Here is a 57,671-nt window from a genome sequence, read left to right on the forward strand (position 1 = left end):
GGTGTGAGCCATTAAGCTAACCTGTACTAATTACCCGTGAGGCTTAACCATACAACGCCAAACGCGTTTTATGACAGCGTAACAGACAGAAGTTAGTATACTAAAGTAGATTTACGATTATCAGATTTCCAGATTTTAGTTAATTGCAGATGCGATTAACGACCAGAATATGCTTGGTGACAATAGCGTTTTGGACCCACCTGATTCCATGCCGAACTCAGTAGTGAAACGAAACAGCGCCGATGATAGTGTGGCATTTGCCATGTGAAAGTAGGACATCGCCAGGCTCCTAATTAAAGAAACCCGATTCGAAAGAGTCGGGTTTTTTGTTGCCTGTAGAAAAATAAAACACCCAACCAAGGCCCCCTACGACCTATATCCTTGTAGGCATCGGTGACATTTGCCATGTGAAAGTAGGACATCCTACTGCGTAGCGCACCATGGCTCCTAATTAGAGAAACCCGTTGCAGCAATGCAGCGGGTTTTTTGCGTTCAGGGCTAAATCGTCCAGTACCATACTGAGATTGCATACAGAGATAAAAGACGCATAAGCGCAAGGTGAAGAGACGTAGGAGGCACTTTAGTGCCGAAAGTGTCTGATATGCCCTTCATACAACACCCCTGACATTCACGGCTAAAGCCGTTCCCACGCTTCTTAATCACAATGACAGAAGTGCAAGGGGCTCTAAATCGCTCATTTCACTTCTGGCTCAAATAATTAGGACGTAGAGGCACTTTAGTGCCGAAAAATGATTATGCCTTTCACACATAACCACTGATATTCACGGCTATAGCTGTTCCAATGAGATAGTGATTCATTGCTAGTTATTAAAACAAGCCATATTCTTCGGTCTCTTCGGCTTCATGGCGCATTAAATGCTCAGGGCGGAATATGGCGCTAGGATCGAGTAACAAACTATGCTTGTTTTTCATTTTGATTAAACCACGCATCATATTTTTAGTTTGAGGATCAACATCAAAACCTACGGAGGTAAGCTTATCAAGCGGTTTAATATCCTCTTTCTTTACATTGATATTGTCTTCTACCTTGTCAACGAGGAGGCCTATATGAGGTGTTACGCCATCTTTAGTGGTAAAGATTATGATAGGCTTGTAATCCAGAATAATCTGCTCTCTTGCAGACTCAAACAAGCGTATTAACTGATTAAACACTTGGCGCTTCTTTTCTTCAAATAAACGAATAACGTTCTCTTTTGTCATTGTTTTTTGAAGGTCTAAGAATTCACGCGCCATGGCGTGCAATTCTCTGTGGGGGGTGTCGAACTTATCGAGGATATTTTGCAGGTCTTCGTTGTCAGTTTTAAAGCTGTTGTACCATCGGCCAAAATCGCATTTATCCGGATCAATTGTGTTTGTGAAGGCTGCGCCTGTGAGCAGGCTATGCTCTAGTGCGCTCAACCATTGTTGGTGATCTTTTTCTTTTTCAACCAATAAGTCAGTGAGCTCAGCATTTGTCTTATTGGTTGATTGGTTATTAAGTACAATGCCTAAATCAAAGATGGGCGTGGGTGTTTCCATGTAATCTTTTACACCAATGAAGCTTTTATTTTCATTAGGCAAAGATGTCAGGTTATTTTCGTAACGTTCTGTTAGAAGAATATCGAGAATCTTAAGTGAAATGGTCTTTTGCCCAACACGAAAATTAATCAGATCCATATTTCCCTCAAAGCCTTGTTAAGTCTTTAAAGCATAGAACATTATTTCGATTTAGCAGTAGTTAATTTCAATTACTTTTAAAATAGGATCGGTAGATCTTTTTATCCGTGTTGTTTGCCTGATTGTTAAATAAATCGGCAAACTCAGACGTATCACTAAAGAGCTTATTTAGTTCAGTCAGTAAGCATTGATTATTCAACGGTGTTGTGCACTTTTGTGCGGCGCTCACTAACGCAACTGCATTCAAATAGCCTTCAAAAATAATTCTGTTAGGGCTTGTGTTATAGGGCTTGATATCTGCTCTAAATTGCTTGCATAAGGAGTTGTCACACTGATTGGGGTCTGGCACAACCTCCGTTACCATAATAGTACTTGGGTGGTGAATGAGAGAGTATAAATCAAAACTCGACACAAATGATACTGAGGTATAGTCGGGTTTAAAACCTTGCTCGTATCCAGTATTAATAAATTCGGCTAATGGTTGATAAGTGCCTACCATGCATACTGCGGTGACTCCACTAACTTTAAGTTGTTCTAGTGCCTTTGATATCTCTTCGCTATTTCGTTTGAAACGTGCAACTTCAACCGGTACCAAATCGTGTTTTTGCAGTGCCATTATTAAGTTACTTTCAACTAAAAAACCAAACTCATCGGCTTGGATCATCAACCCTATTTTTTTATGCTTGCGCTCCTGAACTAAATAATTAATTTGCTCTATCGCTTCATCTTGATAGCTTGCGCGTAAGTTAAAGACGTTTGGCATTGACTGGTTATGGAGAAAGTCAGCACCAGTAAAAGGCATCAGGAAGGGTACTCGATGTCTATCTAAAAGGGGCTTAATCGCACTTGCAGTCGGTGTACCCATCGAGCCGAAAATAGCGTCTATTTTGTCGTTAAATAAAAATTGTCGCGTGTTTACAACGGTGTTTTTAGGCTCATAACCGTCATCAGCAAGAATAAGATCAATATTTTGACCATGTATTCCATCACGTGCATTTACTTTGTTGAAATAGATTGTACTACCCAGTGCTAATTGCTCGCCGATGTGTTTTGCAGGGCCTGTTAGTGCGGTAGACATCCCTAATTTTATAGGTGGCTGTGTATGTTGAGTGTTGCCTATAATGGGCACGAAAAGCAAGCAAACCGCTAGTCGCTTAACGGTTGCTCTTATTAAGTAAAGTAAACTGGGCATACCAACCGTGTACTGCTTTTTTGAACCGAATGTCGAACTCTTTTTTACCCGTGAAGTGTGCTTCATCAATTACGCTTTTCACATCAATTTGCTGTAATACTAGTCTAATAAGGATCATTTTTGTATCTTGGTCGAGTAAATTTAGACTAATAGGCATGTGCCAAATAAGCTGCCACAGTAAGGGTTGTAATTTAAAGAGTGTAACGTCGTTGTTGAGTAACCTGTCTGCTCTATTAAGCATTTCTGAAGAGCAACCTATTGTTGAATAGCCTGAAAGTAGTTCATCAACTAGTTGCCATGGTAAAGAGTTAAAATGCCCAAATAGTTGCACGGATAGGTCTTGCTTAAATTCTTCTTTTAATTGCTCTGTGACTGCTTTGCTTTGTGTTTTTAATGGCTTAATAACAAGTGCAGCATGTTCTGCAGTGGCTTTATCACGGTTAAAACCTAGCTTTACAAGACGAAAACCATTTGTTTTCCAAAACCTAACTAATGACGCATTTGCCCCAAAACTTGCACCAAAGAAATCGCACGTACTTAGTTGTTGTTGGCAAAAATCTAATAAGGCAGATCCTATACCTTGTTGGTGGCTCTCTGGTGCTACAGCGATTCTCACAACGCGTGCAGAGTGACCTGTTAGCCACTGCGTATCATGCGTTAACTGAGTTAATGTTTGTGCCATTAAATGCCCTTGCGGGCGGCGTTCGCCTGTTATTACTTGCTCTGCAATATCTTGCGATAGTCCCCCTTCAATTGCGACTAAACAGACGGCTTGTAGGTTTTCTGCTTGTCGGCAAATAAATAAGTGTAATTCAGGTGCATCAAGCAATTGACGTAAATCACTCACACTGGTTTGGTAGTGCGCTAACGCGAGGAGTGCCATAACTTGGCTTAATAAGTGTTCATCACGAATAAGGCGCTCCTTGCTAACCTGCTCGAACTGCAAAGGTAACGAACTAGCGACTTGATTGTATTGCGCATCAAGCAGTAATAAATCGCGTATGGCGTACTCAAGCGGATCATGCTTTGCAAAGCGGATCGGTGCGTCTAAGTTTATTGTCTTTAATGACTTAAACTGGCTGCGCAAATAATGTAAAAAGCGCAGTGTATAACCGCGGCCATTGCCTTCATAACCGACCATGGTGCTAGCAAACACAATACGTGGGTACGAGTGTAAAATTTGCATTAGCATAGGAACAGGGATAGCTGCAGCTTCATCTATAAATAGCAGATCGCATTGAGGTTTTTCATTAAGGAGGTTATCAGGAGCACTATAACTTAGGTTTGCAAGTTGCTTGCAATTGGCTTGCAAAGGGACATTAAGTTGTTCAGCTAAGTGTTTAAATGTGGTTTGCACCGCTTTAACTTGAGTCGCACACAGCAGTATTTTTTTATCCTTTAATGCAGCAGCTGCAAGGCCTAATGCGGCTGATTTTCCTCGCCCTCTATCAGCACTAATTACGAGAGGACGATGTGCGCGACCCTGTGCTGTTTTAATTATTTGCTCAATACACGCCTGTTGTTGAGAGAAGTCAATTAATGCGTGATGTGGGTGTATTGTTTGATATGTCGTTGGCGTGATGTGCTGCTTAAAAATGTGTGTTTGCGACTCTAATAATGTCGTTGGCGTGATGTGCTGCTTAAAAATGTGTGTTTGCGACTCTAATAATGTAGTTAGGCGTTCATTAAAGAAACTATGCGTTATTGTTTGTCCAAACGATGTGACGTTTTCAAGCGCAGGATCGACCCATGCTGGGTCATTCGGGAGTAATAAAATAAACACACCACCGGCTTTAACTGTACCGGCAAGCGCGGCTAACTTATCTGCATACAGTCCACTAAAACCATCAAAAATCGCGTGTTGAAACTCTTGTCCAAGAATTTGATGAACATGCTTTGGGAAGACGCTATTTTTTAATTGATGGCAACTGCTAAACACATACGTGTTTGGCAGTGACAGTTGATTGGCAAATGCATAACACCAGGTTGCATCGCCTTGCACCACAATAAGCTGACGATGCTTGGCAATCGTCAGCTCAGTGATGAGCATGCTTAGGTAGTCGTTATAAGGCTTGAAGTCTTGCATACTGAGTAACAAGCCACTTACTGCCTAAATCATCAAAGTTCACTTGAATACGTGACTGTGCACCACTGCCTTCATAATTTAGTACCGTTCCTACACCAAATTTTGCATGTAAAACGCGTTGCCCTAAATTAAAGCCACTGTCTTCAAATGCGGCATGTGTGACTGATGAGCTAAAACGGCCTGCGGCTGGGGGCCTTGAAACTTGTGTTTTGATACGAATTTCCTCAACACAGTCTTCTGGCATTTCGCGCAAGAATCGAGAGGGGCTGTGGTATTTTTCTTGGCCATATAAACGGCGAGTTTCAGCGTGACTAATGTACAGCTTTTCCATCGCTCGGGTCATGCCTACATAACACAAACGGCGCTCTTCTTCTAAGCGACCAGACTCCTCATTACTTTGCTGTGAAGGAAACATGCCTTCTTCAACACCCACCATAAAAACAAGCGGGAACTCAAGGCCTTTTGCTGAATGAAGTGTCATCATTTGTACGGCATCTTCGTGCTCATCGGCTTGACCTTCGCCTGATTCGAGAGAAGTGTACGCAAGAAAGCCTTGCAGTGGTGAGCTGAATTCTTCGTCTTCAGGTAGCTCATATTGGCCACAGGCACTAATGAGCTCTTCTAAGTTTTCTACGCGAGCGCGGCCTTTTTCACCTTTTTCAGCTTGGTACATGGCCATCAACCCTGAAGTTTGAATCGCGTATTTAGCTTGCTCTTCTAAGGTAAGATCACTGATTTTGTCTTCAATGTGCTCAACCAGCTCTAAAAATTTTGTTACTGCACTGGCTGCACGCCCAGATAGATGCTGCTGTTCAATAATGGCTTTTGCAGCATACCACAGAGGAAGAGACTCGTTCCGCGCACAGTCACGAATGTGGCTGAGGGTTTTATCTCCAATGCCACGAGCAGGGGTGTTAATAACGCGCTCAAAGGCGGCATCATCTTGGCGATTACCCACTAAGCGCAGGTACGAAAGGGCGTCTTTAATCTCTTGACGCTCGAAGAAGCGCATGCCGCCATAAATGCGGTATTTAAGCCCTTCTTGTAACATGGCTTCCTCGAGTACACGAGATTGCGCATTGTTACGGTATAGAATCGCGGCATCTTGCAAGGCATTACCAGCATTTAGCCAGCTACGCAGTTTACTGCTTACGAAACGGGCTTCATCTAATTCGTTAAAAGCGGCATACACCGAAATTGGTTCACCCTCGTTACCATCGGTCCAGAGGCTTTTACCCATGCGTTCAGCATTATTTTTAATTAGCGCATTGGAGGCTTTTAATATTGTGGCTGTTGAGCGGTAGTTCTGTTCAAGACGAATGGTTTCGGCTTCGAAGTCGGTTAAAAAGCGTTTAATATTCTCAATACGTGCACCGCGCCAACCATAGATACTTTGGTCATCATCACCTACTATCATAATGCTGTTGGTGTTTCCTGCTAGCAGCTTTAACCAAGCATATTGAATCGTATTGGTATCTTGGAACTCGTCTACCAACATATGAGCAAAACGCTGCTGATAATGACGCAGTAGCGTAGGGTGATTGTTAAGTACTTCGTAGCAGCGTAATAAAATTTCTGCAAAGTCGACCAAACCAGCACGATCGCACGCTTCTTGATATGCGGCATAAACTTTCAGCATCATTTGCTCATTGATATCGTAAGTCTGAATATCTTTAGGGCGCAGACCTTCGTCTTTTTTAGCACTGATGTACCAGCTAAACTGTTTCGCTGGCCACTTTTTATCATCGATATTCATTGCTTTAAGTAAGCGTTTGATCATTCGCTGCTGATCGTCTGAATCTAAGATTTGAAAGCTTTCAGGTAATTTTGCTTCACGATGATGTGCACGCAAAATACGGTGAGACAACCCGTGGAAAGTGCCAATCCACATGCCACCAACAGGCGCTTTTAAGGTTTCTTCTACGCGAGAGCGCATCTCTTTTGCAGCTTTATTGGTAAAGGTGACCGCAAAAATACTGTAGGCAGAGGCTTGCTCAACTTGCATTAGCCATGCGATACGATGAACAAGTACTCGAGTTTTACCAGAACCTGCACCAGCAAGTACTAGCATATTTTGCAATGGGGCTGCGACTGCATCCCGTTGTTTGTCATTTAAGCCATCGAGTAATTCAGAAACGTCCATCGTTACGCCTTTTCAATCTATAATGAGAGGAGTATAACAGGTGTTTATGCAAGGCTAAATAAAATACTGTTTTTATAAACAGCTATTTTGGCAAGTTATTAAAATTGCATAATAAAAATTGTGAATTTGACCTATTTGTGGCAAAAAGAACTAAAATAAAAACAGTGTGAAAGTTTAACGTGTTGATTTATAAAATATAATAAGTTGGCATGAAGTGTGTTTATAATAAAGTATAATCATCAAAAACTACAGAGGTTAGTATGGCAGAGCAAGGTTCTGGCGGTAATGTAATCGCAGCAATATGTAATATCTTTTTTCCCGGTTTAGGGCAACTGGTGCAAGGTCGTTTGATGGCGGCGATCGCATTTTTCTTAGCGTGGATCATAAGTGGGGTATTAATTTATGTCGCCGTTGGTTTCATATTACTTCCGATTGTATACCTATGGGCAATCATTGATGCCGCGCGTTTCAAGTCGCGACTCTAGCAATTTTTTATATATCTAAACAGCATTAACACTAGCGCCATTGGGCGCTAGTGTTGTTTTTGGCCTTCTGAACTCGCTACTGCATGCCGCAACCGATATAATTACTGCATCAAGAGTTGTGAGTATTTACGATGGAATATCAATTTATCCGCGATCCAATGAGCGGTTTACGTATTAAAATTTCGACTGAACATGCGGTTATCGGTCGTTGGTTGAATGAAGAAATAGGCAAAGAAAAAATAGCGATGGTCCAGGCGCTAATTTCCGCCGTTAAAAATAGCCATGAGCCCTTAACACTGCAAGGCCAAGAAATAGATTTGATTTTGAGCAAGGACGAAGCGTTGTTTGAAGCCCATGCTCTTCATCAAGATAATGAAGATCTCATGGCGTATCAGGATGATGATTTAATGCTTGAAGAAAATGGCTTAAGCAGTGGCTGCGGTTTTGAGGATTTTGTTGATTTAATTGAGTCTTGGCACGCGTTTGCGCAAGGTCGTTAAGCAGGGCTTAAAGCCCTACTTAATTAATCACTCGATAGTGTGTTTATTGTTCGCTCACTGATTTAACTGCAGCTAACAATACGTCTTCTGTTAAACGAACTTTATAATTAGGGTTCGCATACTGAAAGTGGATAAGCCCTTGCTTATCTACTACAAAAACAGCAGGAACGGGTAACGCAACCTGTGCTTTGCCATCGAGTGATACAAAGTTAACCCCTAACTTGTTACGATAAATTTTTGCTGTTTTGTCATCGAGATAAAATGCCAAGCCCAACGTTTGGCTCAATGCCAAACTATCATCAGAGAGTAGTTGATAGTTCGCAGAGGTTATTTTAGTCTCGGCTAGCTTTTCTGGACTATCCGGAGATATTGCAATAATTTGTGCCCCCAAGTCTGCTAATTGATCCTCAATTTTTTGTACGTTGGCTAATTGCTTGGAACAATAGGGACACCATCCACCTCGGTAAACGATTAATACGGTAGTTTTTTCTTTAAAACGTTTTTTTAAAGAAACGGTTGTGCCGTTTTGGTCTTTTAAATCAACATCTGGAATTGTTAATCCAGGCAATAGTGGACTGACGTGCTCTGCCGAGTCAGCAATATTATGAGCTGTGGCTGCAAGTGTTTGGCTAGATAGCACAAGTAATGCACTAACAAGAAGGGTTCTCAGCATGGTATTCCTCAATTATTTTTTTCAACTGCTTATGAAGACCTGCTTAGCTGTTTTTTAATTTCATCAATGCTGAATTTATCTGTAGTATATAGCTAAATAAAAATGCAAGTTGGGATTAAAAATGTCTGCTAATTTACAAAAAATCGTTGTCATGCTTGAGATGCAAAATGCCATGAATACAAAAGTGCATGAGCAATGGTTTAGCCAAGGTTTTGAATGGTATCGTGCTATTTGGGTTGAGTGTGCTGAAATGCTCGACCACTATGGTTGGAAATGGTGGAAAAAACAAACCCCAGATACTGAGCAAGTTATTTTGGAGCTGGTCGACATTTTCCATTTTGGTTTATCACTGCGTATCGACGGGGAAACAAGTTACGAGCAACTTGCCGCTCAACTTGAAGCTGAACTAAGTGCGCCTGAGCAAGCTGACGATTTTAAACAAACGCTTGAGTTATTGGCTGCAACCGCCGTTGCTGAAAAGCGTTTTAATGCTGCCGCATTCGCTGGATGTATGGCGCAAATTGGCATGGATATCGACGATTTATATCGTGGCTATGTTGGCAAAAATACACTTAATTTCTTCCGCCAAGATCATGGTTACAAAGATGGCAGTTATATAAAGGTGTGGAACGGTCAAGAAGATAACGAGCATTTAGTTGAAGTCGTTAAAAGCCTCGATACGGAGCATGCTGATTTTGCAAAGCTTGTCTATCAAGGCTTAGAGCAGCGTTACCCTAAATAAACCTATTTATGCTCACTTTAGGGGCATGAAGTCACGAAAGTCGGTGGTAGATAAATAGCCATCGAACTGTTTATGCGGTTGTCGGCTATCAGGGTTGGCAACCGCAAGTATATGGCCTATGCCAAATTCTTTGGCCGCGTCGAGCACTGCGGGACTGTCATCAACAAATAAAGTGCGCGCTTTATCAAACTGCCATTCTTGTTGCACTTGCTGCCATAAAGGTTGATGTTCGTTACTCACACCATATTGATGGGTTGAAATAACGCCATCTAAATAATTGTCTATTGCCGTTAACTCAAACTTTAACATGACACAATCTGGGTGGGCATTCGTAAGTAAGATTAATTCTTTGCCTGTTTTTCTAAGTTCGGTTAGAAAAGGGGGGACGTCTTCGCGAATTTTTATTAAATGCTGAATATCACGCTTTAACGCCATAATGGGTAAATCGAGTTGCTGTTGCCAGTAATCTAAACAATACCAACTTATTTGGCCGCTTACTTTTTGATAGCGTTGAAAAATGTCTGTTTTCGCCTGTTCTAAACTGAGTCCATGCTTTAATGCATATTGTTCGGGAATAACGGTAAGCCAAAAGTAATTATCAAAATGCAAATCGAGCAGAGTGCCATCCATATCAAGCAGTACTGTATCGATTTTTGACCAATTTAACATAGGCAATTCACTTTAAAAGATTTATCATGAGTGTAACTGACATGATAGCAAATTAATGCCAATGACACAGAAAAAGCACCCAACACCTCCGCAAATATTGTCTAACGAAGTAGTCGCCAAAAGCCGACTATTTACTGTTGAATCTCTGGCTTTGAAGTTTTCAAATGATGAAAAAAGGCAGTATGAAAGAATTCGTGGTGGAGGCCGGGGAGCTGTGATGATTGTGCCCGTTACAGCTGATAATGAATTGCTATTAGTAAGGGAATATTGTGCAGGCACGAACGACTATCAACTCGGTTTTCCTAAGGGCTTAATTGATCCTGGAGAAACACCAGAGCAAGCCGCAAACCGAGAGCTTAAAGAAGAGGTCGGTTTTGGTGCGAAGCATTTTTCTGCACTAAAAAAAGTAACGATGGCACCCAGTTACTTTAATGCCACTATGCATATTCTCTATGCAGAGCAACTTTATCCAGAAACGTTACCTGGTGATGAGCCTGAACCGCTCGTTGTTGTTAAATGGCCAATACAAGATTGGCAATCTTTATTACAACAAGATGACTTTACTGAAGCACGAAGTGTTGCAGCTTTGCTATTATTAACAAAGTACCTAGAGTCAGGAGCGGGCAATGAATAATTTTTTAGAACCGTGCATTCGTTTAGCTGAGCAGGCAGGTGAGGCTATTATGGCTATTTATCAGCAAGATGATATTGGTGCTGAAGAAAAGTCAGATAATACACCCGTAACGAAAGCTGACTTGGCATCGAACGAAGTATTGATGGCAGGCCTAAGAAAGTTGGCTCCCGATATTCCGATTATGTCTGAAGAGACGCCTATTCCAGCACTTGAAGATAGGAAACATTGGCAGCGATATTGGTTGCTAGATCCTATGGATGGTACGGGAGAGTTTATTTTAGAAAGTGGCGACTTTGCGGTAAATATTGCGTTGATTGAAAACAATCATCCCGTCTTAGGCGTTATACACTGGCCAGCTAAACAAGTGACGTATTTCGCAAGTTATCAAAATGGTGCGTTTAAACGTGAAAATGGCCAAGATAAGCAAATTTCGGTAGCAACGCCAGATAACTTAACATTAGCGGTGAGTCGCAGGCAAAAAATTGAGGCGGTCAGTCAATATTTAAATACTCAGTTTGCCACCGTAGCATTAGGATCATGTTCATTAAAGGCTTGCATTATTGCTGAGGGGAAAGCAGATTGCTTTTTACGTATTGGCCCAACAGGTGAATGGGATACTGGTGCATCTCAAGTAATTGTCGAAGAAGCTGGCGGATGCATTACTGACGCTGAATTTAACCCACTGACTTACAATCAACGAGAAAGTACTGAGAATCCTGATTTTATTGTAATGGGACACCCAGATTGGGAGTGGCAAAAAATGATCAGTCCTCATCAACGTGCTCTTTAGAGTAGTTTTGTGTGCTTTTTGTTCGCTTGAACCGCTTTTATTATTATAACCCTTGATTTCTAATTTTTTTGCTATATTATAGCGCTCTCTCTGGTACAGGGCATCGTTAACATGCTTATGTTACTAAGAGATTACAGGCGCGGGATGGAGCAGCCTGGTAGCTCGTCGGGCTCATAACCCGAAGGTCGTCGGTTCAAATCCGGCTCCCGCAACCAATTCTTTAAATTGGCTGACTTCTTAAATTAAGTGAGAAGAAAAATAAACTTAATAATTTCAGGCGCGGGATGGAGCAGCCTGGTAGCTCGTCGGGCTCATAACCCGAAGGTCGTCGGTTCAAATCCGGCTCCCGCAACCAACTGAAATTAAATTAGCAAACATGATCAGACACGCCACCGCGTGTTTTTTTATGCCTGAAATTCAGGTTTATGACCCGAAGGTCGTCGGTTTGCTTTCATAGGCTCCCGCAACCCACTGAAATTAAATTAGCAACAATGATCAGACACGCAGCCGCGTGTTTTTTTATGCCTGAAATCCAGGTTTATAATCCGAAGGTCGCCGGTTCGCCTTCATAATTCCCCGCTCCCGCAACCCACTGAAATTAAATTAGCTAAAATTATTAGATACACATCAACGTATTTTTGCCTAAAACAATAGCGGTATTATTGGGCTTAAACGTGATGAGCTTTAGAACCGGCTATAATAAAAGCTTTTCTTTCATGTAGTTAAAATGGGGAACTATTATGAATGTTAACTGAACTGAACTATTCTTTATTAATAACTAATAATAAATGTGTAGCTTTTAGGGATGACTCGGTTTCTTATTTATCTTTTTAGTCTATTTTTTTTACCTTTTGCGTGGCCTGCGTTTCAAAATTTCAGTATTGATAATGGCTTATCACAAAGCGTTGTATTTGATATTCAACAAGATCAGCAGGGGTTTGTATGGTTCTCTACGCAAGCAGGGTTAAACCGCTTTGATGGGAATGAATTTATTGTTTTTTCGTCAACAGGTGAATACGTTAGTTTAACGAATAACTACATTTATCCGCTTGCACTTGATAACGAATCGCACCTTTTTATAGGCACCCGCAATGGGGGCGTAAATCAACTCCCGTTATACGATTACCAATTTTCTTCGCCCATTTTAACAGACTACCGTATTACCAGTTTGTTTGTTGATTCTCACGTGCTGTATATCGGCACGTATGATGGCAGTTTATTCGCTTACAATAAACGCGATGAAAAAGTGACCCCACTAGTGCAGGATATAAAAAAGCCTATTTATGCGATAACAAAAATACACGATGTATTGTGGCTAGGTACTCATGGTGCAGGATTAATTCATTATGATCTTGCTAAGCAACAACGTGTCAGTACGTTGTTGAATGGATTTACAAAGCCACCTAGCATTCATTCGAGTATCTTTGCGATAAAGCAGGCAAATGACGAAACAATATGGTTGGCCAGTCAAGGCGGTGGGTTATTTAAGATTGATTTATCAGCAAAATCGATGCAGCAATGGCTTAAATCGAGCGACTCAGAGCACGGGTTAACCAGTAACGAAATTCGTGATATCGAGTTTGATCAGCAAGGTCGAGTATGGCTTGCAACGCGAGGGGGCGGCATCAATATTTTTGATCGCAAAACCAACACGTTTTCTGCTTTAACCCATGACCCATTTGACAGATATAGCTTAGCGCACGACCGAGTTTACAGTATTTACCGTGATAGTAGCGATATTATGTGGTTTGGTACTGCCAATGGTATCAGCAAGCTAGATCCTGCTTCACTTCAATTCAGTAAATTAAAAAAACCGACACCGCTTTCAAGTAAAGATGCTTGGGCGCTATTTGAAGATTCGCAGCAACGTATTTGGTATGGCAGTTGGGGGGGCGGGATAGATATCCTTGATCAACAATTAAACCGTATTAAACACCTCGTGGCGAGCAACTTACCCAATTCAATTACCAGTAACGCAATTAAAGCGATAACCGAAGATTTAAATGGAGACATTTGGGTTGGTAGTTGGCAGCAGGGCATTGATGTGCTCCACCAAGATGGCAGTGTGACACATTTTCGAGCTGATGAAGGGAGCCATGGATTAACTGAAAACAGTATTTACGCCTTGCTGGTGGATGAGAAAAATAATGTCTGGGTAGGGACGAATGGTGGTGGATTATTTTGTTTTGATAGGCAATTAGGTCGGTTTATCAGTTTTTCAGAAAAACAGGCACATTCTCAATTAGTCATACCTACAGCAAGGGTGACAAGCTTATATCAAAGCTCCGCAACAGACATGTGGATAGCAACCGATGGGGATGGGGCGTATTACTATAACTTTGCGACTGATTCTTTAATTAATTATCGCAAAGGTAGCCCCGCATCGGCTTTATCTGATAATACGGTGAGAGCCTTTTTACAGGAAGGTTCACGTATGTGGTTAGCGACGTCTAATGGAATAAATATCATTGACACCAATAGCCAGCAAGTAAAGGTTATTAATGTGGCAGATGGTATGCCTAATCAAGTGATTTATGCTTTATTAAAAGGCAATGATGGCATGGTTTGGGTAAGTACAAACAATGGATTAGCTAAAATAAATCCAGAGAATTTTGCAATCACCAGTTATAAAGCTCGTCACGGTTTGCAAGGCAATGAATTTAATGCCGGCGCCTATCTGAAAATGCGAGATGGCCGGTTAATGTTTGGCGGCACCCAAGGTGTAAGTGTTATTAACCCTGAAACACTCGTTAAGAATAAACAAGGTGGGCAGTTAGCATTAACGCGTTTACAGTTTGACGATCAAGACCTTATTATTTCTGCTGGGAGTAAGCTCGGTAGCCTTTACCAAATCGAGAAGAGTCGCATCGTCACAGTGCCAGCCGATATTACACGCATGCACTTACAGGTCAGTTATTTGCATTATTCAGAACCTAAAACTAATAAGTATTCTTACCGTTTAGAAGGTTTTGAACAGCAATGGAGAAATGTAACTGGTCCTTACTTATCAATAGATTACACCAACTTACCGCCTGGCAGTTATCAGCTTATCGTTAAAGCAAGTAGCGAAAGTGGAGCGAACGCACTCGCCCCATTGTTATTGAATATCAAAGTACTGGCTCCATGGTGGCAAAGCCCTGCTTTTTATGTTGTTTGTGCAGTACTTGTCTTATGTTTGGTGTGGTTATTAACGGTGCTTTGGACCTATCGGATCCGTAAACAAAAGTATCAACTAGAGCAACTTGTCAATGAGCGCACTGATGAAATTGCAGAGCAAAAAGCGCTGATAGAACAGCAAGCTGATGCGCTTAGTGATTCGCTTGAAAATAAAGTGCGCTTTTTTACGCATGCATCTCATGAGTTACGTACGCCCCTTAGTTTGTTAATCGCACCATTGCAGCGTCTTATTTTTAATGAAAAAAACACAGATAAACGTGAGCAGTTAACCTTGGTATTACGAAACAGTCGACGTTTAGAAAATCTGGTCGATAAACTCTTAACATTGACCCGTTATGATGAGCGCAATGAAGAGATTATTAAGGTTGTATCCTTGTCTGCGATTGCGCGTGAGGTTGCAGGACAGTTTTCTGTACTCGGTGAGCAATCAGTAGAGTTTTATGTTGAAATAGAAGAAGCAATTTTTATATCAAGCACCCGAGAGGGGCTAATTACTATATTAAGCAATTTACTCAGCAATGCCTTCAAGTATACAAAACAAGGGAGTGTAAGCTTAAAAATAACAACGCATGATAACAATGCCTTTATTGAGGTGACCGATACAGGTAAAGGGATTGCTGATGCGGAGAAAGAGAAAGTATTTGATATCTTTTACCGTGTAAGCAGCCAAGCTAATGTAGAAGGCAGTGGTGTTGGGTTAGCCATTGTGAAACGTCTCGTTGATAAGTATCAAGGCGACATTCAGCTTGTTAGTCGCTTAGCGGTAGGCACAACATTTACGCTTCGCTTCCCATTAGCTGAGGCTCTCGAGCAGGCAACCTCGGTGAGTATCGACAGTGAGAATCTTAAAGCCAAGAAAAATTGTGAGCAACCTACCGTACTGGTTATCGAGGATAATGATGAGTTGCGTCATTATTTAAAAACTGAATTACACCCGCGTTATCAGGTATTACTGGCAGAAGATGGCCACGTTGGTTTGCAAATAGCGCAAAGCCAAGTGCCAGATTTGATAGTGACAGACCTAATGATGCCAAAAGTGGATGGCTTTGCCGTATTAGATGCGTTACATAGCTCCCCTGTTACGTGCCATATTCCCGTGATAATACTCACTGCTAAAGGAGACTATGAAACGCGGGTAAGCGGTTTAAAACAACATGCTCTGGATGTAATCACCAAACCTTTTGACAGGGAAGAATTATTATTAAAAGTCGAAAATTGGATTGATTGGGTCAATCAATATGCTCAACAGCATGTGATTCAGGTGCCAGATCAAAGCCCACCAAAGGCAGATACTCCCGTTGATCCGCGTGATAAACAGTTACTTGAAAAGCTTGAGCACTATGTATCTGAAAATTATCAGCAACAAGGATTCTCAATGACGCATTGTGCTAAGCATCTCGCACTGAGTGAACGTCAGTTGCAGCGTAAGTTAAAAGTGTTTCTCAACATGACACCGAGTGAATATTTACGGGATTATCGACTCATAAAAGCTGCCGAGTTGTTACGCCAAGGTCGTCAAATTAGTTTGGTGATTGACGATATTGGTTTTTCATCTCGCTCACATTTCTCGAAATTTTTTAAAGTAAAATATGGTATGACGGCAAAAGAATATCAGTGTCACTACGTTTAACTTATTGATTTTTATTGTTATGTCGTATTTGAGTACATTTTTGTCGGCATCAAGCATACATAATTTTTGCATCTCATCTAACCTATAAAACTTAACGAAAGATGAACCGTTTTGATGGGATCTCACGTGTTCATATTTGACGGGCAAACATAGCTGAACTCAGTATATGGTTAAGGAAGTCACGGAGATCCCGCCTTTGTTCATAATTGTTAGATTTCGCTTCCCTTGAGATATGGCAACTGTTTGTGCAGTTGCCTCTTTTTGGGTGGCTACGTAGCAATCAATGTAAGGAATGACATGATGAGCCCTCCTAATTCACGATTAATAAATCACTTTAAACAGCTACTGCTCGCGACAAGTCTTGTCGGTTTAACCGCTTGTGGTGGCAGTGGAAGCGATAGCGACGAGGATAAAAAGCCGCCAGTTGCAGAAAATAAAAGCCCTACAGTATCAATAAGCAGCGATGAAACACTCACCGAAGGTAGCGAGTTAACGCTTCTAGCAACCGCCACTGATAGTGACGGCACTATTAGTACTTATGCATGGTCGCAGATTTCTGGTCCTGATTTAGCTTTGTCGGGTAGTGACAGTAGCAGCCTAACGATAACGGCACCTGCAATTGAAGATGATGCGGATGTGGTGTTATCTGTGACCGTCACCGATGACGATGGTGCAACAGCTAATGCACAAGTCACTATTCAATTAAAGCGTAAAGTGCTCAGTGTCACAATTACAGGTATTGTAACGGATGAGCCCATTATAAATTCAAATGTGGCGGTACAAATTGGTGATGAGTTATTTGAGATTACTGCTGATGAGCAAGGCCGCTACCGTGTTGATGTTGAAGTAGACGACTCTTTTGCTAATAAACTGGTGAAACTTGTTGCGCTAGGCGATAACGCCATCAACCCGGGTGTAGAGTTTGTTTCTCAACTTAAGTCGATTGCTACTTTAATCTCGCAAGCAGGCGAAGATGGAACACTGAGCAAAGAAGAAAACTTTGGTGTCAATATTACCAATGTAAGTACTGCTGAATTTGCTCTTATTAGTCGTGATAACGACACGGTTGATTCTGAGGATGCATTAGACAAAGCCTTGCTTGCGATTGATGCTGACGAAAAACTGCTGCTATCAGCACTAATTAAAATTATTGTTGATAATCCTGATTACAGCTTACCTGAAGGGGTAGAGTCTACGCTTGATTTAGTCAGTGACAGCGAGAGTATTGATGACTTTATCAACACCGTGAACAGTCAAGATCCAGCCTTAATAGAAACAGTAAAAGAAACCATTAAAGACGATGAAGAGTTGGTTGATAACTCATTTGGCAGTGTTGTGGGTGACTATGTTGTTATGGCGCCCAAGTATTACACGCGTTTTGGCGCGGGTCAGATTAATTTTAACGCTGATGGAACGGGCAGTTATGTTTTTATTAATTTTAATGCTTCATTCTCTTGGACACAGGACAATGATGTCGTCAGTATTACTGTTCCTGAGCCAGTCAAAGTATCGTGTTATTTTGATGTAGGTACAGTGACTCAAGAAGAAATGTGCGAGTACTTAACTGATTTGGATATGCGCATTTTACTTGAAAATGACGCTAATAGAACTGTTGAGCTTTATTCAGCGTTTGAAACGAAAAACGAATCAACGACTGAGATAATATCGACAGAAGAGTTGACCGCGAATCGTACGTTAATCGATAAAACACAAACCTTAAATGTTGCCGCAGCCGATTTAGTCGGTTCATGGTATGTCGATAATACATCTGATTTTTACGGCTACAGCAGTGCCGTTAATTTTAATTTAGTTGAAGGTGGTACGGGAACACTTATCAATAATAGCAATTCACCGGTTGCGATTACTTGGTCAGTGTCTGATAACCAGTTGATGATTTCTAGCACCGATGAGTCACTTACGTTTGACTACTCGTTTTGGTTTATAAAATCACTGAATGTCGGTTACCAATTCACAGCATCTTTAATGTCTAAAACGGATGATTCAAGTATTACAAGTACAGGGTTATTTGTAAAAGATAACACGCTGCAGCTTACAAACAGTGATGTGTTGGGTAAATGGACTATTTATCAAGGTGTAAATTCAGCGCAACCTGATCTCCATTACGATGTATATGATGATGGCTTAATGAATTTTAGCCTTAATCAACATTATCGCTCTTGGCAGATTAACAGCGAAGGTGTGTTTGTTCGAAATAACTACTACACCGACACCGGAGGCATATCGGCAACCTGTGATAAACCCGACAATAGCTGCCCTGTCTATACTGAGTTTACACAACAGCTGCTAGCAAAAGATGGCGAGCACTTCTTTACCTATCGTAAATACCGTGCATTTGAAATGGATGGCACCGAAATGCCTGGATATTATGCTTCTCACATTCGAGAGTTTTCTGTTTCAAGCGATTATGGTGTAAGTCGATTTGCGCCGTATTGGTGGGAGCATATGTATGCTGAAGATGATACAAGCTATCGTTACTTCTCAAACTTCTATACTCCAAAAGAGCTTGGGGTAGAAACCATTGAGTTGGCAACTATCACTGACAAAAGTTCAGATGCTTTTGAGTACTCAATAGCAACAACCTATCAAGGCGCGTATATGCAAAACAGCTATGCACTGCAAAGTGGTAAGTTGATGTCTAATGAATGGGTGTTTGAGGTCGTTGAATTTGACCGCGATTTCTTAACTGTGTGTGTTTACAGTCAAGGAAGTAGCTGTACAGAAGATGCTAAGCAGGCATGGTACTTCGATGAGGCTATGGCTCAAGAACAAGTTGTTATAGAACGTCCCGCGACTATTCATCCTCTTGATGGTGCATGGCAACTCGCTGATGAACCTGAAGTGGCGGTGATTTTACGTGATGGTAAGTGGTTACAAATCCAAGCTATGTCAGACCCTGATGATGAGACAGCCTTTGCGGGTTATGAAATAGGTGACTTTACTTGGAACGAGTCAACAGGTGAATTCTCTGTTCAAATTAGCGAAGATACAAATGGTAGTTTTGGTATTGATGATGCTGGAGCAATCACAGCCACCGTATCTGGTGATACGTTAACCCTAGATATTGAAGGTGAAGGTACTGTAACGCTCACACGCATTTACAGTGCAACTAATCCGCTGATAGGGGGATACTATGATGGCTCATTTGACAGTGACTTCTTTATTGCCGTATTTAAAGAAGATGGCACATTCTTAGAGTTAGCACATGATACTGAGTTTAATGAGTTAGGTATTTCAGGTGGTTATTACAGCTACGATACAGAAACTCAAAAGGTGTCAGTAGACTTCTATGAAAAAACCTATGGTAGTCCTATTGAGCAAGCCGACCCTAACTTTATTGTTAAAGCGCAGGGTAACTTTATACACTTTAAAGATGGCGACGATTTCGGCATCATGGAGCGTGTCACGCGAGTAATAGAACAAGCGACCTTTACTGAAACAGAGTTAGTGGGCTCACATGTATTTACCTACATGGCAGATGATGGCAGTGGTATGCAAACATCGAATGTTGTTATTTCAAATGATGGTACCGCAACATTTGAATTAGAGGGTGAAGTGAGAGAAGCGACATGGGAGCTACACCTAGGTTCGTTAATGATGTACAGCGACCCGACCGTTACTCAAAACTACGGTTATGGTGTACTCATGACCCCTATAATGATGATAGATGGCGGTTTTAGTGTTGAGACTTTAGGCTTCGAAGTGCCAGAAACCTATGATGATAACGATGACCCTGCTCTGCATTCTTTTGTATCAGGCAGTTTAATTAAGCAGTAACCGTGCACAGCCCAGTAACAGCAATGTTACTGGGCTTTTTTTGAGGATTTAATCAATGAAAATATTTTATTTCTCAGTTCTTCTACTCAGCCTAACAGCCTGTAAAACAATGGATGCAGTACAAGAAGATATCAGCGATATTGGTACTAGTTTGTTTTCAAGCGAAGAAATGGATGAAAGTGCACAAGATGCATTTTTAAAAGCACAAGAAGCCTTTTATGAAGCTGATCGTGTTCGCAAGCAACATTCGCAGTTGACTGCCAAAGAGCGGAGTTTATGGCTTGAGCTAGAAGAGGACTATAACGTGTTATTAGCGACACCCAGTAAAGCGACCGAAAAGGAATCGTACTTTTCTGATACCACACTTGCTGATGGGGTTATGATGCAAAGTCTCCAATTTATTGAGCTGGTAGAAAGCGGCGAGTAATTGATTCTTCGCTTAAAAGATTGAAAAGTTTATGTTACAACGTAAGTAACATTACTTTTTAGTTACAAACATGACGGAACTTTACCATTGGTTTGATTTAATCGGCGTTGCCGTGTTTGCTGTTTCTGGGACGTTGTTAGCGTACGATAAAAAAATGGATGGCTTTGGAGTTGTTGTGTTAGCGACCGTTACAGCCATTGGGGGTGGGACCTTACGAGACCTCATTTTAGATATTCCAGTTTTTTGGTTACATGATCAAAGTTACTTTTGGGCTATTCTAGTCTCAGTTTTTATTTCGACACGGCTAATCAATAAACAGCGCTCTATTCCGTTATATGCTTTACAAATAGCGGATGCGTTTGGTTTGGCTTTTTTTGCTGTAATGGGGGCGCAAAAAGCCCTGCTTGCAGGCATGCCAGATACCACGGCTATTATTATGGGGGTGATTACAGGTTGCTTCGGAGGCATGATCCGCGATGTACTTGCTGGCAACATACCTATGTTATTAAAAGGTGAGCTTTATGCGATCACTTGTATCGCGGGTGGCATCGTTTATACAGTGGGAATTTCACTTGGGTTAGTGACAGAAATGGCCATGGTACTGGCCATGTTAATGACCCTCACATTACGACTTGCAGCAATGAAGTGGAACCTCACATTACATGTTTTTAAATATCCCGACTAAACTGTAATAACAAGGATACATTACAGGGACAACGGAACGTGTCATTAGCTCGGATTTTCTCTCGTGCTCAAGTAGGAGTGCAAGCTCCAGAAGTCATTGTCGAAGTGCATTTAGGGAATGGCTTACCTGCTTTTCATATTGTTGGTTTACCTGAAGCCTCTGTAAAAGAGGCTAAAGATAGAGTGCGTAGTGCGCTTGAAAACTCACAATTTGGTTTTCCCGATCAGCGCATCACTGTTAACCTTGCGCCCGCTGACCTACCCAAAGACGGAGGGCGCTTTGACTTAGCCATTGCCGTTGGGATTTTAGTGGCATCAGGGCAAATAGTGTGCCCTGATATTCATCGCTATGAGTTTTATGGTGAGCTGGCCTTAAATGGTGAAGTAAGGGGAGTGAATGCTATTTTACCCTCCGTATTAGGAGCGAAAGAAAAGGGTCGGTGCTGTTTTTTACCAGCGGAAAACGACACCTTAGCCAGTCTTGTTTCTGGTGTGTCACGTAAAGCGATTTATTCTATTCAAGATGTATGGAACGACTTACTGAATCAGCAGCCCTTACCGCTTAATATTGAGTACCCAGAGCAACAAATAGAACGCGATTCAATCTATGATTTAAGTGATGTTAAAGGCCAACCTGGTGCCAAGCGTGTGTTAGAAATCGCGGCTGCGGGTGGCCATAACTTGCTTTTTTTAGGCCCGCCAGGCACGGGTAAATCGATGCTAGCACAGCGAATGCCAAGCATTATGCCGACCATGTCGGATGATGAAGCAATTAGCACCGCGGCGCTTTATTCTATTATTGGTCAGTCTGTTGATTTATCTAAGTGGCGAGAGCGTCCCTTTCGAAATCCACATCATACTTGTTCGGCAGTCGCGCTGGTTGGAGGGTCATCGAACCCGAAGCCCGGTGAAATTTCACTGGCACACAACGGCGTGTTATTTTTGGATGAGCTCCCTGAGTTTGAGCGTAAAGTGCTAGACTCGCTTCGTGAGCCAATGGAAACTGGGGTCGTAACAATATCAAGGGCTGCGAGGCAAATGGAGTTTCCTTCTCAATTTCAGCTTATAGCTGCACTTAATCCCAGCCCAACGGGAAGCCATACCGACAAGCGTGCGACACCAGATCAAGTATTGCGCTATTTATCTCGTGTATCGGGTCCGTTTATTGACCGAATAGATTTACAAATTGAATTACCACGACTTACCAGCGCTCAATTGCAAAGTACCGAACCAGAAGAGAGCAGTCAGCAAGTACGTAAACGTGTGGAGCGAGCGCATGCGCTTCAGCATGCACGGCAAGGTAAAGTGAATGCACGATTGAACAATAAAGAAATGAGTCGATATTGTGAGCTTGCAGCTGCAGAGTTGCAGTTTTTAGCGAGAGCCAGTGAAAAACTGGCGCTGTCACCACGTTCTTATCATCGTGTTATTAAAGTTGCCCGAACAATTAGTGACTTAAAAGAGCAACCAACGATCACCTTAAGCGAATTAAAAGAGGCATTAAATTATCGTGCCTTTGAGCGCCTAATAAGCCAATTAACACAATTTTAAATCGATTCTTTATTCAATACTTTACGTGTTTTAGCAAGCGTCACCGTGTTAGGTGGTATGTTTATAAACAATGAGTCATTTAGGCGCTGTGTATACCTAAATAGAAAGCATATAACCTTTACCACGAACAGTTACGATGCGTTTTTGGTCTTTTTCGTCACTGAGCTTTTTACGCAAACGGCCAATTAACACATCGACGGTACGGTCACTTGGGCTCCAGTCGGGTTGCCCAATCTCTTCAGATATTTTCTCTCGAGAGGTTGCTTTTCCTGCGTTGGCAATCAAGCAAATAAGCACTTTATGTTCAGCTTCAGTGAGGCGAGACTCTTCGCCACTTGGGGTGATCAAAGTGCGATTGTCAGGGTGCAGCTTAAAGTCGGCATATTCTATAAACTCTTCACTTTCATCGTCGTGTTGTGAGCCTTTTAAACGTTTGTAAAGGGCGCGCATTCTTAGCTCAAGTTCAAGCAGGTCAACCGGTTTACAAATATAATCATCAGCGCCTTGAGCAAGGCCTGCAATACGATCGGCTTGTGAGTCACGACTAGATAAAACAATTACACCAATATTGGTCAGTGCATTGAGCTCTTTGGCAAGTAACAAACCATCGCGCTTGGGTAAGACTATGTCGATCACTGCCAGAGAAATTGCATCTTGTAGAGAGGCACGTGATTGCACGATGCTTAAAGCATCGGCTCCCGTTGAATCTACCTCAATATTAAATTCAGTCTCTTTAAAATGATTGAGAATGCGTTTAACGAGAAGCTCGTCGTCTTCAACCAATAAAACTTGAATAGTCATTCGCTTTAATTTCATACTTGATTTGCTGTTATGTTAGCACTGTATGGTAAAGGCTGAGAAGTGCAATGGAGCGGTTTGTAACTGTTTCTTACAATTTAATGGCTTAGCTTTTATATATTTGTAAAAAGCTGAGTACCTTTGCAGGTACTCAGTGATGTTTTTTTGTTATTTTTCAGGGTAAAGATACTGCCACCATTGAGGCTGATCTTTTAAGTTTTTATCGAAATAAGCCAGCATCGTATTCCACCAATCAAAGCGTTTGTCACGGGCAAATATTTGGTGATCTGCACCTTTATATTCAATCAGATCAACATCTTTACCTAATAACTTTAATGCCGTGTACATATTGTGGCTTTCACCAACCGGTACATTGGTATCTGAGTCACCGTGAAGTAGTAATAGCGGCGTTGTTACTTTGTCAGCATGAAACACGGGACTGTGTTGGCTATAAAGTTGCGGGTTATTCCACGGGTAGCTATTTTTAGATGCTTCAGCTGAGTATAAATATCCCCACCAACCTTGGCCCCAATAAGACGTGATATTTGAAATTCCCGCATGTGCAATAGAGGCACTAAACATATCTGTTTTTGTCGCCAGCAGCATGGTCATAAAGCCGCCGTATGAGGCGCCTAAGTTACCAACGCGTTTACTATCGACAAACGGATACTGGTTAAGAAATGCTCGTGTGCCATTAATAATATCGTTTGCGGTGTATTCACCCCATGCATTAACGTGTTTAGCCGAAAACTCTTGGCCAAATCCCGTTGCACCTGTTGGTTGAATAACGTAAACCACATAACCATGTTCCGCCCACAGGTTAAAAGGGTAACGCCCAGTAAAGCCACGCGTCACCGGTGATGTACCGCCATAGTAGTAAACCAAAGCAGGGTATTGTTTACTCTTATCTAAATTATGCGGCAAGTACACGCGACCTTTAATTTCTACACCTTCAGGGTTAATGAAATTAAACTCTTCAAGTGCTGCAATATCAGTGTGTTGGTAGCTAATTGGTGTGGAGTCCCACAGCACCTTAGTACGACTTTTACCTACAGTGAGTTGCTTAAGTTGTTGTGGTGTTGATGCTGTGGTGCCTGTAACAAGCAGAGTAGGGTTACGCTCGTCTGAGAAACTAAATTGCTCAACAACATCAAAGCCCGTATTCACGTTGTTAAAACGTTTTTTGCTTAAATCGTATTGATATAATTGCACAGTATCTTGCTCAGTCACTTTTAACAGTGCATCGCCATTTGCAAGCACCGTAAGTTGGCCTATCGCCGGGTCAAACTCTTTGCTTAGTGCCGTCGCTTTTTTGCCATCGCGGCTAAGTAAGTAAAGTTGCCCATCGTAATTATTGGCAAGCATGCCTTCGGGTAAATTACGGCCAAGGCCATCTCTGAAGTCAGGGCCAGCTGTAACATAAATACCGTCGTCGGTGTATTTTGCTTGATTAAAGGTTTTAAATTGGCCAAGTACATTACTCGTTGCAGAGGCAATATTTAGCTCAACAAGTTCAGTCGCGGGTTCTGGCGAACGGTTCATAGCTTGGGCTGAGCGACTCATTAACACAACACCTTGTTGAGCATCGAAGTCTTCAAGTGAATGGCTCAGCGGGCCTTGACTTAAAATTTTACTTAATCCTGTGCTTATATCGAGTAAGTACACTTGTGACGTGGTACGCGCATAAGACCAACGGTCTTGAAGCCCTTGATAGTGCTTGGTGAGTTTTCCATCGTCGCTGGGTGATTTTGACCAACTAAAAATTAAGCTGTCATTATTGTAAAATTGAAACCCATTTGCGCCTGCAAGATGCTTAGCTATGACAGTGAGTTGCAGTGTTTCTAAATTTAAGCGCTTAAGCTCGCCCTCGATTAAATACACCAAGCTTGAACCGTCTGGGCTCCAAGTTATATTGCTAGGCTGCGCTGATTCAAAACGATAAATAGTCTTATTTTTAGCGTTTTTTAACTCAGTGACATACAGAGCTTGGTTTGCTGATTTATCGTCGTAATGGCGTGTACTCGTCAAAAAATGAGCGCCATTTGGTGACATAGAAATGTAGCTTATCGTTGGTGCATCAAATAATTGCTTTGCCGATAAACCATGCTGCTCTTTTGCTGAAAAGGTCAGAGCGCTTTCCTCTGATTTAGCTTCAAAATCAATGGCAACATCATGCCAATTAGGCACTTGCTCTGTGATGATCACTATTTGATGGTCGCCTTGACTCAATGCCAATTCATAAGTTTTATCTTTTTCAGTCTGTTTTTCGCCGTTAATAAATAACTGGGCGTTTTCGATCCCCTTTAACGATAACTTACCTTGACTAAAACGTTCGGCTGACGCTGTGAATTTTAGGGCTTGCAGGCCCCCTAAAGTAAGGGCACTTACTTTATCAAATGCTTGCCAATCTTGTTCATCACCAAAGACACGTACACGGGGGGTATTTTTTTGTAAGTGTGGCAGTAGATTGGCGATGATGGCATCGCGGTGCTCGGTTTGATAGGGCTTAAGTTGCATGTCATCGCTAAGTGGGCCAATAAATTGTATTGCAGACTTATCAATGGCAGCAGCCATTGCTGTGCTTGTTAAAGTGCACAGTGCCACAGCGCTGAGTGCTGTTTTTAAGCGAGCGCGCTTACTCAGCCAAGTTGTTGTAAACATCATGATTTAGCCTATTAAATGGTGGTTTAGGCCAATATAACACGCAGCAAAAATGTCAAAAAGTGTGCTGCGTTAGAATGCAGAATGGATTGAGCTTCGTGTAAACACTTGTTAAGGTGAGGCACTTCATTAAAGCTGAGGGCGCACAGTGACACTATTACTTGTATACATGCTGGTGGCAATTACCGTTTCTTTTTTATGCTCAGTAATGGAGGCTGTGTTACTAAGCATTACGCCAAGCTATGTTGCTTTAATACGAAAACAGCAACCTCTTTTAGCTGAGCGTGTTGCTAAGTTGAAAGACAATATAGATCAACCATTGGCGGCTATTTTAACTTTAAATACGATTGCTCATACTGCAGGTGCTGCGGGTGTTGGTGCGCAAGCCGCGGTGGTTTTTTCGGATGCGGCTGTCGGCATTGCTTCAGCAATAATGACACTACTGGTGCTCGTGTTATCCGAAATTATTCCAAAAACATTAGGTGCTAATTACTGGCGTGCTTTAACCCCCATCGTAAGCGTAAGCCTGGTGGGTTTAGTCTTTATCTTAAAACCCTTTGTTTGGTTTGCGGATATCTTAACGCGCTTTTTAGGGCGCAATTACGATGAAGCATATTATATACGCCAAGAAATTGAAGCAATGGCAGATATAGGCACTGAATCTGGGGCACTTAGACAAGATGAGTCTGAGATTATTCGCAGTTTATTGCATTTTCGCCATGCCAAACTTGATACATTAATGACGCCGCGCACTGTGCTTTTTAAAGTACACAAAGATATTACAGTGAATCAGTATTTATCGGAATATGGTTCATCGTCATTTTCTAGGGTGTTGGTATACGATAAAAATGGCGATGACATTATTGGTTTTGTACATAAAAACGATATTATGCTTGCTTACCATCGCTTGGGTGAAGACTACAAAATTAGCAAGCTGGTCAAGCCTATTTATACGGTGCCAGAAACCTTGCATGTGCCTACTTTGCTTGAAACCTTATTATCGCAACGTGTTCATATTTGCTTAGTGGTTGATGAATATGGTGATATTCAAGGCATTGTGACATTGGAAGATTTAATTGAGGCCTTAATGGGGCTTGAAATCGTTGACGAACATGACCAATCTGCCAATATGCAAAAAGAGGCAAAGCAGCGCTGGCGGCAGCGTTTAGAGAGCAGTAATACGATTGTTAGCGACGATAAACGTGAGCCTTAGCGGCGATACCCCGCTGCGGTTTTAACCATTTGCCGCCATGAAAATGACCAATTTAAAAAGTCTTCTTTGGCTTTCGGGCGGCAAAGTAAAAACCCCTGCATTAAGATAAATTCTTTATAGCGGTCTAGGTAGTCAAGCTCTTCTACGCGCTCTATCCCCTCAGCCACAATGGCTAAGTCTTCTTGAATCGCAATATTTACTAAGCTACTGACGATAACTTGTGAAAACTGATCAGTTTCAATATTACTGATTAGTGTCCTGTCTATTTTTATCTCTGTAAAAGGCAGGGTTTTAAGTTGTTGCACGTTGGTGAAGCCGGTCCCAAAATCATCGAGCGAAATACCAAAGCCACGCATTCTAAGGCGGTTTAGGGTTTCGAGTTGTGCGGCACTACGAAGTGCATACTGCTCTGTAATTTCTAAAATCACTTCGCTTGGCGATAAATTGTTTAAGTGCAAAATGAGGGCTAGTTTATCTGGGCAGCTTAAGTCTTCAAGCTGTGAAGGCGATAAATTAAAAGCCAGTTTTAAATTTGGTTCAAAGTGCTCTTTAATTTCAGAAAAGTCGCTCGTCGCCTTTTCAAATAATTGAAAAGTAATAAGGTTAATAAGATCTAAATCTTCGGCAATACAGATAAAGCGTTCGGGTAAAACGATATCATCTTCTTTACTGGTGTTAATTCGTGCCAGCACTTCAATACTTTCAACCCGATTGTCATGGCGATTAATTTTTGGTTGATAAAATGGCACGACTTCATTGTGGCTAATAGCATGCAGTAAAAGTGACTCCGAAATCGGGGATTTTGTTCGTTCGACATGAATCGAAAAATGCTCAAGTTTTTGGAGTAGTAAGTAAACTTGATTCAGTTGCACGGGTTTTGAAATATTGCCAATAAGATGCGCGTTGTGTTTACGTGCAAGGTCAGCCGCTAAATCGATGACTTTAGGGTCCATTTCAGAAATGATTGCGATCGCACCATGGTATTTCATTGCGCCTAAATGACGCATAAGCTCCATACCATCCATATCAGGCATATTTAAATCAGTGAAGACGGCATCAAAATAATGCGGGGCTTTTTTTATTTTCTCTAAGGCTTCGCAAGCACTTAAGCAGGTTGTGACATGAGGAACTTCAAGCTCATTTAAAATGGCCTGCATAACGATAAGAATCGCTTTAGAATCATCGACTACGAGTATATGCCGTGCTGACTTCACCATATTCACTCCATGAACAAGAAATGCTTTAGTTAAAAGTAGTAGAAAAATGCTATTTCGTCATGTTTTTTACTTGTGTATTGATGTAAATAATCACAACAAGGGCCGCAAGAGTTAATTCGTAATTTAGCGCCGCCTCAGTATAATAGCCACACTCCTTATTAGCCGTTAAATAGATTATGATCAGACTTCAGCTGAGCTTAGCAAATGAAACCTTTACATTGCATTTAAAGGGCGCGCAGTTAGTGCAATTATTTCATCAACAACAAGCGATTGCGTTCGAGAACCCAGAACAACAAATGTATGAGTTTGATTTTCAAGGGCAGCGTATCGGGTTAGATACCAGCACCGTGCACGATAAAAGCTTGGGTGTTTATGTAAATCAACAGTGGGTGAGTCAACTTGCATTACCCGCTATGCAAGAGGCTGAGCCAAAACGTGGCATCATCGGTTTGCTCGCGTTAGGATTTAAACTCTTTAAAAGTGCAAAGGTCGTCAAAGCGGCACTCGCTGGTGCGTCAGTTGCTGGCTATGCATGGCTATTCTCAATCGAGTTTGCGTTAATGCTGATTGCCTGTTTAGTGGTGCATGAATATGGTCATGTTAGAGCCATGAAATACTTTGGTATTAAAACCAAGGGTATTTATCTTATCCCTTTTGTTGGAGGACTGGCTGTATCCGACGATAAAATAACAACGCGCTGGCAAGATGTGGTGATCTCACTCATGGGGCCTGCATTTGGTTTAATTACCTCAGTGCTCGGCGTGGTGCTTTATTACGCCACTGAAATGGAAATATTTGCCGGTGTTGCTGTACTGAGTGCATTGCTTAATCTATTTAACCTATTACCAATTTTACCGCTGGATGGTGGCCATGTTTTAAAAAGTATTAGCTTTTCAATGCGATCTTGGATTGGTTTAAGCGTGTGTTTATTAGGGGTGTTATTTGGCTTATGGTTAAGTTACACCTTTGGCTTAATGCTGTTGGTGTTTTTCTTATTTGTCGGGGCGCTGGAAATTGTCTTCGAATGGCGCGGGCGTCATTACTCGCATTTAATCCCTCTGGACACCTATGGCCAAGGCTTTTCAGCGGTAATGTATGCACTTGTTGTTGCCGGGCATGTGGCTGTTATGATGCACTTTGCCGATTCAGAAAGCGCAATTTTAAGCCTACCAATGGAAATTTTATCGAGTTAAGTTTACAAAAGCAGAGCGAATATTTTTGTGAATCTAATGACTAAGCAGGAAGTGTTTTTACACTTCCTGCTTTGCTTTTTAAGGATAAAAACTCAACATTAATGAAATAAACATACCCGTGATGATCAATTGCACCAAGCAAAAGCCCATGATGTCTTTGGCTTTTAGGCCTGCAATGGCAAGCACAGGGAGTGCCCAAAAGGGTTGTATCAGGTTAGTCCACGCATCACCCCACGCAACGGCCATCGCTACACGAGGTATGTCGGCACCGAGTGCGTGTGCTGCCGGGATCACGATTGGTGCCTGAACGGCCCATTGGCCTCCACCAGATGGCACAAAAATATTTACAAACCCCGCACTTAAAAAGCTCCAAAAGGGCAGTGATTCGGTGGTTGCAATGGCAATAAACCCTTCAGATATTTGTTGGGCAAGTCCTGTTTTGACCATGATGGCCATAATCCCTGCATAAAATGGAAATTGAATCACGATGCCTGCGCCACTCGGGATCGCCTGTTGTAAGCTTTGCAGTAAATTATGAGGTGTTTGATGCAGTAAAATAGCGCTGAACAGGAAAATAGCGATGACACTATTTAAGTTTAAGCCACCGCCACTGAGCACAAAGTAATAAAATAGATAGCCAAGACCAACAAGGCCAATACCGATACCTAATATACGACTATGCTCAATCACTTCGGCTGGGCGAGTGGGTTTTACTGATGCCGTGGGCTCATCGTTAAGTTTTGCTGGGTCAACATACACACTGTCTTTCTCGTTTGGCAACATGTAGCGATTAACCAATGGCATAATAATAAATAAACCCAGCACAATCGCAATATTAAAGCCTGCGAAGACGGTGTTTTCAGTGCCAATTACCCCAATACTTTGTTCCGAAAAGTGCCCATCGGTGGCGATAGTTAGCGGTACTGAACCCGCTAAACCACCATGCCAGACAATAAAGCCTGAATAAGCGCTGGCAACCAGTAGTCGGTAATCTACCCGGGTTTGTTTGGCAATCGCTTTGGCAAATAAAGCCCCTATAACCAAGCCAAATCCCCAGTTTATCCAACTTGCCAATAAAGAAACTAACGTCACTAGTATGATTGCTTTAGCGGGGGTATTCGCGAGCGTCGCAAGCGCAGTTAACAGGTGTCGCATAACAGGGGTACTTGCCAGCATATATCCTGTTAGTAAGACCAGCAGCATTTGCATGGCAAATTGCAATAAGTTCCAAAAACCACCTCCCCACGCAGCTAATACTTGCACCGGGGACGAGGGGGTAAAAATACTGGCCACAATAAAGCTCAGCAAGGTTAATAAAATGACGAAAATAAATGGATCTGGTAGATAACGTTCAACCAGCTTGGTAAATGGTTTAGCAACGCGATTTAGCATAGTTTTTATTGTTGTCGTTGAATCGATAGTGCCAATTAATCATGAATGAAGCTAATTGGCAAATTGATACCGAGGAGACTGTATTCGGTGTATTAGAAAAAGCAGTGTTACGGTTGCTGTTCGAGTACCGCTTTTAGTCGTGCTTGCACTTCTTCGACCAGTAAAATGGGCTGAAACTTTGATAAAAAGGCATTACAGCCGACTTTTTCGACCATCGCCTGATTAAAGCTACCACTGAGTGAAGTGTTCAATACAATGTGTAAGTTTTTAAGACGATTATCGTTACGAATTTCGTGTGTAAGGCGGTAACCGTCCATCGCGGGCATTTCTGCATCGGTGATCACCATCAGCAGTTCTTTTTCAACATCTTTACCTTCATCTGCCCACCTCTTCAGCATGTTAAGTGCTTCAAGTCCGTTACGTGCAGGGATAATTTCAATACCAAGTTGAGAGAGCGTGTCACTCACTTGCTTGCGGGCTGTGGGAGAGTCATCAGCATGCAGTATTTTACGACCAGCAAACTCATTAACGATGCTTTGATCTAAAATGTCGTCAGAAATATTGACTTCGTATTCGATGATTTCAGCGAGTACTTTTTCAACATCAATGATCTCCACTAAGTGTTCTTGGCCATCGCGTTTGATTTTAGTGAGTGCGGTTAAGTAGTGATTTTTACCAATCGCCGTTGGCGGTGGCATGATGTCAGACCATGTCATGTTGATGATTTGGTCGACCTTTCCAATCAAAAAGCCTTGCACCGTTCGGTTATATTCAGTAATTACAAGGTTGGTATCTTCGATATGCTGTGCATCAGGCATACAAATTGCCTTGCGTAAATCAATCACGGGGATGGATTCGCCACGAATATCGACCACGCCAGCAACCTTAGGGTGGGCGTGGGGGACTTTGCTTATATGTGGTATTTTTACCACTTCTTTGACTTTAAAAACATTGAGGGCAAATAGATGGCGGCTATGCAGGTAAAAAAGCAATAGCTCTAAACGGTTTTCACCGACCAGTTGCGTGCGTTTGTCGACTGAGGCTAAAACACCAGACATATATCACCCTAAATACTAAATACAGAGAAAGTATAGTCTACTATTAATTTTCATTGTTACGCATTAGTAATTTTCCATCAGTTGCCAAAGGCTAAGCATTAAAGTACCGTATCGGATAAATTCCTCTACGACTATTTGCAAGGATTATGCATCATCTATTTAATCGTTTAGTGGTGATTATTCGCAGCCATATTGACCAAGTGAGTTGGCAAGCTGTGGTAATAACAACCCTATTGCACATGCTACTTATTTGGTGGTTACTTGTGCTTGTTGGCGAGCAGGCCTTAACACCACTTAGCACCTATTTTTATTATTATGTTGTGACAACGTCAACGGTAGGGTATGGCGACTTTAGCGCCAGTACAGAATTGGGACGTTGGATTGTTGCAATATTACAAATACCATTTGGTTTAGCATTATTTGGCGTTCTGTTAGGAAAAACAGGGCAAACAGTAACTTACTTAATTAGGCGCGCTATGACGGGTGATAAAAGCTTCGCACATATTAACAATCACATCATTATTTTTGGCTGGCATGACACGCGGACTAAAAAGATGATTGACTATATTTTAGCAGATCAAAAACGTTTAGATCGTCGTATTCTGCTCGCTGTGACAGAGCAAATGGAGCATCCATTTTTAGCCAACCCGCACGTCGATTTTGCCCGTTTAAGCAGCTTTACCGACATTGACGAGCTAAAACGAGTGGCGATTGAACGCGCAGATAAAATTATTATAGATGGTCAAGATGACGACCAAACGTTTACTACAGCGTTACGTATCAGCAAATTAGTGAATGAACACTGCCATATCAGCGCGCATTTTGATGATGAAACAAAAATCGAAATGTTGCTAGAGCATTGCCATAATGTCGAGTGCAGCAGTGCAAAATCGGCTGAAATACTTGTACGCTCTATGCAAGACCCTGGCTCAAGCCGTGTTCAGGAAGAGCTATTATCAACCTTACATGGTGATACACAGTTCAGTTTGCCAATTCCTAAGGGAGTGCAATCAATGACATTTGGTAATTTATTTCATCATTTTAAGCAAAGTCATGACGCTATTTTATTGGGCGTTGCCCATAATCTTAGTGCGCAAGATATGGATTTAAATCCGCCGCTTGACTATGTCGTTAGTGAAGGCGATATTTTACATTATATTGCTGTTGAGCGTGTGTTAAGCAACGAAGTTGATTGGCCGGCCTTGGTGAAATAATGAATGAAGTCGCGTTTTTAATTATTGTTCTCAGTGCCTACATTTTACCTGTGGTCATTGTACTCAATAGTAAGCGCACGCAAGGTCACGAAAAGAACGCCTGGTTGATCGGTATCATCTTTTTCTCGTGGCTTGGTTTGATTATGTATCTGACCATTGTGCCCAAGCATGGGCACGTCAAAAAGCACCGTAAAGGTAAAAGCTAGATTACTTGAGTTGCTTTAATTTATGTTCAATCAATGGATCATCTGGCGACAGTTGCTGAGCGACTTCGAGTAACTTTATCGCGTCTTTAGGGTGCGCCTCTTGGTGCTTAATGGCTATATCAATCAGAGGCTGTACATCAACAGCCTCCTTTTGCTCTTGGAGATGCTCAGCCTTTTCATCAATCAAAATATTATGTGCGGTACTGAGCAAAGCTAAACGGTGTGCAGAGCCTTTATTCGCTTTATTTAAGCGTCGGTAGTAATCTTCTTTAAAGCGCAAGGTTTTTGTTTGTTGGCGAAACTGGGCAATATCAACCTGTTGATGGCGAATAAAATCCACCGCTACATCCTTATAAAAACCAAACTTATTTAAATAGGTTGCATGAACACTGTGACCCATGCCAAACACCCGTAAATGGGTTAATTGTGAATACCGTTTAGCATGAGCGCGGTCAATTCGATTGGTCGGGTCATAAATAATGTAACCTTTAGCCTGCCCTAAATCTACGTCGTGGTAATCACCTGCCCAATCAAATTTTTGTGCGATATCAGTACTTGAACGGTCATCCCATGGCGCTTTTTCTTTATTTTTTGTACTGACAGGGTGAAATAGCAGCACCTTATCGAGCTTCAACAAATTAGCAAATGCACCTACTGCAAAGCCACCTCGGCTTAAACCATAGCCTAAGCGTTCTTTAAAGCCGCCAATAAGGGGGGCTAACTGCTCAATAAAAAATAATAAATTACGGTGTCTAAACCAGTTACTGATACCTAAATGTTGAAAGGCAATAATATTAACATCTTGCTTTTTTGCAAGCTTGTAGGCCCATGGTGAGAAATCATCAGTAAGATCATGTTCTTGATAATTTGTTCCTGCAGGAGAAAAGGTAAATAGCAGAGGTTTGCTGGCGTCGATGATATGATACTTCACATACACATCACCGAGTAAGTCGCCGCCCGTGAACGGCACTTGTTTTTGCTGTTCTGCATGGGGGAGCTGGGTCCATTCATCTAGCCAATACAATAATTTCATACATCCCCCACGGTACCTCTAAAATAAAGGGGACACATTATAGCAAAAATAGCCATTTAATAAAAATGGCTGCGACTTTAATATGTTAGCTTTCACTCATAGCGATTATTTGTTGCCAATCATGCTCCGTGACGGGCATGACTGATAAACGCCCGCCTTTTTTTAGGGCTATGTCAGTGATGGCGTCATTTGCTTTTATCGCTTGTAAGCTCACTAGTTTGTTAAGGTGCGCTTTATAAGTAACATCAACGACAAACCAACGTGGATTTTCTGCTGTGGCCTTCGCATCATAGTAGTCACTGCTTAAATCAAATTGCGTTGGATCGGCATAGGCTTCACGTGTTATTTCGCCAATGCCCGCAACGCCTACATGTTTACAGCTTGAGTGATAAATCATCACTAAATCCCCTGCTTTTATGCCATCACGCATAAAGTTACGGGCTTGATAATTACGTACACCATCCCACATTGAGGTTTGCTTTGGCGCGTTTTTTAAATCATTGATTGAAAACGCATCAGGTTCGGTTTTAAAAAGCCAATAAGCCATAATTAGGTGCCCTTACAAAGATTTACTTCCAATTAGTCTATAGTATCATTAAACGCTTGTCGGGATTGAGGATAAATAAATGAGCCAAGTATTAGATGATTTACTGTCGTTGCTATCGTTAGAAGAAATTGAGCAAGGCTTGTATCGAGGGCAAAGCCAAGATTTAGGGTTTCGTGCTGTATTCGGTGGTCAAGTTATGGGGCAAGCTTTGTCGGCTGCCAAAGAAACGTTACCAGAAGGGCGCATTGTCCATTCTTTGCATTCCTATTTTTTACGCCCTGGTGATGCCGAAAAACCAATCATTTATGACGTCGAAAATATTCGTGATGGTAAAAGTTTTAGTACGCGTCGCGTGAAAGCGATTCAATATGGCAAACCTATTTTTTATATGACAGCGTCATTTCAAGGGGAAGAAGAGGGGCTGTCGCATCAAGCCCATATGCCAGATGTCCCCCAGCCTGAAGAACTTAAGTCATCGCTTGAATTTTACCAAGCGAATGCTGAGCATATACCCGAGGTGATCCGCAATAAATTTATTCGTGAGGTGCCGATTGAAATGCGCCCAGTCACGTTTCATAACCCATTTAAACCTCAGGTAATGGAACCTGTTAAGCACATTTGGTTTAAAGCCAATGGCGAGATGCCAGATGACCAACGCATTCATAATTATTTATTGGCGTATGCATCGGACTTTGAGTTTTTACCCACGGCTTTACAACCGCACGGCGTGTCGTTTATGCAACCTAATATGCAAGTGGCGACAATTGACCATGCGATGTGGTTTCATCGTCCGTTTAGGCTTGATGATTGGATTTTATATTCGATTGATAGCCCAAGTGCGAGCTCGGGACGGGGTTTGGTGAGAGGGCAGTTCTTTGACCGTCAAGGCAACTTAGTTGCCTCAACGATCCAAGAAGGGGTGATGCGCCAGCGCTAATCCTTTGAGTGCGTAGCTTGGCTTTGCACTATGTCATCAATTGACTGCCAGACACGTGCTGGCAGCAATGCTTTTAGATACATATATACTTCACAAAGTGCATTACTACCGGTAAAACCGTGCTCTGTTTCGGTAATTAACTTTTGCTCACGTAAGCTTGAAATAAACCCGATAAGTACTTTTTTATCAAAAAACTCAGGGGTTTTAATGCCATGCAGCGTGCCTAAACGCTCTGCTAATACTTGGCTTTCGTGCTCAAGCTCTTCTCGCTCAATCCCCTTACTGGTTTGAATAAAGCCAACCACGATTGCATAACGCTGCAAGGTTAAGCTCAAGGCACGCCCTAGCATTTCGAGTTTTGCTAAGCAGTCGTTGCTGTTTGTCACTTTGATATTATTGCCATCGATTTCAATTAAGTCTTGATCAACAAAGCTGGCAAGAACGCGAGTAATGTAGTTTTTATCTAACTCATGTAAGAACCACTCTTTGGCAAATAGCGGGTAAAAGCGTGTAATCACGGCTTGGCAATCAGCCAGAGTCGTTTTGTGTGTTTTAAATAAATGCAGTGCCAGTAAGCTGGGAACAGCGAACAAGTGCAACACATTATTACGATAATAGTTAAACAGCGTTTTTTCTTTATCGTTAATTGCAATGATTTCGCCAAATTCGTCGCTGATCACATCAAATTTATTCAGTTCTAATGCATGCTCTAACAGCTGCTCTGCGCTTTCATTGGGGGTGGTCACTTTGTCGCTATAGCTTGCACTACGTTGCAGGTGCAAGTAGAACTCAAGTTGGGCAATCAGTTTGGGTTTACTCAGCGCATGTTTATCGTTAACCAGTAAGATCATCGCTAACAAATTCACCGCATTAAGCGCCGCAGCGCTATTGATATTAACCATCACTTTGTCTGCAAGATTAGCGACTTGTGGGCCCAACCAGTGTGGTTTTTGTACATCTGTTGGGTGAATCGATTCACGCCAATCAGGTTGCTGCTCATTAAGGTATTGGTTTATCGAAATGGGGTCGCCAAAGTTTAAGTAGCCACGGCCATAGTTTTTAAGGTTTTTAATGGCCTTAAAAATCCCTAATACGGATTCGCCTTTTTTGTCGTTACCTGCCAGCTCTTTTAAATACGTATTAATCTCCATTACGTGCTCATAACCAATGTAAACGGGCACAATCGAAATAGGGCGATCGATACCGCGCAGCATCGCTTGCAATGTCATTGCTAACATACCCGTTTTAGGTGGTAATAAACGACCTGTACGACTGCGACCACCTTCTGTATAAAACTTTACTGAGTAGCCTTTAATGAATAACTGGCTTAGGTACTCTTTAAATACAGAGGAGTACAATTTATTGCCCGCGAATGAGCGACGAATGAAAAATGCACCACTGCGGCGGAATACGCCACCTGCAGGGAAAAAGTTTAAGTTGATGCCCGCTGCAATGTGCGGCGGTACTAAGCCTAAATGGTAAATCGAATAGGTCAGTAATAAGTAATCCATATGCGAGCGGTGACAAGGCATATAGATAATCTCGTGGCCTTTGTCGGTTAGCTCATGGACTTGCTCAGAAAATTTAATATCGATGCCGTTATACAACTTATTCCACAGCCACGTCAAAATACGATCGGCAACACGAATAGTCGCGTCACTGTAGTTAGCAGCGATCTCGTCTAATAATTTAAGCGCATTTTGACGCGCTTCATTTTGGCTAATGTTTTTTTCTTTCGCCTCAACTTGAATGGCTTTTTTGATGGTTGGCGAGGCAAGCAGCGAATTAAACAACTGCTCACGTGAGGGCATTTTTGGCCCGGTAGCTGCCAGTTTCTGACGACGGAAGTGCACGCGAGCAACACGTAGCAATTTATGTGGCAGTTCATCAACATCGGCTTTTTCGTTTACCAAGAGCGATAAGTCGAGCGGTTGGCTAAAGCGAATAAAGTTGTCACGACCTGAAAACAAAATGACAAAGAACTTACGAAACCAGCTTGGCGTAAGTGAGTGTGATACCAATGTACCTAAACCTGGCTTTTCTTTACCTGGGTTACGACCCCATAAAATAGTAACCGGGATAACCTGTACGTTTTTCTCACCTGAGTGCATTAGGTGGTCAATAATGTGTTTGCCTTGGTGAAGTGCATTACTGGGTTTACTTTTATTACCAAACAGAGGCGGCGGGTTTTGAATACCAATAAAACGATCAAGCTCTTTATTACCCAAAAGCTGCTCTTCTGTTGGACTTGGTAAGCCGTATTTTTTACACACGCGTGCGAGTGCCGCTAAATCAGAGCGCGCATTGAGTCTAACAATATAAAAGGTCGGGTTGGCGGGGTTTAGGTTATATTGCTCAATCGGGTTTTCTGGCAAGACCTTACTTTTAACAAATAAGCGGTTCATACCGGCAGAAATGATATTTAAACAACGATTAATGATACGCATTAACTCACCAAAGTAATTAAGAGTAATAATAGAAACAAAAAAAGCGCCATAGAATAGCAATTATTAACTGGACTGACCATTGCCATAGTGTGGCTTTTGGGTTTATTCAAATTAACTATAGTAAAGCAAAGACATAGCTTAACTGAATTTAACTGAAATATTATACAAAGCAGACTTTATTCGTTTTAATCCTAAAAAGTTGTTGCATTTATCACCAATCTCACTATAATACGCAGGCTTTCAAAATTCCCTCGGGAACTTGGAAGGAACATTAAGCTTGGATTTCAAGCTAATAAAACAGGAACTCCGATTTGGAGTTCAACGTAGATATAAGAGAACAGCCGACATCTTAGTTAGTAAGATTGTTTCGGTCGTTTTTTTATGCTCTTTTTAAATGCTCTTTATATTGAGGTTTAAGAATGTCAAATCAACGCATTCGTATTCGCCTAAAAGCTTTTGACCACCGTTTGATTGACCAATCAACGGCGGAAATCGTGGAAACTGCGAAACGCACTGGCGCACAAGTACGTGGTCCAATCCCACTACCTACACGCTTTGAACGTTTTACTGTACTAACTTCACCGCACGTTAACAAAGACGCGCGTGATCAGTACGAAATCCGCACCCATAAACGTCTGATCGACATCGTAGAACCAACTGACAAGACTGTTGACGCGCTTATGCGTTTAGATCTTGCTGCTGGTGTTGATGTTCAAATCAGCCTGGGTTAATCGGAAGATTAGAGAGGTTTTAGGAAAATGGCATTAGGTCTAGTCGGTCGTAAAGTGGGTATGACACGTATCTTCACTGAAGATGGTGTATCTATCCCTGTGACAGTTATCGAAGCGACTCCTAACCGTATTGCTCAGATCAAATCTGAAGCAACAGACGGTTATAACGCGCTTCAAGTAACCGCAGGCACTAAAAAAGCAAGCCGTGTAAACAAAGCTGCAGCGGGTCACTTCGCTAAAGCAGGTGTTGAAGCGGGTCGCGGTCTGTGGGAATTCCGCCTAAATGGTGGTGAAGGCGATTTTGAAGTAGGCGCTGAGCTTACTGTTGAATTATTCAACGAAATCAACAAAGTTGACGTAACCGGTACTTCTAAAGGTAAAGGTTTCCAAGGTGGTGTTAAGCGCTGGAATTTCAGCATGCAAGACGCGACTCACGGTAACTCTCTATCTCACCGTGCTCCTGGTTCAATCGGTCAAAACCAATCACCTGGTAAGGTGTTTAAAGGTAAGAAAATGGCCGGTCACATGGGTGCTGAGCGTGTAACGACTCAAAACTTAGAACTAGTTCGCGTTGACGCTGAGCGTAACTTGCTTTTAGTTAAAGGTGCAGTACCTGGCGCTATCGGCGGTGACGTTATCGTTAAACCAGCTGTTAAAGCATAAGTCCTGGAGATTTAGTGATGGAATTAGCAATTAAAGACGCTTCTGGCGCTCTTGAAGTTTCTGAAGCTACTTTTGGACGTGAGTTTAACGAAGCATTAGTACACCAAGTAGTTGTTGCTTACGCAGCAGGTGCTCGTCAAGGTACTCGTGCTCAGAAGACACGTTCTGAAGTAAGCGGTGGTGGTAAAAAACCATGGGCTCAAAAAGGTACTGGCCGTGCACGTGCTGGTACAATCCGTAGCCCAATTTGGCGTTCAGGTGGCGTTAGCTTCGCAGCTAAACCACAAGATCATAGCCAAAAAGTAAACCGTAAAATGTACCGCGGTGCGATCAAAAGCATCTTATCTGAATTAGTTCGTCAAGAGCGTTTAATCGTTGTTGAGCAGTTTGGTCTTGAAGCACCAAAAACTAAAGAACTAGTTGCTAAGCTTAAAGAACTTGAGCTTAAAGATGTTCTTATCGTGACTGAAGAAGTAGATGAGAATCTATTCTTATCGGCACGTAACCTGTACAAGGTTGACACGCGTGATGTAGCTGGTATCGATCCTGTAAGCCTAATCGCTTTCGATAAGGTACTTATTACAGCTGCTGCTGTTAAGCAACTTGAGGAGGCGCTAGCATGATCCGTGAAGAACGTCTTTTAAAAGTGATCCTTGCTCCACATATCTCTGAAAAAAGCACTATCGCTGCTGAAGAAAACAACACGATTGTTTTCAAAGTAGCTAAAGATGCAACTAAAGCTGAAGTTCAAGCTGCAGTTGAGAAGCTTTTTGAAGTAGAAGTAACTGGTGTTCGCACACTAAACGTTAAGGGTAAAACAAAACGTACTGGCATGCGTTTCGGTCGTCGTTCAGACTGGAAGAAAGCTTACGTTACTCTTAAAGAAGGTAGCGAGCTAGACTTTGTCGGCGGCGCCGAGTAATAAGGGGAGTTAGAATTATGGCACTTCAAAAGTGTAAACCAACTTCTGCGGGTCGTCGTCACCTGGTTAAAGTGGTTAACCCTGATCTTCATAAGGGTAAACCTTACGCACCACTACTAGAGAAAAACTCTAAGTCTGGTGGTCGTAATAACAAAGGTCGTATCACGGTTCGTCACATCGGTGGTGGTCATAAGCATCATTACCGTGTAATCGACTTTAAACGCACTAAAGATGGCATTCCAGCTGTTGTTGAGCGTCTAGAGTATGATCCAAACCGTAGCGCAAACATCGCTCTTGTATTATATGCAGACGGTGAGCGTCGTTACATTATTGCACCTAAAGGCTTAAAAGCTGGTGATTCAATCCAGTCTGGTGTTGATGCACCAATCAAAGCTGGTAACACATTACCAATGCGTAACATGCCTGTAGGTTCGACTGTTCACAACGTAGAATTAAAACCAGGTAAAGGTGCTCAAATCGCACGTTCTGCTGGTGCATACGTTCAAATCCTTGCACGTGAAGGTCAATACGTTACTCTACGTCTTCGTTCTGGCGAAGTTCGTAAAGTTCCAGCTGACTGTCGCGCAACACTTGGTGAAGTAGGCAATGCTGAGCATATGCTTCGTTCACTAGGTAAAGCTGGTGCAAATCGCTGGCGTGGTATCCGTCCGACAGTTCGTGGTGTTGCCATGAACCCGGTAGATCACCCGCACGGTGGTGGTGAAGGTCGTACATCTGGTGGTCGTCATCCTGTGTCTCCATGGGGTAAACCGACTAAAGGTGCTAAGACACGTAAGAACAAGCGTACTGATAAATTTATCGTACGTCGTCGTACTAAATAATAGTTGAGGAATAGCCATGCCACGTTCTCTCAAGAAAGGTCCTTTTATTGACCTACACTTGCTGAAGAAGGTAGAGAAAGCGTTGGAAAGCGGTGACAAGAAGCCAATTAAAACTTGGAGCCGTCGTTCAATGATCATACCTAACATGATCGGATTGACCATCGCTGTCCATAATGGTCGTCAGCACGTTCCTGTGTTTATCACAGACGAAATGATCGGTCACAAACTAGGTGAATTTGCACCAACTCGCACTTACCGCGGTCACGCTGCGGATAAGAAAGCGAAGAAACGTTAAGAGGAGAATGATAAATGCAAGCATTAGCTAAACATAAATTCGCCTCTGGTTCGGCGCAAAAAGCACGTCTAGTTGCAGATCAGATCCGCGGACTTCCGGTTGATCGCGCTCTAGAAATCCTGGCGTACAGCCCTAAAAAAGCGGCTGTATTAGTTAAGAAAGTACTTGAGTCTGCTATTGCTAACGCAGAGCATAACGAAGGTGCTGACATTGATGAGCTTCGTGTAACTACGATCTTTGTGGACGATGGTCCAACAATGAAGCGTATTATGCCACGTGCTAAAGGACGCGCAGACCGCATCCTTAAGCGTACAAGCCACATCACTGTTGTGGTTTCAGATAGCTAGGAGTATAAGTAATGGGACAAAAAGTTCATCCTACTGGTATTCGCCTAGGTATCTCTAAACCTTGGGTTTCTACCTGGTACGCGAATTCAAAAGATTTCTCTGATCAGCTTTTTGGCGATCACAAAGTACGTACATTCCTTACTAAGGAATTAAAAGCGGCTTCTGTGTCTAAAATCGTTATTGAGCGTCCAGCAAAATCTATCCGTGTAACAATTCACACAGCTCGTCCTGGTGTTGTTATCGGTAAAAAAGGCGAAGACGTTGAAAAACTACGTCAAGCAGTAACTAAGATTGCAGGTGTTCCGGCTCAGATCAATATTTCTGAAGTTCGTAAGCCTGAACTTGATGCACAACTAGTAGCTGACGGTATTGCGTCACAACTAGAGCGTCGTGTTATGTTCCGTCGCGCTATGAAGCGTTCGGTACAAAACGCAATGCGTATTGGTGCAAAAGGTATCAAAGTTGAAGTTAGCGGTCGTCTTGGCGGTGCTGAGATCGCACGTTCAGAATGGTATCGTGAAGGTCGTGTACCTCTACATACTCTTCGTGCTGATATCGACTACGCAACTTCTGAAGCCTTAACCACTTATGGTATCATTGGTGTTAAAGTTTGGATCTTCAAAGGCGAAGTTATTGGTGGTTTACCACTAGTACAAGAGCAAGAGAAGCCAGCTAAACGCGCGCCAAAGAAAGCCAAAAAAAGTGCTAAGTAGAGGTAGCGAGTAATGTTACAGCCAAAACGTACAAAATTCCGTAAAATGCACAAAGGCCGCAACCGTGGTTTAGCGCAAAACGGTAACAAAGTAAGCTTCGGTACTTTCGGTTTGAAAGCTACTGGTCGTGGCCGTATGACTGCTCGTCAAATCGAAGCAGCTCGTCGTGCTATGACACGTCACGTAAAGCGTCAAGGTAAAATCTGGATTCGTGTATTCCCAGATAAGCCAATTACGAACAAGCCATTAGAAGTTCGTATGGGTAAAGGTAAAGGTTCTGTTGAGTATTGGGTTGCTGAAATTCAACCTGGTAAAGTACTTTACGAAATGGAAGGTGTTTCTGAAGAGCTTGCTCGTGAAGCGTTCAACCTTGCAGCACGTAAATTACCATTCACAACAACTTTCGTAACTCGGACGGTGATGTAATGAAAGCTAGCGAACTAAAAGACAAAAGCGTAGAAGAGCTAAATGCTGAACTTCTAGGACTTCTTCGTGAGCAGTTCAACCTGCGCATGCAAGCAAGCACTGGTCAGTTAGCTCAAACACACACGCTAAGAACAGTACGTCGCGATATCGCGCGTGTAAAAACAATTATTAACCAGAAGGCAGGTCAATAATGAGCGATAAAATCCGTACTCTTCAAGGCCGTGTAATCAGCGACAAGATGGATAAATCTTTCACTGTTGCTATCGCACGTTACGTGAAGCACCCAATCTATGGGAAATTCATCAAACGTACGACTAAGTTACACGTACATGACGAAAACAATACAGCTCAAGCTGGTGACGTAGTTACTATCCGTGAGTGTGCTCCTATTTCTAAGACTAAGTCTTGGACTTTAGTAGACGTTGTTGAGCGTCCAAAGCAAGCTTAATTTTTAATTAAGTTTACTTACTAAAAAACCCCGGCTTTGCTGGGGTTTTTTGTATTTAAAACAAGCTTCACTGCTTTGTGACGTGAGTCGTTAGCTCAGCGAGTAGGGGTTATACCCACCTGAAATAACACTGATACCAACCCGCAATAATACTTACTCATTTTGAGTGATTAAACCTGTTGCTACTTACGTTATAAATGTCTGATTTACGATTGCATGGAGGTAGGGGGAAATGCAGGAGCAATTGCCGAGAACAACTAAATAACTAAATTTTTGCCTTGTTATCAAGGAATGGTATTACTCATTTAAAACACTAAACCTGACGTTCACAGCGTTATACTTTGTTGATTTCGTACACTTCAATAACCAAATTAGTGCCTTGCCACCGACACGTTTTGCACCTCAACATAGACCACTTAATTAAGCGAATTGCGACCAGTTAAACGGGATTTACTGTGTGCTAACCCCTTACGAGTTAACAATGAACTTATTGGGTTATTAAATACTCTTAGAATAAAAAACAAGGAGTGTTGGTGTTAAAGGGACGTTATAAAGCATGGGTGTTTTCGATTACACTTCATGTTCTCATACTGCTTATATTTGCTAAACATGCTCAGCGTGTCATTGTTGCGCCTTGGCTTGAACCTAAAGGTGTGATGCAAGCCTATGTTACCGTTGATCTCACGACCTTACCTCGCTTAAATATAGATGTAGAAAAAACGCCCGAAGAAAAAGCTAAGAGTAGCCAATTAGGTTCTGCGACAGAACCAAAATCAGAGGACACTGCTTCAGAAGTTGCTGAACAGCCGAGTTACGCAGCTATGAATGAAAGTACTTTAAGTCTGGCTGCTCAAACAAATTCCAGAGGAAGGACAATGACCAATGCGTCAACAGTCGCTACGCCAACAAAAGAGCCTGAAATCGTTGCATCAGAGGTATCATCAAGGCCATTTAAAAAGCTTAATCCTTATGCGCCATTACCTAACATGGATGTTGAGTACAACCAGTCGACCGCGCACGCGACAGGAAATTTACACTCAGCAACAAACAATGCGAGTGGAGTACGAATAACGAGCCCTAAAGAGTACTCAATTTCAAGCGAAGCCACGGTATTATGGGAAAATGGTGATGGTAGTCGACGCATCGAGATGCTGAATGGACAGTGTTATGGCATTGACTTTAATTCAGTGTTCGGTAAATCAGGCGTACCGAGTGGTTCACCCAGACCCTGTGAAGATAAAGAAGCAGCGTTGTTCAAGGAGATTATGAATAAGTGGAGCAAAAAATAAATAAAGTTCTTTACCTCAACTAAAGTTGAGCTTTTAAAGTGGCGTTTTTTAGAAGGACGTTGCTATGAATGCACTCGAAAACTACCTGTTAAGTCTGCAAATTAATTGCTACAACACCTCAGTCACACAAATCATCGACGTACAGAACCGCATTTTTCGGTCTCTTTTATCAGGATCTCATTATGCTAAGGCATTGTTAGTTGCACTCGATATCTCTCATTATTCAACACCGCAGCAGCATCAAGCTTTATTAAAACAGGTGTTACATCAGCTTGGTTACCGTATCCGTGTTGAGCGGCAACGACATGATGTACTGTTTATTGAACACACACGTTTAGCATATACATTACATTTAGCGTGAGCTGTCATTAACTGGTCATGTTGCTGGCGTGAAATAACACTGTTTTAAGGAATAACATGGAGTGCCTTGGGTCATGCAACAACCAAACATTATTATTTTAGGTAATGGCCCTGTGGGTGCGCATATCGCAGCGAGCGTTAATCGCTGCCCACGCGTGGTTAGGTTTAATCGTTGTGCAGACATGCCAGCCCATTTAGGTAAGCGTTGTACCGATCTATGGCTAGTTGGGCGAGGCTATCAGGCGCATGGCTTACTACAGAGACCGCTTACAATACCACTCGAAGGGCTTTCACAGGTTATGATCACCGATCCTAACCCTCATCCGTTGTTGCACTGCTTTTTTAAATTAATTCATCGAAAAGGCAAGATAGACTACGCTAATCAGTTATTTAAGATGTATGGTCTGCACTGTAAATGTGAACGTTTAAGCGCTCAGTTTCGACAATCATTACTCGCTCACTTGCTTACTTTAGGACCTGTAATACATCGACCTTATTGCCCAAGCTCTGGCACTCTAGCTATCGCTTTCTATTTATCGCAGTTTGAAAAAATACATATTGCTGGATTCGCTTTTCGAGGATGGAAGCGTCATCCGTGGCATTTAGAAAAGCGCTATGTAGACGGGTTAATTGCGGCAAATAAAGTGGTTTTACTTGATTAAAAAAGACACTTAACTGACGTTAAGTGTCTTGCCTTAACGAAGTTACCAAATCATTTCTGCAAATTCAGGGTGATCAACAAATGGGTTACGATTTCCTTGGAATTCAAATGCGGCTTGGTTTCTATCAAGTTCAAGCTGACTAACAGGGTCGTCGTTATGCCATTTTAATAGCATCGCAATGACCCAGTTCTCGAACACCTGACTTGATGAGCCATTAAGCACAGCATTGCTATACGTTGTGTTGTTTTGCCAGTTAGCAATCACATTTTCATAGCGTGTTGCCATGTAAAAATAAGCCCGTGCAAAATCACCTTTAAACTCATCAATCGGTTCGAATACCGTACCTGAGTAATTTAATGAACTGGCGGCACTGCCTAATTTGCTTCCATTACTAGAGGTGTAGCTTGCACTGGCGACTTCGCCGAAAGGGTAGTTACTGCGTTTTGAATTTACATAGCCATCAGTGGCAAAGATATGATGTACATCTGAATTCATGGGCTCAACAGTGCCACCAAACCAGCTTTTTGGGAACGAATGCTCGCGGTTATAGCAATCAGCTTCACTGTTGTAGGTACCGCACTGGTCGCTCACAGCAACATAGTTATAGCTGTCTTGGCCTGCTGGATTCTCTGAATAACGGTCTAAAATTGAGTTATCATTCTCAAAGTATTTATCACGCGATGCGAGGTCGTAAAATCCCCAAATAGCCGAATAACCTTGTGAGTTATGATCCTTAATTATGTTGTACAGTTCCGTTTTTAAAGCATAGCCTGTAAGGCCTTGAGTCGTTACATAATATCCTGTCGGTTCTGTTGGTGTGGTACCGCCGCCATTCCCGCCGCCAGTGTTATCACCTAAACTAAACGGTGTAGCCTCTGAGCTTTGGAAGCTTGCGCCACTGGCAAGCACAGTTTGACCTAAAGAAAGACTGTAGCTGCCATTACCGAATGAACAGCACATGCCATCACCGTAACTATCAAAAATAGTGAATGTGTAGTCACCATCAACTAAACAGGCTTGCTCATTATAGTTCGTATTAGCAGCGTAGCTGCCGCCTGATGCTACTGTGCCGCCTTGAGCATTGGTAATTTGCCAACTGGTCTCTTCCCCATAGTTGTCGGTGGTGAGGGTAAGCGCGACTTGGTTATCTGTACAGCCCCCCGCAGGTGGAGGCGGTGTGCCAGTGTTTGGCGCAAAGTTATCGACATAAACAACTTCGCTGCCATCAAAGCCCGTTACGTCGTAAAAACGTAATCCTACATCGATAGAGGTTGTTACTGATGCGGTATATTGATAGCTGATCTGTTGCCATTGGTTTGTTAATGCTGAGTTTGAATAACCTTGGTAGCCATCAACGACAAGGCGTGCCTTCACCCCCCCTTCGGTATGATAAACCCACGCCGAAAACTCATAGCTTTCACCCGCAACGACATCAACCATTTGTAATAAATCAGTATTACTTTGCGTACCTGTATTCACTGTAACGCGAGCTGAGTAGTTACCCGAGTAAACTACATTACTGTTGCTGCTGAGATTTATACCACTGTCAATTGTGCTCCAACCTGAAGGGGCACCTGCTGACCAAGTTTCGAAATCAGCATTGTTGATATTCGCCATTGCTGAACTTGCTAAACACAGCAAACTGCTGGCTAGCATTATTTTATTACATGTCCCGTGTGACATTATTGTTTCCTTTTCATTGTTATATTGTCTGTTCTTAAAATGAACACAGCGAGTATAGGCTAAACACGGTATGTTGCAATAATGTTAACTGGTAAAATATTTATTCGACTAAGTGAGCATTTAATCTGTTTTTTATAGTAAATATGAAAATTAATAACTAAATGGAATATCAAAGCAGATTCTATTCTTTTTTAATCGCGCGAGACCTCGTTATTCTTCACGCTCAGATAAACTTTTAAAAAGCATCGTTTGAGCTCTTTTAAAGTCGAAAAAATTGTTAGTGAAATGCCAGTAGCAAGGGGTTTCGCAGTTAACTTTCAGGGTTACGAGGAATAAATTCATGTTGTTGAGTCAACTAAATGCAGCGGCGAGCCCGCTATCGCAAGAGCAAGTACAAAAGCTGCAAGGCTTAGTGGCTGAACTTAATCCAATTCAGCAAGCGTGGGTAAGTGGTTACTTAGCTGCGAGTGCTAATGCGGGTGCACTAACAGGGGGCGTTGCTGCGGCTCCTGCTGCAGGCGATGCTGCACCACTCACTATTTTATACGGCTCACAAACAGGCAACGCCAAAGGTGTTGCAAGCAAATTAAAAGAGCAAGCTGAGTCACGTGGATTAGTAGTAAAACTAGTCAATATGGCTGACTACAAGCCTACAGCCCTGAAAAAAGAAAAATTTATCACTGTTGTGGTATCAACATACGGTGAAGGTGAGCCACCTGAAGATGCAGAAAGCTTACATGAATTCTTAACCACCAAAAAAGCACCTAAATTAGATGGTGTAAAGGTAGCAGTAATTGGTTTAGGTGATTCAAGCTACGAATTCTTCTGCCAAACAGCAAAAGATTTTGAAGAGCGCTTCAATAAACTAGGTGCAGAAACTATTTTCCAACGCGCAGACTTAGACGTTGATTACGATGACGAAGCTGCAAAATGGATAGACGGTGCGCTTGATGCATTTGAACCCGACCTAAAAGCACAGCAACAAACAAGCGATGGTCAAGTGGTGGCAATGCCATTTGGTGCAGCAGCACCAGCAGCAAGTCAATACACCAAACAAAACCCGTTTGCCGCTGAGCTTAGTGTGGTACAAAAGATCACAGGCCGTGATTCAACGAAAGATGTACGTCATGTTGAGATTTCTCTAGAAGGTTCTGATATTACCTATACACCGGGTGATTCGTTGGGTGTGTACTTCTTAAATGACGAAGCGCTTGTTGATGAAGTGCTTGCGCTTACACAAATCGATGCATCGAGCACGGTTAAACTAGGCGACGAAACGCTAAGCGTACGTGATGCACTGATTGAAAAGTTAGAATTAACGCAGTCTTACCCTGGCTTTGTTGAAAAATACGCAACAGCAACGGGTAACCCTGAATTATTAAAGCTTGTTGAAGATAAAGCGGCTATGCGTGAGTACATTGAGCCTCGCCAAATCTTCGATATTATTCGTCAAAACCCAGCAAAGCTTGACGCACAAACGTTAGTAGATTGCTTACGCAAACTACAAGCGCGTTTATATTCGATTGCATCGAGCCAAGCCGAAGTTGAAGAAGAAGTGCACTTAACGGTTGGTCTGGTTGAGTTTGACGCATTTGGCAGCGAGCACTTAGGGGGCTGTTCTGGTTATTTAGCGCGTCGAGCTGAAGAAGGCTGTAAGGTAAAAGTATTCAGTGAGCATAACGACAACTTCCGCTTACCAGTAAGCGACGAAACGCCCATTATTATGGTGGGACCGGGTACCGGTATTGCGCCATTCCGTGCGTTTTTACAAGAACGAGACGCCCGTGAAGCAAGTGGTAAAAACTGGCTATTCTTTGGTAACCCACACTTTACGCAAGACTTCTTGTATCAAGTAGAAATTCAAGGCTACTTAAAGTCAGGCTTACTCACTAAAGTGGATGTAGCATTTAGCCGTGATCAAGCAGAAAAAGTTTATGTTCAAGACAAACTACGTAAAAACAGCAAAGAGGTGTTTGCGTGGTTAGAAGCCGGAGCACACATCTATATTTGTGGTGATGCTAATCGTATGGCGAAAGATGTGCACCACGCACTGGTTGACATCATCAAAGAAAACAGCGGCAAAGATGATGAGCAAGCTGAGCAATACTTAAAAGATTTACGTAGCGCCAATCGCTATCAGAAAGACGTGTATTAATCACGTTTAAAGCTAACAGCCGTCACCGTAACAAATTTAGGAAATACCATGAGCGAACAAGACAAAAACGTAAAGCTTTCTGATAACGAGCGTTTGAAAAGAGAAAGTAACTTTTTACGTGGCACCATTGCACAAGATTTAAAAGACGAGATCACCGGTGGTTTTACCGCTGATAACTTCCAACTGATCCGTTTTCACGGCATGTACCAGCAAGATGACCGCGACATTCGCGCTGAACGTGCTAAACAAAAGCTAGAGCCGTTACATAATGTTATGTTACGTGCGCGTATGCCTGGCGGTATCATCAAGCCTGAACAATGGTTAGCGATTGATAAATTCGCCGACGAGAAAACCAGCTACGGCAGTATTCGTTTAACAACACGCCAAACGTTTCAGTTTCATGGTGTACTTAAGCCCAATATTAAAGGCATGCACCAAATGCTTAATAGCGTGGGCATTGACTCAATTGCGACCGCGGGCGATGTGAACCGAAACGTACTGTGTACGACGAACCCAGTTGAGTCAGAGCTTCATCAAGAAGCGTACGAGTGGGCCGCGAAGATTTCTGAGCATTTATTACCAAAAACCAAGGCTTATGCTGAGATTTGGTTAGATGGCGAAAAGAGCGAAACCACCGAAGAGCCCATTTTAGGCTCAACGTACTTACCACGTAAGTTTAAAACGACGGTAACGATTCCACCGAATAACGAAGTGGATGTACACGCCAATGATTTAAACTTTGTGGCAATTGCAGAAAACGGCAAATTAGTAGGCTTTAACGTGTTAGTGGGGGGTGGTCTTGCGATGACTCACGGTGATACAGCTACGTATCCACGTAAAGCAGATGACTTTGGTTTTATTCCACTTGAACACACATTGAAAATTGCTGAGCACGTGGTGTCTGTTCAACGTGATTGGGGTAACCGTTCAAACCGTAAAAATGCAAAAACCAAATACACATTAGACCGTGTAGGTACTGATGTATTTAAAGCGGAAGTTGAAAAGCGTGCTGGTGTTAAATTCGAAGATAGTCGTCCGTACGAGTTTACGCATCGTGGTGACCGTATTGGCTGGGTAGAAGGCATTGATGGTAAGCACCATTTAACGCTGTTTATTCAAAGTGGCCGTATTTTAGATTACCCAGATAAACCACTCAAAACGGGATGTCGTAAAATTGCTGAAATTCACCAAGGTGATTTCCGTATGACGGCAAACCAAAACCTGATCATTGCTGGCGTACCCGCTGATCAAAAAGCCGTTATCGAAGAGATTGCTCGTAATCATGGTTTAATTGATGACAGCCATACTGAGCAACGTAAAAACTCAATGGCGTGTGTGGCCCTACCAACGTGTCCATTAGCGATGGCAGAAGCTGAGCGTTACTTACCAAGCTTAATTGAGAAAACAGAAGCGCTCTTAGCGAAACACGGTATGGGTGATGACAACATTATTATGCGTGTTGTGGGTTGCCCGAATGGCTGTGGCCGCGCAATGTTGGCAGAAGCAGGGCTTGTTGGTAAAGGCCCGGGTAAATACAACGTGTACTTAGGTGGTAACCGTGAAGGCACGCGTATTCCTAAATTGTATTTAGAAAATGTTGGCGAAGATGTCTACCTAGATGCATTCGATAAGCTCATAGGCCAATGGGCGAGTGAGCGTAATGACGGTGAATGTTTTGGTGATTTTGTTATTCGCAAAGGCATTGTTGCTGAAGTTAAAGTTTCAGTAACTGATTTTCACGCATAATTTTATAAGCGACACCGCTTTAAGGTTTGGAATTAACCATGAGTGAATTTAAAAACATCTTAACGATGAGCAAAGAAGACCAAACAGCCATGCTGGCTGATATTAACGGTCTTCTTGCTGAAAAAAGCGCTGAGGAGCGTGTTGCGTGGGCACTTGAAAACTTACCAAGTACACACTTTTTATCGTCTAGCTTTGGTATACAAGCCGCTGTGATGCTACACCTTGTGACATCGCAGCAGCCAGATATTCCTGTGGTACTGACTGATACTGGTTATTTGTTCCCAGAGACATATCAGTTTATTGAACACATGACAGAACGGTTATCGCTGAATCTTAAAGTGTACAAGTCTGAGCTCAGCCCTGCGTGGCAGGAAGCGAAGTTTGGTAAGCTTTGGGAGCAAGGAGAGGCGGGTATTAAGCAGTACAATCAGCTTAATAAAGTTGAGCCAATGACCCGCGCATTGAATGAGCTTAATGCGGGTACATGGTTCAGTGGCCTTCGTCGAGATCAATCATCGTCGCGTGCTGATAAACAAATAGTTGAAATTAGCCGTGGTACAGTGAAAGTGTATCCACTGATAGAGTGGAATAATCGCGATATCTATCAGTACCTAACGAAACATGATTTGCCGTACCATCCGCTTTGGGAGCAAGGCTATGTGTCAATGGGTGATGTGCATACAACACGTAAACTCGAACCCGGTATGACTGAAGAAGAGACTCGTTTCTTTGGGTTAAACCGTGAGTGTGGTTTACACATTGATGGTGACGGTATTTAGTCCTAATTTCCTATCAGAAAATTCATAAAGCGCGACATCGGTTGCGCTTTTTTTATACCAAAAATGTATAGTCCATGGCTCAATCGAGTGAGAGAAAATCATGAGCCGTTTAGTTATATTATTCTTGTTGTTTAGTCCATTGTGTTTAGCCGATACGCTTCGTATAGGATTGCCTGATAGCGATTATCCTCCTTATCATTTTATGGCCGGTAAAGAAGAGGGCATTGTGAGCGATTTACTGAACCGTTTTGCAAAACAATATGGAGTGAGTATTGATTACTTTTACGTGCCAGAGAAACGTTCACAAAAAATGCTTGATGAAGGGTTACTTGATGGTCGAATCGAGTCTGTAGAGTGGTATGTTGGACAGAATCAATACTATTGGAGTGATGCGCTCGCGATGGTAGAAGATGTATTGGTCATGCCAAGTGGCTGCCATATTCCTATGATTGAACAGCTTGCCGGGTATGTGCTTATGGCGCGTTATGGCTACACCTATCCCCAGTTTGAACACTTATTTCAATCAGGTGATATGCACAGAGAGAATTTTTACTCAGAATTTGAAATGCTACTTGCCTTAATGGATTGGGAGCATAACCAACGCGTCGCAGTGATTTCTCGGGATGCCTTAACGTGGTATGTTGCTCGCAATAATGATTTTAAAAAGTTCACTGTGAGTGATTACTCTGTAGGCAAAGCGCCATTACAGTTGCAGTTTGCGTTTGATGAACGTGGTAAAGAGACCAGCAAACAATTTAATGACTTTCTGAAAAATCTCAAATCATCAGGAGAGTTTGCTAAGATAATGAATAACTACCAATAACGGATAAATTGGATCATGAAGCGATTTTGCTATCTTGCAGTAATGCTATTACTGACCAGTATTGTGCTGCTATTTTATATAAAAAAGCCCGATGGTCAGCCTTACTTATCGCTCAGCATGTTGCAACGTTATTCACAACAAGTAAGTCATGATGTCACTCAAAGCGCGTCACAAAATGTTGAGTCGTGGGGTGTTAAAGCCGAGCAGCTTTTAAAGCAATTTAGCGAGCCTGATAATGGTCATGCAGCTGTTGTGGTTTATAAATGGCAAGATGAGCAGGGACAGTGGCATTTTGCAGATACACCTCACCCACAATATGCGAGTACGTTGGTGACGTTAGACTCGCGAGAAATCACGGTGTTACCCGCAGAGAGTTTTCAAGCAGACCCCGAAAGCAAGTTAACTGAGACTCAGGTTAAATCAGCTGCAGATTCGAATTTATACGACCCTAAAAAAATACAACAACTCATACAAGATGCTGAGCAAATAAAGCTGCAAATTGAGCAACGTAATAAGCAATTAGAACACTAAACGTGCGTGTTTTTTGTGGTTAATTCGCTTTCAAGCTTCATTAAAAGAATGGTTAAATAAATCTTTGTCGGTAATGAAAATAATACGCCTACCGCGATACAAGCCGCACTGATCATAATGCCGTGTACACCTAGGCTTTCATCTAAATAGTTACTTGCTAACAGCGAGTGGCCTAAAATAATTAAGCAAATACCTAATATAATAAACACTTTAAGGGTTCTTATAATATTTTTTTCTGTCATTTTAAGCACCAACATTTAAAGGCGTAATTAAAGTGTAGGTGCTATATGATTTAGACGGTTTGTTTTAAATCAAGTAATGATTGGTTACTTATTGAGCTTTACTGGGCCGTTAATATTGTCAATACTTAAGTCGCCAGAACCAGCCTCAATAATAGTGAGTCCAAGGGTATCATTGACATAAATACTGCCAGAGCCATCGGTGATGGTAACGAGCCCTTTTATGTGTCTTACATCTATATCACCAGAGCCGTCTTCGATAGTGAGCGCACCACCTAATGTTTTAACGCTAATACTACCTGATTCATCAATGATACGTGCTGGGCCTTGGCTATTCTCGATGCGAATATCTCCAGAGTCATCTTCAATATCAATACGGCCTTGGCCTTGGTCTATTATAATTGAGCCAGAATCGTCTTCTATGTTGATATTGCCGCTTACATTACTAATGTGAATGTCGCCAGAGTCATCATCAAGACGAATATTGCGACCTCCTTCAATCACAATGGATCCTGAGTCATCATCAATATTGATATCGCTTTGCATAGCACGTATGACGATATCACCTGAATCATCATCAATATCAAGTTTAAGCTGTGCTGGCACAGATACGATTAAATCGATATGAGGTGATGAGCCACTGTAAAACGACACGCTACCATTATTGAACTTACTGATAAGCTCTGCTGTGTCGCCGTGTTTTTCAAGTGTTAGCGTATAGGTTTCATCGCCTTTAGCCGCATAGATATTGGCATTCACTGTGATAGCTGTGGCATTGCTGTCGCCTTTGGTGATCAGTGAGCCTGCTTCGGCATCGATTTTTAACTGACTTACATTTGCAGCCGAAACGCGTAAGTCTTGTTGTTTTTGTTCAGCAAACTGATCCGCAGATACATGAATAACACAGCCGGCTAATAATAAGCTCGATGAGATGGCAGTTGCGCACATCGCGCGTTTGAATGATGCAATAGTCATATGGATTCCAAAATTATTGTGATTTTTATCTGGTTAGCATTTGCAAATTATGATCCAAGTTTAACATGCTGATTTTTATGTTCTTTTCATTTTTTGTAACTAAGTGTGCTGGTCTAAACTGCAATTTATTGGTGTTTTAAACAAAAAAGGGGCTGAAATCTCAGCCCCTTAGTTAACTTAAAAGTGATTACTGCTCAGCCAGCATATTACGAAGTACATACTGTAAAATGCCGCCGTGTTTGTAGTAATCCCACTCTTTGGGTGTATCAATTCGCACATCAACACTAAAGCTAACTTGCTTACCTTCGCTGTTAGTTGCAATTACGCTGACTTCATTGGTTTTGTCGTATAAGCCTTCAAAATCAAAGGATTCTTGACCAGTCAAACCAAGCGATTCATAACTTTCACCCTCTTTAAATTGAAGCGGTAATACGCCCATACCAATCAGGTTAGAGCGGTGAATACGCTCATAGCTTTGCGCTATGACTGCTTTTACACCCAGTAATAAAGAGCCTTTTGCTGCCCAGTCACGTGATGAACCGGTCCCATACTCTGCACCAGCCAAAATAATCAATGGGGTACCGTCTTGTTGATACTGCATGGCCGCATCAAAAATGCTGGCAAGTTCATCTGTTGGTTGTATGCGTGTGACGCCCCCTTCAGTGCCAGCAGCAAGTAAGTTTCTTAATCGTACATTGGCGAAGGTGCCGCGCATCATGACTTCATGATTGCCTCGACGAGAGCCATACGAGTTAAATTGTGCTTTTTCTACACCATTTTCTTGTAAGTACAAGCCAGCAGGAGCATCGGCTTTAATCGCCCCCGCAGGTGATATATGGTCGGTGGTGACTGAGTCTCCAAGTTTTGCTAAACAACGTGCTCCACTGATCGTGGGGATACCGGGCGGTTCTATTTCCATGCCATCAAAGAATGGCGCTTTTTTAATGTAGGTTGATGCGTCATCCCAGTCATAAAGCTTACCTTCAGGGATTTGGATTTTTTGCCAGCGATCATCACCTTGATAAACATTACCGTAGCTCGATGCAAACATCTCTTTGGTGACGGTATCACGCACTAACTCACTCACCTCACTCACACTTGGCCAAATGTTCTTTAGATAAATGTCGTTACCATTGGGGTCTTGTGCCAAGGGTTCATTGTATACATCAATGTCGGTGCGTCCCGCGATAGCGTAGGCCACAACAAGCGGAGGTGATGCTAAAAAGTTCATTTTTACATCTTGGTGGATACGGCCTTCAAAGTTTCGATTGCCCGATAAAATAGAGCTTACAACAAGTTTATGTTTTTGAATTGCTTCACTTATTTCATCAGCGAGCGGGCCTGAATTACCAATGCACGTGGTACAGCCATAACCCACAAGGTTAAACCCAAGCGCGTCTAAATCATCCATTAAATTCGCTTTTTTCAAGTAATCAGTGACCACTTGAGAACCTGGCGCGAGTGATGTTTTAACCCACGGTTTTACTTTCAACCCTAGCTGTTTGGCTTTTTTAGCAACTAAACCCGCCGCCAGAATAACGCTCGGATTTGACGTGTTTGTACAGCTTGTTATTGCTGCAATGACACACGCACCGTCTTTTAACTCAAACTCTTCGCCTTTAAAGTTAACTTTGGCTGCACCCATATATTGCGCTTCGTTAACAGGATCATCCGGATTTGTTGTCGGACCTTCATCTTCGATACGTGCTTCTTGAGTATCACTTTTATCACGCTGTTGCATGCGCTCATTTTGGAAAGCTTTTAAGTGTTCCCCAATCACCTCGCCTGCTTTATCAAGGGCAATACGGTCTTGCGGACGTTTGGGACCAGCAAGGCTAGGCACTACATCATCTAAAGACAGCTCTAATGTATCGGTGTAATGTGCTTCGTCGCCTGGGTTTCGCCACAGTCCTTGGTGTTTGGCGTAGTCTTCGATTAGCTTCAGCTGTTTTTCATCGCGATTTGTTAAACGCAGGTAATTAATCGTTTCATCATCAATCGGGAAAATACCACATGTTGCACCATACTCAGGTGCCATGTTTGCGATGGTAGCGCGATCTGCAAGTGGTAAGTCAGCAAGGCCATCCCCATAAAACTCAACAAATTTACCCACGACGCCATGTTTACGCAGTATTTCGGTTACTGTGAGCACTAAATCTGTGGCGGTTGTGCCTTCGGGCAAGCGACCATTAAGCTTAAAACCAACCACTTGTGGAATTAGCAAGCTAATGGGCTGACCAAGCATGGCCGCTTCGGCTTCTATGCCACCGA

The 57,671-nt window shown here is 42.3% G+C and carries 52 protein-coding genes, 2 tRNA genes and 1 rRNA gene (1 of these 55 running past the window's edge); 37 read left to right on the forward strand and 18 right to left on the reverse strand.

The features are described 5' to 3' along the window. Positions 1-172 precede the first annotated feature (172 nt). Positions 173-287, forward strand: a 5S ribosomal RNA gene (rrf, locus tag ACSSVW_RS14640). 541 nt (positions 288-828) lie between these two features. Here rrf and ACSSVW_RS14645 read toward each other — a convergent pair. From ACSSVW_RS14645 to uvrD, 4 genes are all read right to left on the reverse strand, one after another. Then, positions 829-1,677, reverse strand: a complete 849-nt coding sequence (locus ACSSVW_RS14645) for a CZB domain-containing protein (protein ID WP_036974285.1) — start codon at positions 1,675-1,677, stop codon at positions 829-831. 67 nt (positions 1,678-1,744) lie between these two features. Then, the gene (locus ACSSVW_RS14650; RefSeq protein ID WP_454179567.1) at positions 1,745-2,869 is read right to left on the reverse strand and encodes an ABC transporter substrate-binding protein; all 1,125 of its coding nucleotides are present in this window, start codon (positions 2,867-2,869) and stop codon (positions 1,745-1,747) included. After that, the gene (locus tag ACSSVW_RS14655) at positions 2,832-4,955 is read right to left on the reverse strand and encodes a GNAT family N-acetyltransferase (RefSeq protein WP_454179568.1); all 2,124 of its coding nucleotides are present in this window, start codon (positions 4,953-4,955) and stop codon (positions 2,832-2,834) included. Before ACSSVW_RS14655 ends, ACSSVW_RS14650 begins: the two co-directional genes overlap by 38 nt. Beyond that, positions 4,933-7,098: a DNA helicase II gene (gene uvrD / locus ACSSVW_RS14660; RefSeq protein ID WP_454179569.1), complete on the reverse strand. Its 2,166-nt coding sequence runs from the start codon at positions 7,096-7,098 to the stop codon at positions 4,933-4,935. Before uvrD ends, ACSSVW_RS14655 begins: the two co-directional genes overlap by 23 nt. A 260-nt stretch (positions 7,099-7,358) precedes the next feature. Between uvrD and ACSSVW_RS14665 the strand changes: the two genes are divergently transcribed. Both ACSSVW_RS14665 and ACSSVW_RS14670 read left to right on the forward strand, forming a co-directional pair. Next, the gene (locus ACSSVW_RS14665) at positions 7,359-7,583 is read left to right on the forward strand and encodes a hypothetical protein (protein WP_036974279.1); all 225 of its coding nucleotides are present in this window, start codon (positions 7,359-7,361) and stop codon (positions 7,581-7,583) included. Positions 7,584-7,714: 131 nt separating this feature from the next. Further along, a complete protein-coding gene (locus tag ACSSVW_RS14670) occupies positions 7,715-8,083 on the forward strand; it encodes a YacL family protein (RefSeq protein ID WP_075594193.1) in 369 nt (122 codons plus the stop codon). Between the two features lie 43 nt (positions 8,084-8,126). On the opposite strand, the gene ACSSVW_RS14675 is transcribed toward ACSSVW_RS14670, so the two are convergent. Beyond that, entirely contained in the window at positions 8,127-8,753 is a 627-nt protein-coding gene (locus ACSSVW_RS14675) for a peroxiredoxin-like family protein (protein WP_036974307.1), read from the reverse strand. Positions 8,754-8,877: 124 nt separating this feature from the next. Between ACSSVW_RS14675 and ACSSVW_RS14680 the strand changes: the two genes are divergently transcribed. After that, a complete protein-coding gene (locus ACSSVW_RS14680; protein ID WP_036974274.1) occupies positions 8,878-9,498 on the forward strand; it encodes a dUTP diphosphatase in 621 nt (206 codons plus the stop codon). A 12-nt stretch (positions 9,499-9,510) separates the two neighbouring features. Here the strand turns inward: ACSSVW_RS14680 and yrfG are convergent, their stop codons facing one another. Beyond that, the gene (gene yrfG / locus ACSSVW_RS14685; protein WP_454179570.1) at positions 9,511-10,167 is read right to left on the reverse strand and encodes a GMP/IMP nucleotidase; all 657 of its coding nucleotides are present in this window, start codon (positions 10,165-10,167) and stop codon (positions 9,511-9,513) included. Between the two features lie 61 nt (positions 10,168-10,228). On the opposite strand from yrfG, the gene nudE reads away from it, so the two are divergent. The 9 genes from nudE (at position 10,229) to ACSSVW_RS14730 (ending at position 22,855) form a co-directional block, all read left to right on the forward strand. Continuing rightward, on the forward strand, positions 10,229-10,801 hold the full coding sequence (gene nudE, locus ACSSVW_RS14690; RefSeq protein ID WP_199525031.1) for an ADP compounds hydrolase NudE: 573 nt from the start codon (positions 10,229-10,231) through the stop codon (positions 10,799-10,801). Beyond that, positions 10,794-11,591, forward strand: coding sequence for a 3'(2'),5'-bisphosphate nucleotidase CysQ (cysQ, locus tag ACSSVW_RS14695; protein ID WP_454179571.1), 798 nt, complete (start codon positions 10,794-10,796; stop codon positions 11,589-11,591). Before nudE ends, cysQ begins: the two co-directional genes overlap by 8 nt. Positions 11,592-11,729: 138 nt before the next feature. Next, positions 11,730-11,806: transfer RNA gene (locus tag ACSSVW_RS14700), tRNA-Met, on the forward strand. Between the two features lie 63 nt (positions 11,807-11,869). Continuing rightward, positions 11,870-11,946: transfer RNA gene (locus ACSSVW_RS14705), tRNA-Met, on the forward strand. Positions 11,947-12,396: 450 nt separating this feature from the next. Then, positions 12,397-16,398, forward strand: coding sequence for a hybrid sensor histidine kinase/response regulator transcription factor (locus tag ACSSVW_RS14710; protein WP_454179572.1), 4,002 nt, complete (start codon positions 12,397-12,399; stop codon positions 16,396-16,398). A gap of 297 nt (positions 16,399-16,695) precedes the next feature. Further along, positions 16,696-20,193, forward strand: coding sequence for a PKD domain-containing protein (locus ACSSVW_RS14715; RefSeq protein WP_421419175.1), 3,498 nt, complete (start codon positions 16,696-16,698; stop codon positions 20,191-20,193). Between the two features lie 55 nt (positions 20,194-20,248). Next, complete coding sequence (locus ACSSVW_RS14720; protein ID WP_199525028.1) at positions 20,249-20,620, forward strand: hypothetical protein; 372 nt, start codon at positions 20,249-20,251, stop codon at positions 20,618-20,620. Between the two features lie 70 nt (positions 20,621-20,690). Then, positions 20,691-21,305: a trimeric intracellular cation channel family protein gene (locus ACSSVW_RS14725; RefSeq protein WP_036974258.1), complete on the forward strand. Its 615-nt coding sequence runs from the start codon at positions 20,691-20,693 to the stop codon at positions 21,303-21,305. Between the two features lie 38 nt (positions 21,306-21,343). Next, positions 21,344-22,855 carry a YifB family Mg chelatase-like AAA ATPase gene (locus ACSSVW_RS14730; RefSeq protein WP_074989643.1) on the forward strand — a complete coding sequence of 504 codons (1,512 nt, stop codon included), beginning with the start codon at positions 21,344-21,346 and terminating at the stop codon, positions 22,853-22,855. A gap of 96 nt (positions 22,856-22,951) precedes the next feature. On the opposite strand, the gene ACSSVW_RS14735 is transcribed toward ACSSVW_RS14730, so the two are convergent. Both ACSSVW_RS14735 and ACSSVW_RS14740 read right to left on the reverse strand, forming a co-directional pair. Beyond that, a complete protein-coding gene (locus ACSSVW_RS14735) occupies positions 22,952-23,656 on the reverse strand; it encodes a response regulator transcription factor (RefSeq protein WP_036974296.1) in 705 nt (234 codons plus the stop codon). A 165-nt stretch (positions 23,657-23,821) separates the two neighbouring features. Beyond that, on the reverse strand, positions 23,822-26,317 hold the full coding sequence (locus ACSSVW_RS14740) for a prolyl oligopeptidase family serine peptidase (protein ID WP_454179573.1): 2,496 nt from the start codon (positions 26,315-26,317) through the stop codon (positions 23,822-23,824). A gap of 145 nt (positions 26,318-26,462) precedes the next feature. Here ACSSVW_RS14740 and ACSSVW_RS14745 point away from each other — a divergent pair, with 145 nt between their 5' ends. Further along, on the forward strand, positions 26,463-27,527 hold the full coding sequence (locus ACSSVW_RS14745) for a hemolysin family protein (RefSeq protein WP_036974240.1): 1,065 nt from the start codon (positions 26,463-26,465) through the stop codon (positions 27,525-27,527). Here ACSSVW_RS14745 and ACSSVW_RS14750 read toward each other — a convergent pair. Beyond that, positions 27,524-28,744 carry an EAL domain-containing response regulator gene (locus ACSSVW_RS14750; protein ID WP_036974238.1) on the reverse strand — a complete coding sequence of 407 codons (1,221 nt, stop codon included), beginning with the start codon at positions 28,742-28,744 and terminating at the stop codon, positions 27,524-27,526. The two genes, ACSSVW_RS14745 and ACSSVW_RS14750, sit on opposite strands and share 4 nt — an antisense overlap. Positions 28,745-28,920: 176 nt before the next feature. On the opposite strand from ACSSVW_RS14750, the gene ACSSVW_RS14755 reads away from it, so the two are divergent. Then, a complete protein-coding gene (locus tag ACSSVW_RS14755) occupies positions 28,921-29,937 on the forward strand; it encodes a metalloprotease (RefSeq protein WP_421419177.1) in 1,017 nt (338 codons plus the stop codon). Positions 29,938-30,015: 78 nt separating this feature from the next. Here the strand turns inward: ACSSVW_RS14755 and ACSSVW_RS14760 are convergent, their stop codons facing one another. Together ACSSVW_RS14760 and ACSSVW_RS14765 are read right to left on the reverse strand one after the other, a co-directional pair. After that, positions 30,016-31,329, reverse strand: coding sequence for a short-chain fatty acid transporter (locus ACSSVW_RS14760; protein WP_421419178.1), 1,314 nt, complete (start codon positions 31,327-31,329; stop codon positions 30,016-30,018). Positions 31,330-31,436: 107 nt separating this feature from the next. Then, positions 31,437-32,387: a chemotaxis protein CheV gene (locus ACSSVW_RS14765; RefSeq protein WP_036974232.1), complete on the reverse strand. Its 951-nt coding sequence runs from the start codon at positions 32,385-32,387 to the stop codon at positions 31,437-31,439. 146 nt (positions 32,388-32,533) lie between these two features. Here ACSSVW_RS14765 and ACSSVW_RS14770 point away from each other — a divergent pair, with 146 nt between their 5' ends. Both ACSSVW_RS14770 and ACSSVW_RS14775 read left to right on the forward strand, forming a co-directional pair. Beyond that, positions 32,534-33,601 carry an ion channel gene (locus ACSSVW_RS14770; RefSeq protein WP_454179574.1) on the forward strand — a complete coding sequence of 356 codons (1,068 nt, stop codon included), beginning with the start codon at positions 32,534-32,536 and terminating at the stop codon, positions 33,599-33,601. Continuing rightward, on the forward strand, positions 33,601-33,807 hold the full coding sequence (locus ACSSVW_RS14775; protein ID WP_036974228.1) for a PLDc N-terminal domain-containing protein: 207 nt from the start codon (positions 33,601-33,603) through the stop codon (positions 33,805-33,807). The genes ACSSVW_RS14770 and ACSSVW_RS14775 overlap by 1 nt, the downstream gene beginning before the upstream one ends. 1 nt (position 33,808) lies before the next feature. On the opposite strand, the gene ACSSVW_RS14780 is transcribed toward ACSSVW_RS14775, so the two are convergent. Both ACSSVW_RS14780 and ACSSVW_RS14785 read right to left on the reverse strand, forming a co-directional pair. Beyond that, entirely contained in the window at positions 33,809-34,840 is a 1,032-nt protein-coding gene (locus tag ACSSVW_RS14780) for a hypothetical protein (protein WP_036974225.1), read from the reverse strand. Between the two features lie 85 nt (positions 34,841-34,925). Further along, a complete protein-coding gene (locus tag ACSSVW_RS14785) occupies positions 34,926-35,387 on the reverse strand; it encodes an EVE domain-containing protein (RefSeq protein ID WP_036974223.1) in 462 nt (153 codons plus the stop codon). Between the two features lie 79 nt (positions 35,388-35,466). Here ACSSVW_RS14785 and tesB point away from each other — a divergent pair, with 79 nt between their 5' ends. Beyond that, positions 35,467-36,324 carry an acyl-CoA thioesterase II gene (gene tesB / locus ACSSVW_RS14790; RefSeq protein WP_036974222.1) on the forward strand — a complete coding sequence of 286 codons (858 nt, stop codon included), beginning with the start codon at positions 35,467-35,469 and terminating at the stop codon, positions 36,322-36,324. Here the strand turns inward: tesB and plsB are convergent. Then, a complete protein-coding gene (gene plsB, locus ACSSVW_RS14795; RefSeq protein ID WP_454179575.1) occupies positions 36,321-38,771 on the reverse strand; it encodes a glycerol-3-phosphate 1-O-acyltransferase PlsB in 2,451 nt (816 codons plus the stop codon). The two genes, tesB and plsB, sit on opposite strands and share 4 nt — an antisense overlap. A gap of 419 nt (positions 38,772-39,190) precedes the next feature. Between plsB and rpsJ the strand changes: the two genes are divergently transcribed. The 14 genes from rpsJ to ACSSVW_RS14865 all read left to right on the forward strand — a co-directional run bounded on the left by rpsJ (position 39,191) and on the right by ACSSVW_RS14865 (position 46,469). After that, positions 39,191-39,502, forward strand: coding sequence for a 30S ribosomal protein S10 (gene rpsJ, locus ACSSVW_RS14800; protein WP_002957900.1), 312 nt, complete (start codon positions 39,191-39,193; stop codon positions 39,500-39,502). A gap of 27 nt (positions 39,503-39,529) precedes the next feature. Continuing rightward, entirely contained in the window at positions 39,530-40,165 is a 636-nt protein-coding gene (rplC, locus tag ACSSVW_RS14805) for a 50S ribosomal protein L3 (RefSeq protein WP_036974218.1), read from the forward strand. 17 nt (positions 40,166-40,182) lie between these two features. Further along, positions 40,183-40,788: a 50S ribosomal protein L4 gene (gene rplD, locus ACSSVW_RS14810; protein WP_036974217.1), complete on the forward strand. Its 606-nt coding sequence runs from the start codon at positions 40,183-40,185 to the stop codon at positions 40,786-40,788. Then, entirely contained in the window at positions 40,785-41,087 is a 303-nt protein-coding gene (rplW, locus tag ACSSVW_RS14815; protein WP_036974214.1) for a 50S ribosomal protein L23, read from the forward strand. Before rplD ends, rplW begins: the two co-directional genes overlap by 4 nt. Before the next feature lie 17 nt (positions 41,088-41,104). Beyond that, entirely contained in the window at positions 41,105-41,929 is an 825-nt protein-coding gene (rplB, locus tag ACSSVW_RS14820; protein WP_036974212.1) for a 50S ribosomal protein L2, read from the forward strand. A gap of 16 nt (positions 41,930-41,945) precedes the next feature. Further along, complete coding sequence (gene rpsS / locus ACSSVW_RS14825; RefSeq protein WP_010376377.1) at positions 41,946-42,224, forward strand: 30S ribosomal protein S19; 279 nt, start codon at positions 41,946-41,948, stop codon at positions 42,222-42,224. A 14-nt stretch (positions 42,225-42,238) separates the two neighbouring features. After that, the gene (rplV, locus tag ACSSVW_RS14830) at positions 42,239-42,571 is read left to right on the forward strand and encodes a 50S ribosomal protein L22 (protein WP_004588690.1); all 333 of its coding nucleotides are present in this window, start codon (positions 42,239-42,241) and stop codon (positions 42,569-42,571) included. A gap of 11 nt (positions 42,572-42,582) precedes the next feature. Beyond that, positions 42,583-43,284, forward strand: a complete 702-nt coding sequence (gene rpsC / locus ACSSVW_RS14835) for a 30S ribosomal protein S3 (protein ID WP_036974210.1) — start codon at positions 42,583-42,585, stop codon at positions 43,282-43,284. Positions 43,285-43,296: 12 nt separating this feature from the next. Further along, a complete protein-coding gene (gene rplP, locus ACSSVW_RS14840; protein WP_036974208.1) occupies positions 43,297-43,710 on the forward strand; it encodes a 50S ribosomal protein L16 in 414 nt (137 codons plus the stop codon). Next, on the forward strand, positions 43,710-43,901 hold the full coding sequence (gene rpmC, locus ACSSVW_RS14845) for a 50S ribosomal protein L29 (RefSeq protein ID WP_004588692.1): 192 nt from the start codon (positions 43,710-43,712) through the stop codon (positions 43,899-43,901). Before rplP ends, rpmC begins: the two co-directional genes overlap by 1 nt. Next, positions 43,901-44,158 carry a 30S ribosomal protein S17 gene (gene rpsQ, locus ACSSVW_RS14850; RefSeq protein WP_036974206.1) on the forward strand — a complete coding sequence of 86 codons (258 nt, stop codon included), beginning with the start codon at positions 43,901-43,903 and terminating at the stop codon, positions 44,156-44,158. The genes rpmC and rpsQ overlap by 1 nt, the downstream gene beginning before the upstream one ends. Before the next feature lie 533 nt (positions 44,159-44,691). After that, a complete protein-coding gene (locus tag ACSSVW_RS14855) occupies positions 44,692-45,447 on the forward strand; it encodes a hypothetical protein (protein WP_454179576.1) in 756 nt (251 codons plus the stop codon). Positions 45,448-45,511: 64 nt separating this feature from the next. Then, positions 45,512-45,808, forward strand: a complete 297-nt coding sequence (locus ACSSVW_RS14860; protein ID WP_454179577.1) for a hypothetical protein — start codon at positions 45,512-45,514, stop codon at positions 45,806-45,808. 73 nt (positions 45,809-45,881) lie between these two features. Beyond that, positions 45,882-46,469 (forward strand): hypothetical protein, encoded by a 588-nt coding sequence (locus ACSSVW_RS14865; protein WP_454179578.1) that lies wholly within the window; start codon positions 45,882-45,884, stop codon positions 46,467-46,469. 42 nt (positions 46,470-46,511) lie between these two features. Here ACSSVW_RS14865 and ACSSVW_RS14870 read toward each other — a convergent pair whose 3' ends face one another. Beyond that, complete coding sequence (locus tag ACSSVW_RS14870) at positions 46,512-48,152, reverse strand: endonuclease (RefSeq protein WP_454179579.1); 1,641 nt, start codon at positions 48,150-48,152, stop codon at positions 46,512-46,514. A gap of 340 nt (positions 48,153-48,492) precedes the next feature. Here ACSSVW_RS14870 and ACSSVW_RS14875 point away from each other — a divergent pair, with 340 nt between their 5' ends. The 5 genes from ACSSVW_RS14875 (at position 48,493) to ACSSVW_RS14895 (ending at position 54,186) form a co-directional block, all read left to right on the forward strand. Next, positions 48,493-50,307: an assimilatory sulfite reductase (NADPH) flavoprotein subunit gene (locus ACSSVW_RS14875; protein WP_454179580.1), complete on the forward strand. Its 1,815-nt coding sequence runs from the start codon at positions 48,493-48,495 to the stop codon at positions 50,305-50,307. A gap of 48 nt (positions 50,308-50,355) precedes the next feature. Further along, positions 50,356-52,053 carry an assimilatory sulfite reductase (NADPH) hemoprotein subunit gene (cysI, locus tag ACSSVW_RS14880; RefSeq protein WP_182395997.1) on the forward strand — a complete coding sequence of 566 codons (1,698 nt, stop codon included), beginning with the start codon at positions 50,356-50,358 and terminating at the stop codon, positions 52,051-52,053. Between the two features lie 38 nt (positions 52,054-52,091). Then, complete coding sequence (locus ACSSVW_RS14885) at positions 52,092-52,832, forward strand: phosphoadenylyl-sulfate reductase (RefSeq protein WP_036974190.1); 741 nt, start codon at positions 52,092-52,094, stop codon at positions 52,830-52,832. A 100-nt stretch (positions 52,833-52,932) separates the two neighbouring features. Then, the gene (locus tag ACSSVW_RS14890; RefSeq protein ID WP_182395999.1) at positions 52,933-53,655 is read left to right on the forward strand and encodes a substrate-binding periplasmic protein; all 723 of its coding nucleotides are present in this window, start codon (positions 52,933-52,935) and stop codon (positions 53,653-53,655) included. A 15-nt stretch (positions 53,656-53,670) separates the two neighbouring features. Further along, positions 53,671-54,186, forward strand: coding sequence for a DUF4124 domain-containing protein (locus tag ACSSVW_RS14895; RefSeq protein ID WP_081759806.1), 516 nt, complete (start codon positions 53,671-53,673; stop codon positions 54,184-54,186). On the opposite strand, the gene ACSSVW_RS14900 is transcribed toward ACSSVW_RS14895, so the two are convergent. The 3 genes from ACSSVW_RS14900 to acnA all read right to left on the reverse strand — a co-directional run. Then, positions 54,183-54,428: a hypothetical protein gene (locus tag ACSSVW_RS14900; RefSeq protein ID WP_036974184.1), complete on the reverse strand. Its 246-nt coding sequence runs from the start codon at positions 54,426-54,428 to the stop codon at positions 54,183-54,185. The genes ACSSVW_RS14895 and ACSSVW_RS14900 overlap by 4 nt on opposite strands. 84 nt (positions 54,429-54,512) lie before the next feature. Next, a complete protein-coding gene (locus ACSSVW_RS14905) occupies positions 54,513-55,400 on the reverse strand; it encodes a hypothetical protein (RefSeq protein WP_454179581.1) in 888 nt (295 codons plus the stop codon). 187 nt (positions 55,401-55,587) lie between these two features. Continuing rightward, a protein-coding gene (gene acnA, locus ACSSVW_RS14910) for an aconitate hydratase AcnA (protein ID WP_075594181.1) crosses the window boundary here: on the reverse strand, positions 55,588-57,671 show its 3' portion. 667 nt of this gene lie beyond the right edge of the window; 2,084 of the gene's 2,751 nt are visible here — the last part of the coding sequence; its start codon lies off the right edge, out of view; it ends in the stop codon at positions 55,588-55,590.

Source organism: Pseudoalteromonas sp. MBR-15 (assembly GCF_053628915.1).

What these genes read in the sequence shown, in the direction of transcription:
- ACSSVW_RS14645 (WP_036974285.1), bottom strand. Translation starts at nt 1,677, where the DNA reads ATGGATCTGATTAATTTTCGTGTTGGGCAAAAGACCATTTCACTTAAG.
- ACSSVW_RS14650 (WP_454179567.1), bottom strand. Translation starts at nt 2,869, where the DNA reads ATGCCCAGTTTACTTTACTTAATAAGAGCAACCGTTAAGCGACTAGCG.
- ACSSVW_RS14655 (WP_454179568.1), bottom strand. Translation starts at nt 4,955, where the DNA reads ATGCAAGACTTCAAGCCTTATAACGACTACCTAAGCATGCTCATCACT.
- uvrD (WP_454179569.1), bottom strand. Translation starts at nt 7,098, where the DNA reads ATGGACGTTTCTGAATTACTCGATGGCTTAAATGACAAACAACGGGAT.
- ACSSVW_RS14665 (WP_036974279.1), top strand. Translation starts at nt 7,359, where the DNA reads ATGGCAGAGCAAGGTTCTGGCGGTAATGTAATCGCAGCAATATGTAAT.
- ACSSVW_RS14670 (WP_075594193.1), top strand. Translation starts at nt 7,715, where the DNA reads ATGGAATATCAATTTATCCGCGATCCAATGAGCGGTTTACGTATTAAA.
- ACSSVW_RS14680 (WP_036974274.1), top strand. Translation starts at nt 8,878, where the DNA reads ATGTCTGCTAATTTACAAAAAATCGTTGTCATGCTTGAGATGCAAAAT.
- yrfG (WP_454179570.1), bottom strand. Translation starts at nt 10,167, where the DNA reads ATGTTAAATTGGTCAAAAATCGATACAGTACTGCTTGATATGGATGGC.
- nudE (WP_199525031.1), top strand. Translation starts at nt 10,229, where the DNA reads ATGACACAGAAAAAGCACCCAACACCTCCGCAAATATTGTCTAACGAA.
- cysQ (WP_454179571.1), top strand. Translation starts at nt 10,794, where the DNA reads ATGAATAATTTTTTAGAACCGTGCATTCGTTTAGCTGAGCAGGCAGGT.
- ACSSVW_RS14710 (WP_454179572.1), top strand. Translation starts at nt 12,397, where the DNA reads ATGACTCGGTTTCTTATTTATCTTTTTAGTCTATTTTTTTTACCTTTT.
- ACSSVW_RS14715 (WP_421419175.1), top strand. Translation starts at nt 16,696, where the DNA reads ATGATGAGCCCTCCTAATTCACGATTAATAAATCACTTTAAACAGCTA.
- ACSSVW_RS14720 (WP_199525028.1), top strand. Translation starts at nt 20,249, where the DNA reads ATGAAAATATTTTATTTCTCAGTTCTTCTACTCAGCCTAACAGCCTGT.
- ACSSVW_RS14725 (WP_036974258.1), top strand. Translation starts at nt 20,691, where the DNA reads ATGACGGAACTTTACCATTGGTTTGATTTAATCGGCGTTGCCGTGTTT.
- ACSSVW_RS14735 (WP_036974296.1), bottom strand. Translation starts at nt 23,656, where the DNA reads ATGACTATTCAAGTTTTATTGGTTGAAGACGACGAGCTTCTCGTTAAA.
- ACSSVW_RS14740 (WP_454179573.1), bottom strand. Translation starts at nt 26,317, where the DNA reads ATGATGTTTACAACAACTTGGCTGAGTAAGCGCGCTCGCTTAAAAACA.
- ACSSVW_RS14750 (WP_036974238.1), bottom strand. Translation starts at nt 28,744, where the DNA reads ATGGTGAAGTCAGCACGGCATATACTCGTAGTCGATGATTCTAAAGCG.
- ACSSVW_RS14755 (WP_421419177.1), top strand. Translation starts at nt 28,921, where the DNA reads ATGATCAGACTTCAGCTGAGCTTAGCAAATGAAACCTTTACATTGCAT.
- ACSSVW_RS14760 (WP_421419178.1), bottom strand. Translation starts at nt 31,329, where the DNA reads ATGCTAAATCGCGTTGCTAAACCATTTACCAAGCTGGTTGAACGTTAT.
- ACSSVW_RS14765 (WP_036974232.1), bottom strand. Translation starts at nt 32,387, where the DNA reads ATGTCTGGTGTTTTAGCCTCAGTCGACAAACGCACGCAACTGGTCGGT.
- ACSSVW_RS14770 (WP_454179574.1), top strand. Translation starts at nt 32,534, where the DNA reads ATGCATCATCTATTTAATCGTTTAGTGGTGATTATTCGCAGCCATATT.
- ACSSVW_RS14775 (WP_036974228.1), top strand. Translation starts at nt 33,601, where the DNA reads ATGAATGAAGTCGCGTTTTTAATTATTGTTCTCAGTGCCTACATTTTA.
- ACSSVW_RS14780 (WP_036974225.1), bottom strand. Translation starts at nt 34,840, where the DNA reads ATGAAATTATTGTATTGGCTAGATGAATGGACCCAGCTCCCCCATGCA.
- ACSSVW_RS14785 (WP_036974223.1), bottom strand. Translation starts at nt 35,387, where the DNA reads ATGGCTTATTGGCTTTTTAAAACCGAACCTGATGCGTTTTCAATCAAT.
- tesB (WP_036974222.1), top strand. Translation starts at nt 35,467, where the DNA reads ATGAGCCAAGTATTAGATGATTTACTGTCGTTGCTATCGTTAGAAGAA.
- plsB (WP_454179575.1), bottom strand. Translation starts at nt 38,771, where the DNA reads ATGCGTATCATTAATCGTTGTTTAAATATCATTTCTGCCGGTATGAAC.
- rpsJ (WP_002957900.1), top strand. Translation starts at nt 39,191, where the DNA reads ATGTCAAATCAACGCATTCGTATTCGCCTAAAAGCTTTTGACCACCGT.
- rplC (WP_036974218.1), top strand. Translation starts at nt 39,530, where the DNA reads ATGGCATTAGGTCTAGTCGGTCGTAAAGTGGGTATGACACGTATCTTC.
- rplD (WP_036974217.1), top strand. Translation starts at nt 40,183, where the DNA reads ATGGAATTAGCAATTAAAGACGCTTCTGGCGCTCTTGAAGTTTCTGAA.
- rplW (WP_036974214.1), top strand. Translation starts at nt 40,785, where the DNA reads ATGATCCGTGAAGAACGTCTTTTAAAAGTGATCCTTGCTCCACATATC.
- rplB (WP_036974212.1), top strand. Translation starts at nt 41,105, where the DNA reads ATGGCACTTCAAAAGTGTAAACCAACTTCTGCGGGTCGTCGTCACCTG.
- rpsS (WP_010376377.1), top strand. Translation starts at nt 41,946, where the DNA reads ATGCCACGTTCTCTCAAGAAAGGTCCTTTTATTGACCTACACTTGCTG.
- rplV (WP_004588690.1), top strand. Translation starts at nt 42,239, where the DNA reads ATGCAAGCATTAGCTAAACATAAATTCGCCTCTGGTTCGGCGCAAAAA.
- rpsC (WP_036974210.1), top strand. Translation starts at nt 42,583, where the DNA reads ATGGGACAAAAAGTTCATCCTACTGGTATTCGCCTAGGTATCTCTAAA.
- rplP (WP_036974208.1), top strand. Translation starts at nt 43,297, where the DNA reads ATGTTACAGCCAAAACGTACAAAATTCCGTAAAATGCACAAAGGCCGC.
- rpmC (WP_004588692.1), top strand. Translation starts at nt 43,710, where the DNA reads ATGAAAGCTAGCGAACTAAAAGACAAAAGCGTAGAAGAGCTAAATGCT.
- rpsQ (WP_036974206.1), top strand. Translation starts at nt 43,901, where the DNA reads ATGAGCGATAAAATCCGTACTCTTCAAGGCCGTGTAATCAGCGACAAG.
- ACSSVW_RS14860 (WP_454179577.1), top strand. Translation starts at nt 45,512, where the DNA reads ATGAATGCACTCGAAAACTACCTGTTAAGTCTGCAAATTAATTGCTAC.
- ACSSVW_RS14865 (WP_454179578.1), top strand. Translation starts at nt 45,882, where the DNA reads ATGCAACAACCAAACATTATTATTTTAGGTAATGGCCCTGTGGGTGCG.
- ACSSVW_RS14870 (WP_454179579.1), bottom strand. Translation starts at nt 48,152, where the DNA reads ATGTCACACGGGACATGTAATAAAATAATGCTAGCCAGCAGTTTGCTG.
- ACSSVW_RS14875 (WP_454179580.1), top strand. Translation starts at nt 48,493, where the DNA reads ATGTTGTTGAGTCAACTAAATGCAGCGGCGAGCCCGCTATCGCAAGAG.
- cysI (WP_182395997.1), top strand. Translation starts at nt 50,356, where the DNA reads ATGAGCGAACAAGACAAAAACGTAAAGCTTTCTGATAACGAGCGTTTG.
- ACSSVW_RS14885 (WP_036974190.1), top strand. Translation starts at nt 52,092, where the DNA reads ATGAGTGAATTTAAAAACATCTTAACGATGAGCAAAGAAGACCAAACA.
- ACSSVW_RS14890 (WP_182395999.1), top strand. Translation starts at nt 52,933, where the DNA reads ATGAGCCGTTTAGTTATATTATTCTTGTTGTTTAGTCCATTGTGTTTA.
- ACSSVW_RS14895 (WP_081759806.1), top strand. Translation starts at nt 53,671, where the DNA reads ATGAAGCGATTTTGCTATCTTGCAGTAATGCTATTACTGACCAGTATT.
- ACSSVW_RS14900 (WP_036974184.1), bottom strand. Translation starts at nt 54,428, where the DNA reads ATGACAGAAAAAAATATTATAAGAACCCTTAAAGTGTTTATTATATTA.
- ACSSVW_RS14905 (WP_454179581.1), bottom strand. Translation starts at nt 55,400, where the DNA reads ATGACTATTGCATCATTCAAACGCGCGATGTGCGCAACTGCCATCTCA.